Source organism: Mycolicibacterium sp. lyk4-40-TYG-92, assembly GCF_030209435.1.
Taxonomy (GTDB): Bacteria; Actinomycetota; Actinomycetes; order Mycobacteriales; family Mycobacteriaceae; genus Mycobacterium.
Map to the genome: position 1 here is coordinate 1 of NZ_JARVRX010000005.1, position 56,652 is coordinate 56,652.

54 protein-coding genes and 1 tRNA gene (1 of these 55 only partly in view) are annotated in these 56,652 nt (G+C 67.8%); 16 read left to right on the forward strand and 39 right to left on the reverse strand.

All coding sequences use genetic code 11. The features are described 5' to 3' along the window. Window positions 1-265: 265 nt before the first annotated feature. Both tyrS and QRN63_RS10770 read right to left on the reverse strand, forming a co-directional pair. Window positions 266-1,564, reverse strand: a complete 1,299-nt coding sequence (tyrS, locus tag QRN63_RS10765) for a tyrosine--tRNA ligase (RefSeq protein WP_285030764.1) — start codon at window positions 1,562-1,564, stop codon at window positions 266-268. Between the two features lie 38 nt (window positions 1,565-1,602). After that, the gene (locus QRN63_RS10770) at window positions 1,603-2,214 is read right to left on the reverse strand and encodes a DNA-3-methyladenine glycosylase (protein WP_285030765.1); all 612 of its coding nucleotides are present in this window, start codon (window positions 2,212-2,214) and stop codon (window positions 1,603-1,605) included. Between the two features lie 69 nt (window positions 2,215-2,283). Between QRN63_RS10770 and QRN63_RS10775 the strand changes: the two genes are divergently transcribed. Genes QRN63_RS10775 through QRN63_RS10785 form a run of 3 tightly spaced genes read left to right on the forward strand, consistent with a single transcriptional unit; the run spans window position 2,284 to window position 4,420 of the window. Beyond that, window positions 2,284-3,048, forward strand: coding sequence for an ABC transporter ATP-binding protein (locus tag QRN63_RS10775; protein ID WP_285030766.1), 765 nt, complete (start codon window positions 2,284-2,286; stop codon window positions 3,046-3,048). Then, entirely contained in the window at window positions 2,982-3,800 is an 819-nt protein-coding gene (locus QRN63_RS10780) for an ABC transporter permease (RefSeq protein ID WP_267317800.1), read from the forward strand. The genes QRN63_RS10775 and QRN63_RS10780 overlap by 67 nt, the downstream gene beginning before the upstream one ends. After that, entirely contained in the window at window positions 3,797-4,420 is a 624-nt protein-coding gene (locus QRN63_RS10785; protein ID WP_267317801.1) for a TetR/AcrR family transcriptional regulator, read from the forward strand. The genes QRN63_RS10780 and QRN63_RS10785 overlap by 4 nt, the downstream gene beginning before the upstream one ends. Here the strand turns inward: QRN63_RS10785 and QRN63_RS10790 are convergent. The 3 genes from QRN63_RS10790 to QRN63_RS10800 all read right to left on the reverse strand — a co-directional run bounded on the left by QRN63_RS10790 (window position 4,417) and on the right by QRN63_RS10800 (window position 8,134). Continuing rightward, window positions 4,417-4,623: a Trm112 family protein gene (locus QRN63_RS10790; RefSeq protein WP_285030767.1), complete on the reverse strand. Its 207-nt coding sequence runs from the start codon at window positions 4,621-4,623 to the stop codon at window positions 4,417-4,419. The two genes, QRN63_RS10785 and QRN63_RS10790, sit on opposite strands and share 4 nt — an antisense overlap. A gap of 6 nt (window positions 4,624-4,629) precedes the next feature. Continuing rightward, entirely contained in the window at window positions 4,630-5,061 is a 432-nt protein-coding gene (locus tag QRN63_RS10795) for a hypothetical protein (protein ID WP_267317803.1), read from the reverse strand. Window positions 5,062-5,149: 88 nt separating this feature from the next. Further along, complete coding sequence (locus tag QRN63_RS10800; RefSeq protein WP_285030768.1) at window positions 5,150-8,134, reverse strand: acyl-CoA synthetase; 2,985 nt, start codon at window positions 8,132-8,134, stop codon at window positions 5,150-5,152. Window positions 8,135-8,277: 143 nt separating this feature from the next. On the opposite strand from QRN63_RS10800, the gene QRN63_RS29645 reads away from it, so the two are divergent. Then, complete coding sequence (locus tag QRN63_RS29645) at window positions 8,278-10,074, forward strand: ABC-F family ATP-binding cassette domain-containing protein (RefSeq protein ID WP_350224442.1); 1,797 nt, start codon at window positions 8,278-8,280, stop codon at window positions 10,072-10,074. Here QRN63_RS29645 and QRN63_RS10815 read toward each other — a convergent pair. The 15 genes from QRN63_RS10815 to QRN63_RS10885 form a co-directional block, all read right to left on the reverse strand. Beyond that, window positions 10,064-10,429 carry a DsrE family protein gene (locus QRN63_RS10815; RefSeq protein ID WP_285030769.1) on the reverse strand — a complete coding sequence of 122 codons (366 nt, stop codon included), beginning with the start codon at window positions 10,427-10,429 and terminating at the stop codon, window positions 10,064-10,066. The genes QRN63_RS29645 and QRN63_RS10815 overlap by 11 nt on opposite strands. Continuing rightward, window positions 10,426-10,824: a nuclear transport factor 2 family protein gene (locus QRN63_RS10820; RefSeq protein ID WP_285030770.1), complete on the reverse strand. Its 399-nt coding sequence runs from the start codon at window positions 10,822-10,824 to the stop codon at window positions 10,426-10,428. Before QRN63_RS10820 ends, QRN63_RS10815 begins: the two co-directional genes overlap by 4 nt. Window positions 10,825-11,044: 220 nt before the next feature. Next, window positions 11,045-12,604 carry an HD domain-containing phosphohydrolase gene (locus QRN63_RS10825; RefSeq protein WP_285030771.1) on the reverse strand — a complete coding sequence of 520 codons (1,560 nt, stop codon included), beginning with the start codon at window positions 12,602-12,604 and terminating at the stop codon, window positions 11,045-11,047. A 26-nt stretch (window positions 12,605-12,630) separates the two neighbouring features. Beyond that, window positions 12,631-12,930: an HNH endonuclease gene (locus QRN63_RS10830; protein WP_285030891.1), complete on the reverse strand. Its 300-nt coding sequence runs from the start codon at window positions 12,928-12,930 to the stop codon at window positions 12,631-12,633. A gap of 78 nt (window positions 12,931-13,008) precedes the next feature. Beyond that, the gene (argH, locus tag QRN63_RS10835) at window positions 13,009-14,430 is read right to left on the reverse strand and encodes an argininosuccinate lyase (RefSeq protein ID WP_285030772.1); all 1,422 of its coding nucleotides are present in this window, start codon (window positions 14,428-14,430) and stop codon (window positions 13,009-13,011) included. A gap of 93 nt (window positions 14,431-14,523) precedes the next feature. Beyond that, window positions 14,524-15,723, reverse strand: a complete 1,200-nt coding sequence (locus QRN63_RS10840) for an argininosuccinate synthase (protein ID WP_267317807.1) — start codon at window positions 15,721-15,723, stop codon at window positions 14,524-14,526. A 26-nt stretch (window positions 15,724-15,749) separates the two neighbouring features. Next, window positions 15,750-16,223, reverse strand: a complete 474-nt coding sequence (locus QRN63_RS10845) for an arginine repressor (RefSeq protein ID WP_212814136.1) — start codon at window positions 16,221-16,223, stop codon at window positions 15,750-15,752. 25 nt (window positions 16,224-16,248) lie between these two features. Continuing rightward, window positions 16,249-17,181 carry an ornithine carbamoyltransferase gene (gene argF / locus QRN63_RS10850; RefSeq protein WP_267317808.1) on the reverse strand — a complete coding sequence of 311 codons (933 nt, stop codon included), beginning with the start codon at window positions 17,179-17,181 and terminating at the stop codon, window positions 16,249-16,251. Beyond that, window positions 17,178-18,365, reverse strand: a complete 1,188-nt coding sequence (locus QRN63_RS10855) for an acetylornithine transaminase (protein WP_267317809.1) — start codon at window positions 18,363-18,365, stop codon at window positions 17,178-17,180. Before QRN63_RS10855 ends, argF begins: the two co-directional genes overlap by 4 nt. Beyond that, window positions 18,362-19,246 carry an acetylglutamate kinase gene (gene argB / locus QRN63_RS10860; protein ID WP_285030773.1) on the reverse strand — a complete coding sequence of 295 codons (885 nt, stop codon included), beginning with the start codon at window positions 19,244-19,246 and terminating at the stop codon, window positions 18,362-18,364. The genes QRN63_RS10855 and argB overlap by 4 nt, the downstream gene beginning before the upstream one ends. Further along, window positions 19,243-20,448, reverse strand: a complete 1,206-nt coding sequence (gene argJ / locus QRN63_RS10865; RefSeq protein WP_285030774.1) for a bifunctional glutamate N-acetyltransferase/amino-acid acetyltransferase ArgJ — start codon at window positions 20,446-20,448, stop codon at window positions 19,243-19,245. Before argJ ends, argB begins: the two co-directional genes overlap by 4 nt. Beyond that, a complete protein-coding gene (argC, locus tag QRN63_RS10870) occupies window positions 20,445-21,479 on the reverse strand; it encodes an N-acetyl-gamma-glutamyl-phosphate reductase (RefSeq protein ID WP_285030775.1) in 1,035 nt (344 codons plus the stop codon). Before argC ends, argJ begins: the two co-directional genes overlap by 4 nt. A 175-nt stretch (window positions 21,480-21,654) precedes the next feature. Further along, window positions 21,655-24,150: a phenylalanine--tRNA ligase subunit beta gene (gene pheT / locus QRN63_RS10875; RefSeq protein ID WP_285030776.1), complete on the reverse strand. Its 2,496-nt coding sequence runs from the start codon at window positions 24,148-24,150 to the stop codon at window positions 21,655-21,657. Beyond that, window positions 24,150-25,193 (reverse strand): phenylalanine--tRNA ligase subunit alpha, encoded by a 1,044-nt coding sequence (pheS, locus tag QRN63_RS10880; RefSeq protein WP_285030777.1) that lies wholly within the window; start codon window positions 25,191-25,193, stop codon window positions 24,150-24,152. Before pheS ends, pheT begins: the two co-directional genes overlap by 1 nt. A 57-nt stretch (window positions 25,194-25,250) precedes the next feature. Then, on the reverse strand, window positions 25,251-26,153 hold the full coding sequence (locus QRN63_RS10885; RefSeq protein ID WP_502888110.1) for an adenylate/guanylate cyclase domain-containing protein: 903 nt from the start codon (window positions 26,151-26,153) through the stop codon (window positions 25,251-25,253). 236 nt (window positions 26,154-26,389) lie between these two features. On the opposite strand from QRN63_RS10885, the gene QRN63_RS10890 reads away from it, so the two are divergent. Together QRN63_RS10890 and QRN63_RS10895 are read left to right on the forward strand one after the other, a co-directional pair. Continuing rightward, window positions 26,390-27,418, forward strand: a complete 1,029-nt coding sequence (locus QRN63_RS10890) for an oxygenase MpaB family protein (protein ID WP_285030778.1) — start codon at window positions 26,390-26,392, stop codon at window positions 27,416-27,418. Window positions 27,419-27,422: 4 nt separating this feature from the next. After that, window positions 27,423-28,664 carry an acyl-CoA dehydrogenase family protein gene (locus QRN63_RS10895; protein ID WP_267317816.1) on the forward strand — a complete coding sequence of 414 codons (1,242 nt, stop codon included), beginning with the start codon at window positions 27,423-27,425 and terminating at the stop codon, window positions 28,662-28,664. A gap of 7 nt (window positions 28,665-28,671) precedes the next feature. Here the strand turns inward: QRN63_RS10895 and QRN63_RS10900 are convergent, their stop codons facing one another. The 4 genes from QRN63_RS10900 to infC form a co-directional block, all read right to left on the reverse strand. Further along, entirely contained in the window at window positions 28,672-29,412 is a 741-nt protein-coding gene (locus QRN63_RS10900) for a TrmH family RNA methyltransferase (protein WP_285030779.1), read from the reverse strand. Window positions 29,413-29,453: 41 nt separating this feature from the next. Continuing rightward, the gene (gene rplT / locus QRN63_RS10905) at window positions 29,454-29,843 is read right to left on the reverse strand and encodes a 50S ribosomal protein L20 (RefSeq protein ID WP_267317818.1); all 390 of its coding nucleotides are present in this window, start codon (window positions 29,841-29,843) and stop codon (window positions 29,454-29,456) included. A 38-nt stretch (window positions 29,844-29,881) separates the two neighbouring features. After that, window positions 29,882-30,076, reverse strand: a complete 195-nt coding sequence (gene rpmI, locus QRN63_RS10910) for a 50S ribosomal protein L35 (protein ID WP_020103309.1) — start codon at window positions 30,074-30,076, stop codon at window positions 29,882-29,884. Between the two features lie 71 nt (window positions 30,077-30,147). Beyond that, window positions 30,148-30,747: a translation initiation factor IF-3 gene (gene infC, locus QRN63_RS10915; protein WP_082762265.1), complete on the reverse strand. Its 600-nt coding sequence runs from the start codon at window positions 30,745-30,747 to the stop codon at window positions 30,148-30,150. A gap of 259 nt (window positions 30,748-31,006) precedes the next feature. On the opposite strand from infC, the gene QRN63_RS10920 reads away from it, so the two are divergent. The 3 genes from QRN63_RS10920 (at window position 31,007) to QRN63_RS10930 (ending at window position 36,259) form a co-directional block, all read left to right on the forward strand. Further along, window positions 31,007-31,390 carry a DUF1844 domain-containing protein gene (locus tag QRN63_RS10920; protein ID WP_285030783.1) on the forward strand — a complete coding sequence of 128 codons (384 nt, stop codon included), beginning with the start codon at window positions 31,007-31,009 and terminating at the stop codon, window positions 31,388-31,390. Window positions 31,391-31,440: 50 nt separating this feature from the next. Then, window positions 31,441-34,773: a bifunctional lysylphosphatidylglycerol synthetase/lysine--tRNA ligase LysX gene (lysX, locus tag QRN63_RS10925; protein ID WP_285030785.1), complete on the forward strand. Its 3,333-nt coding sequence runs from the start codon at window positions 31,441-31,443 to the stop codon at window positions 34,771-34,773. Between the two features lie 109 nt (window positions 34,774-34,882). Then, the gene (locus QRN63_RS10930; protein ID WP_285030786.1) at window positions 34,883-36,259 is read left to right on the forward strand and encodes an alpha/beta hydrolase; all 1,377 of its coding nucleotides are present in this window, start codon (window positions 34,883-34,885) and stop codon (window positions 36,257-36,259) included. 15 nt (window positions 36,260-36,274) lie between these two features. Here the strand turns inward: QRN63_RS10930 and QRN63_RS10935 are convergent, their stop codons facing one another. From QRN63_RS10935 to QRN63_RS10955, 5 genes are all read right to left on the reverse strand, one after another. Next, window positions 36,275-37,345 carry a hypothetical protein gene (locus QRN63_RS10935; protein ID WP_285030787.1) on the reverse strand — a complete coding sequence of 357 codons (1,071 nt, stop codon included), beginning with the start codon at window positions 37,343-37,345 and terminating at the stop codon, window positions 36,275-36,277. Continuing rightward, complete coding sequence (locus QRN63_RS10940) at window positions 37,342-38,634, reverse strand: hypothetical protein (RefSeq protein WP_285030788.1); 1,293 nt, start codon at window positions 38,632-38,634, stop codon at window positions 37,342-37,344. The genes QRN63_RS10935 and QRN63_RS10940 overlap by 4 nt, the downstream gene beginning before the upstream one ends. Beyond that, window positions 38,634-39,827, reverse strand: a complete 1,194-nt coding sequence (locus QRN63_RS10945; protein WP_285030790.1) for a CHAT domain-containing protein — start codon at window positions 39,825-39,827, stop codon at window positions 38,634-38,636. The genes QRN63_RS10940 and QRN63_RS10945 overlap by 1 nt, the downstream gene beginning before the upstream one ends. Beyond that, window positions 39,818-41,542: a hypothetical protein gene (locus QRN63_RS10950; RefSeq protein ID WP_285030791.1), complete on the reverse strand. Its 1,725-nt coding sequence runs from the start codon at window positions 41,540-41,542 to the stop codon at window positions 39,818-39,820. Before QRN63_RS10950 ends, QRN63_RS10945 begins: the two co-directional genes overlap by 10 nt. Before the next feature lie 100 nt (window positions 41,543-41,642). Continuing rightward, window positions 41,643-42,131 (reverse strand): lipoprotein LpqH, encoded by a 489-nt coding sequence (locus QRN63_RS10955; protein ID WP_502888111.1) that lies wholly within the window; start codon window positions 42,129-42,131, stop codon window positions 41,643-41,645. Between the two features lie 110 nt (window positions 42,132-42,241). On the opposite strand from QRN63_RS10955, the gene QRN63_RS10960 reads away from it, so the two are divergent. Beyond that, entirely contained in the window at window positions 42,242-42,559 is a 318-nt protein-coding gene (locus QRN63_RS10960; protein WP_267317826.1) for a PspA/IM30 family protein, read from the forward strand. 1 nt (window position 42,560) lies between these two features. Further along, window positions 42,561-43,736, forward strand: a complete 1,176-nt coding sequence (locus tag QRN63_RS10965; RefSeq protein ID WP_285030792.1) for a winged helix DNA-binding domain-containing protein — start codon at window positions 42,561-42,563, stop codon at window positions 43,734-43,736. A gap of 26 nt (window positions 43,737-43,762) precedes the next feature. Here the strand turns inward: QRN63_RS10965 and QRN63_RS10970 are convergent, their stop codons facing one another. Beyond that, a complete protein-coding gene (locus QRN63_RS10970; RefSeq protein ID WP_267317828.1) occupies window positions 43,763-44,620 on the reverse strand; it encodes an LLM class flavin-dependent oxidoreductase in 858 nt (285 codons plus the stop codon). Here QRN63_RS10970 and QRN63_RS10975 point away from each other — a divergent pair. After that, window positions 44,517-44,738, forward strand: coding sequence for a hypothetical protein (locus tag QRN63_RS10975; RefSeq protein WP_285030900.1), 222 nt, complete (start codon window positions 44,517-44,519; stop codon window positions 44,736-44,738). The genes QRN63_RS10970 and QRN63_RS10975 overlap by 104 nt on opposite strands. A gap of 12 nt (window positions 44,739-44,750) precedes the next feature. Beyond that, entirely contained in the window at window positions 44,751-45,731 is a 981-nt protein-coding gene (locus QRN63_RS10980) for an Lrp/AsnC family transcriptional regulator (protein WP_285030793.1), read from the forward strand. Here QRN63_RS10980 and uvrA read toward each other — a convergent pair. After that, window positions 45,728-48,634: an excinuclease ABC subunit UvrA gene (gene uvrA, locus QRN63_RS10985; protein ID WP_267317830.1), complete on the reverse strand. Its 2,907-nt coding sequence runs from the start codon at window positions 48,632-48,634 to the stop codon at window positions 45,728-45,730. The two genes, QRN63_RS10980 and uvrA, sit on opposite strands and share 4 nt — an antisense overlap. Before the next feature lie 86 nt (window positions 48,635-48,720). Between uvrA and QRN63_RS10990 the strand changes: the two genes are divergently transcribed. Then, a complete protein-coding gene (locus QRN63_RS10990) occupies window positions 48,721-49,395 on the forward strand; it encodes an MBL fold metallo-hydrolase (protein ID WP_267317831.1) in 675 nt (224 codons plus the stop codon). A 12-nt stretch (window positions 49,396-49,407) separates the two neighbouring features. Here the strand turns inward: QRN63_RS10990 and QRN63_RS10995 are convergent, their stop codons facing one another. From QRN63_RS10995 to QRN63_RS11020, 6 genes are all read right to left on the reverse strand, one after another. Continuing rightward, the gene (locus tag QRN63_RS10995; protein WP_267317832.1) at window positions 49,408-50,196 is read right to left on the reverse strand and encodes a MarP family serine protease; all 789 of its coding nucleotides are present in this window, start codon (window positions 50,194-50,196) and stop codon (window positions 49,408-49,410) included. Window positions 50,197-50,269: 73 nt separating this feature from the next. Further along, window positions 50,270-50,713, reverse strand: a complete 444-nt coding sequence (locus tag QRN63_RS11000; RefSeq protein ID WP_020103294.1) for a universal stress protein — start codon at window positions 50,711-50,713, stop codon at window positions 50,270-50,272. A gap of 240 nt (window positions 50,714-50,953) precedes the next feature. Continuing rightward, a complete protein-coding gene (locus QRN63_RS11005; protein ID WP_267317833.1) occupies window positions 50,954-51,814 on the reverse strand; it encodes an acyl-CoA thioesterase in 861 nt (286 codons plus the stop codon). Then, on the reverse strand, window positions 51,802-52,014 hold the full coding sequence (locus tag QRN63_RS11010; protein ID WP_285030794.1) for a hypothetical protein: 213 nt from the start codon (window positions 52,012-52,014) through the stop codon (window positions 51,802-51,804). Before QRN63_RS11010 ends, QRN63_RS11005 begins: the two co-directional genes overlap by 13 nt. A gap of 312 nt (window positions 52,015-52,326) precedes the next feature. Continuing rightward, window positions 52,327-52,400, reverse strand: a tRNA-Cys gene (locus QRN63_RS11015). A 60-nt stretch (window positions 52,401-52,460) separates the two neighbouring features. Next, entirely contained in the window at window positions 52,461-53,231 is a 771-nt protein-coding gene (locus tag QRN63_RS11020) for a DUF899 domain-containing protein (protein ID WP_267317835.1), read from the reverse strand. Between the two features lie 84 nt (window positions 53,232-53,315). On the opposite strand from QRN63_RS11020, the gene QRN63_RS11025 reads away from it, so the two are divergent. Continuing rightward, on the forward strand, window positions 53,316-54,047 hold the full coding sequence (locus QRN63_RS11025; protein ID WP_285030795.1) for an MgtC/SapB family protein: 732 nt from the start codon (window positions 53,316-53,318) through the stop codon (window positions 54,045-54,047). A gap of 67 nt (window positions 54,048-54,114) precedes the next feature. After that, entirely contained in the window at window positions 54,115-55,095 is a 981-nt protein-coding gene (locus tag QRN63_RS11030) for an acyl-ACP desaturase (RefSeq protein WP_267317837.1), read from the forward strand. A gap of 23 nt (window positions 55,096-55,118) precedes the next feature. On the opposite strand, the gene QRN63_RS11035 is transcribed toward QRN63_RS11030, so the two are convergent. Together QRN63_RS11035 and QRN63_RS11040 are read right to left on the reverse strand one after the other, a co-directional pair. Beyond that, on the reverse strand, window positions 55,119-56,024 hold the full coding sequence (locus tag QRN63_RS11035; RefSeq protein WP_285030796.1) for an alpha/beta hydrolase: 906 nt from the start codon (window positions 56,022-56,024) through the stop codon (window positions 55,119-55,121). A gap of 44 nt (window positions 56,025-56,068) precedes the next feature. Then, window positions 56,069-56,652, reverse strand: partial view of an MFS transporter gene (locus tag QRN63_RS11040; protein ID WP_285030797.1) — the end only. Its footprint extends 817 nt past the window's final position; the window shows 584 of its 1,401 coding nt (coding positions 818-1,401); the start codon falls outside the window, past its right edge; its stop codon occupies window positions 56,069-56,071.

Below are 56,652 nucleotides of genomic sequence, written 5' to 3' on the forward strand. Positions count from 1 at the left end.
AAAAACAACAAACAAAAACCACCAAACACACTATTGAGTTCTCAAACAACACGCCCGGCCTGACCGCGCAACAAACCCGCGGCTAAAAGCCGCGGTCCGTGTGCGGGCAGTGAGGAACTCCCAACTTAATGGGTGTTACTCTCGGATTTGGTCTTCGCTCTCCGGCGCTTGTCCGTGTCGCTCTGACCTGGAATAAGTTACGGCAGGGCTAACAGGGAGTCAAATCGCCAGGTCAGCGGACTGTTTCCCCTGGTCAGAGGGGCCGTCATCCTTGGCCAGACCCGCCAACCCGGCGCACCCCGGCGATGTGGCGCTTGCCACGCCGCAACACCAGCCAGCGCTCACCGAGAAAGTCCGACGACTGTGGTACCCACTCGTCGCTTTCCACACGTGCGTTGTTCACGTAAACGCCGCCTTCGGCGACGGTCCGGCGCGCTTCGCCACGGCTCTTGGACAGGCCCGTCGCAACCAGTAGGTCGGTGATCCCATCCGGACCACCGGGTGCCAGCTCCGCGACCTGGCCGTTACTGGCCTCGGTCAGCGCAGCTGACAGCGTCGACTCGTCGAGATCCGCGAGTTCAGCACGGCCGAACAGCGCCTGACTGGCCAATTCGACGGCATCGGTCGCGGCCTGGCCGTGCACCAACGTGGTCAATTCCCGGGCCAGCCGGCGTTGCGCTGCCCGCTCGTGGGGACGCTCCGCGGTGGCGGTCGCCAGTTCGCCGAGCTCTTCGGCGGACAGGAAGGTGAACCAGCGCAGATACCCGACGACATCGGTGTCGGCCGCGTTCACGAAGTACTGGTACCAGGCATATGGGCTGGTCAGCTCGGGATCGAGCCACAGATTGCCGCCACCGGTCGACTTGCCGAACTTCTTGCCGTCGGCCGAGGTGACCAGCGGAACCGTCAGCGCATGTGCGGTCGCACCCAGCTTCTGGCGCACCAGGCGGACACCCGCGATGATGTTCCCCCACTGGTCAGAACCACCGACCTGCAGGCTGCAGCCGTGCTTCTTGTACAGCTCGACGAAGTCGTTGGCCTGAAGAAGCATGTAGCTGAACTCGGTGTACGAGATGCCGTCGCCCTCGAGGCGCCGCTTGATGGTGTCGCGGTCGAGCATCACGTTGACGGAGAAGTGTTTGCCCAGGTCACGCAGGAACTCGATAGCCGACATCGGCCCGGTCCAGGACAGGTTGTTCTCGACGATCGCGCCGTTGCCCGAGTCGTTGAACTCGACGAACCGCTCGAGCTGGCCGCGGATGCGTTCGGCCCAGTCGGCGACGGTATCGGCGGTGTTCATCGTCCGCTCGCCGTTGTCGCGGGGATCGCCGATCATGCCGGTCGCACCGCCGGCCAGCACGATTGGACGGTGTCCGGCCTGCTGGAATCGCCGCAGCGTGAGTAGGGGGACCAGGTGTCCGGCATGCAGGCTGGGCGCGGTCGGGTCGAAGCCGGCATACAGCGTGAGCGGCCCATCGGTCGTCGCGGCGGCGAGCGCTTCGCGGTCGGTCGATTGCGCGATCAGCCCGCGCCAGTCCAATTCATCGAGAATGCCAGTACTCACGACGTCGATCTTCCCCTATTGCAGGTCATCGCCTGTCATCAGTCACTGTCCCCCGGCGCGGGCGCCCGGGGACTGCGCCGGTAGTTCGACACCTCTGGAGTGCCCGGCAACCAGAACCGCCACGGCCGGTCGGCGGCCTGACTGACCCCGACCCGCGGCCCAGCGCTCGCCTCCTGTGGTGGGTTCAGTTCGAGCCGGACCGGAGACCGCCGATCCATCAGGTCAATACCGTTGTCCGCCAACGTGATTCCGAGCGCCTCGCACAGGTTGCCCGGGCCCCGGGCGAACGCGACGGGGGTGATGCCGGACCGTCGCCGATGCGCGGCGACACCACAACCGTCGACGATGCGGGCCGCGCGGAGCAACACGGCGCCCGCCACACCATCGGTGCAACAAACGACGTTGGCGCACACATGAATTCCGTGACTGCGGTACGTGTACAGGTGCCCGGCCGGCCCGAACATCACCGCACTGCGGGGCGTCGGCCCGCGGAACGAGTGCGCAGCCGCATCCGGCCAGGGTCCCGACGGCGGGCCGCCGTATGCCTCGACCTCCACCACGGTGGCGACCACTTCCCGACCGTACAAGGTGGCACCGAGCAGACGGCGAGCCGCGGTGACCGGATCGACGGCGAGTAGCTCGGCGCTCATGACCCGTCATTCTGCCCGGTCCGGCGATGACCATTGACACGCCCACGCCATGAGCGGATTATTCACCATATGATGAGTTCATCGAATGGTGAATTACTGAATCATGCCCCTGACGTCGCGATTCAGATCGAGAACCTGACCGTCGTCCGCGGCAAACGGCGCGCGATCGACGACGTGTCCCTGCAGGTCCGGCACGGCAGCATCACCGGACTGCTCGGCCCGTCCGGCTGCGGCAAGACCACCCTCATGCGCGCCATCGTCGGCACCCAGATCATCACCAGCGGCACCGTCACCGTGCTCGGGAAACCCGGCGGATCGGCCGAACTGCGTCGTCGCGTGGGGTACGTGACGCAGGAGCCGACGGTCTACAACGATCTGCGGGTCATCGACAACGTGCGCTATTTCGCCGCACTGACGGGCGCCGGCAAGTCCGCGGCCGACGAGGCGATAGCTGCCGTCGGACTGCAGGACCACCGAACCGCCTTGTGCGGCAACATGTCCGGCGGTCAGCGGACGCGCGCCTCGCTGGCCTGCGCGCTGGTGTCCAAACCTGACCTGCTGGTGCTCGATGAACCGACGGTCGGCCTCGACCCGGTGCTTCGCGTCGACCTCTGGGACCAATTCGACCGACTGGCCGGCGACGGCACCACCCTGCTGGTGTCGAGCCATGTGATGGACGAGGCCGACCACTGCGGCGAACTGCTGCTGATGCGCGAGGGTCACCTGCTCACACACACCACGCCCACCCGACTACGAGAGGACACCGGATGTTCGTCGCTGGAGGAAGCGTTTCTGACCATCATCCGGCGCAGCACCGCAGCCAGAGCCGGTTGACGTTGCGGCCTTACCTGGCCACCACGGCCCGCATCCTGCGTCAGCTCGCCGCCGACCATCGGAGCATGGCGATGATCCTGGTGGTGCCGAGCGCCGTCATCACCTTGATGTACTTCATGTTCGACGATCTGCCGCACCGTCCCGGCACACTGTCGCCGTTCAACAACGCGTGCCTGATCTTGCTGGGTGTCTTCCCCCTGGTCGTCATGTTCCTGATCACCTCGATAACCATGCAGCGCGAACGGGTTTCGGGGACGTTGGAACGGATCCTGACCACTCCCCTGCGCCGGCTGGATCTGTTGGCCGCCTACGGATCGGCGTTCTCGGTGGCCGCGGCCGCCCAGGCGACGCTGGCCTGCCTGGTGTCGTTCTGGTTCCTCGGATTCGACACCGCGGGCAGCCCCGCACTGGTCTTCCTGATCGCGATCATCAACGCAGTGCTCGGCGTCGGGCTCGGTCTGCTGTGCAGTGCCTTCGCGCGCACCGAGTTCCAGGCCGTGCAGTTCATGCCGGTGGTGATCGTGCCGCAATTGCTGTTGTGCGGCATCATCGTGCCCCGCGAAATGCTGCCCGACTGGCTACGGTGGATCAGTGACGCACTGCCCGCGACCTACGCGCTCGAGGCCCTCCAACAGGTGGCCCACCACACCGACATCACCGGCACCACGATGCGGGACATCGTCATCGTGATCGCGTTCGCAGTCGTCACCATGTGCCTGGCCGCCGCGACCCTGCGCCGTCGGACCCCATGACCGCGACGCAGCCACGGCCCCGCAAGAAGCCGCCCGGCCGTCCCACCGGAACCTCGGACACCAAGGAGACGATCCTGTCGTGTGCGCGGGAGCTGTTCGCCCGCAACGGTTTCAACAACACGTCGGTGCGGGCGATCGCGTCTGCCGCCGGCGTCGACGCGGCGCTGGTGCACCACTATTTCGGGACGAAGCAGCGGCTCTTCGCCGCGGCGGTGCACATTCCCATCGACCCTCAGATGGTGCTGGGCCCCTTGCGGGACACTCCCGTCGACGAACTCGGTCGCACCCTGCCGTCGCTCTTGTTCCCGATCTGGGACTCCGAGCTGGGCGCCGGGTTCATCGCGGCGTTACGCTCGATGCTGGCGGGCGACGACGTCAACCTGATACGGATTTTCCTGGAAGACGTCATCACCGCCGAAGTCGGTGCGCGCGTTGATAATCCGCCCGGCACGGGACGAATCCGCGTGCAATTCGTCGCTTCCCAGCTGATCGGGGTCGTGATGGCCCGCTACATCGTGCAACTCGAGCCGTTCAGATCGCTTCCGGTGCAACAGATCGCGGAAACGATCGGTCCGAACCTGCAGCGCTACCTCACCGGCGACCTGCCGGCTCTGAGCTAGCGCTCGGCGGCGGCGATCAGTCGCTGGTGCTCGGCGTCGTCGGTGATATCGACCGCTTCGTCGATGAGCAGCACCGGCACCCCGCCGTCGATGCGGTATGCCCGCCGCAACCGTGGGTTGTACAGGCATTCGTCTCCGACCAGCAGCAGCTCGCCGCGGTCCTGCGGGCACACCAAAATGGCACGCAAAGCTTCGTCGATCATCCTGCGTCAGCCACCCAGTGGAATCTGCGAGCCACCGGTACCCGGCACCAGGCCAGGCGGCAGACCACCCGGGCCACCGATGACGATGGGGTTCTGCGGCTTCACGCCGGCGGCGCGGGCCTGATTGCGCTTCTGGAACTTCACGGTGTCCTGCAGCGCGTGGATCAGTGGCACCTGGTTGGGACGCTGGTCGAGGGCGGCCTGGATATCGTCCAGGTTGCCCTTCGAGGGCCCGAAGCCCTGGGCGCGCAGCGTGAGCGCCGTGTGCAGCAGCTTCGAGAGGTCGCCACCGCTGGCGCCGATGTCGTACTGCGCGTCGAGGTCGTCCAGGACGTCGGCGTGTGCAGCGGCAGGAGTCATCATCAGCCCGGCAGCCACAGCTCCCGCCAGAATCGCGCCGGCAACACCGCGCCGGCGACGGCTGGTGTGTGACGTCATGCGTTCTCCATTCGATATCTGCGCCCGACGGCGTGTACCCCGACTGACAAACCGCAGCCTAACAGCGCCGACCGGCGCGGGCAGGTTGTCACGACAGACTGCCCGTCCCGGTCAACTCGGCATGGGCAGCCGCGGTGAACGGCACGAAGGAGTCGCTTTCGACGTCGAACAGCCACGAACTGTCGGTCGACTCGGGCACTCCGGCGGCCCGCAATTCCGCGAGCACCGGTCGATACGACGCGTTCAGCGTCAGCTCCGGCACCACGTGGATGAGGTCCGGCACCACTCCGACCGGCAGATCGGCCAACGCCTCACGGAGGTCGGCCGGCAGCACACTGCCACCCGGACGCAGGCTCAATGCCGTGACCGCCAGCTCCCGATCAGCAAGCGGCACCCGGTAGGTGACGGCGATGTCGACGGCATCGAGGCGGCCCAGCGCATTCCCGACCTCCTTGCCGAATACCGCGCCACGCGGGGTGCGGATGACCGAACGGCGGTTGTCGACCATCCAGTAGTCGCCGTCGTCGTCCCGGCGGAACAGGAACTCGGTGGACACCCAGGTGTCCCCCGGCGCGAAGACACCGCGCTTGACCGAGGCCGTCGGGTCGACGGGTCCGCGGGGCTTGGCCAGCAGCACGCCCACCTCGTTGGGCTCGGCGAGCGCCACGAAACCGTCATCGCCCTCGAGGATCAGGTCGTCGTCGACGTCGTAGGCGGCCAACGCGATCTGGCCGCCACCCGGCAGCGGCCGGCCCTCACTGCCGATCTTGAGTCCCGACACGTTGGCCAGCACGGCCTGACCATCGGTGGTGGTGAAGAACTCCAGGACGTGCGCAGGCTGGAAGGCGTCCTCGACGCGGCGCCACAACCCGGCCGGCATGCCCGAGCCGATGAACAGGCGCACCGGGTGGGTTCCGTTGATGACGAACGACGGATCGTCGATGACGTCGCGCAGCATCGCCCAGGTGTAGGACACCACGGTGACGCCGTACTGCCGCAGTTCGTGCACGAAGCGGTCGGGCCGCAGGCCGCGCGACAGGGCAATGCGGGCGCCACCGGCGACCGCGCCGCCGAGCGAGACCAGCAGTCCGGACTGGTGGTGCAGCGGGGTCAGGCAGTAGACGGTGTCGCCGCGGCCCAGGTTGGCCGCCGAAGCGGTGCCGAATGCCGAGAGCGCCCAACGGAAGTTGGTGATCTGCCGGGCCACCAGCTCGCCGCCGACGTTCGCGAAGGCGATGTAGGCCAGGTCTTGCGCATAGCCGGGGTTCGGCCGGTACCAGCCGGGCAGCTCGACGACGTCGGGGTCGATCTGCTCCATATCTATAACGTCATCGGCGGCGGACGAATCGCTGGTCAGGTGCAGGTCGCGGTTCTCGCCACCGCCGAGCACCAGCACGCGCGTCCGAAGCCGGCGGGCAGCATCGAGGTTCGCGGGGTCGGAGATGATGTCGGTGACACCACCGAGGCTGGCCGCGACGGCCAGGTCGGCATCGGGCGGCATCAGGACGGCCACCGCGCCGAGGCGAGACAGCGCCGCGATGGCGACGAGTGCGCTGGGACGGGTCTCCATCAGCACACCGACCCGAACACCCTGCCGCACACCGACTTCGATCAGCCCGCGGACGACGTTGTTGATCCGGCGGTCCACGGCCTCATAGGTGTGCACGCGGCCGTCGAACAGCAGGAACTCACCGTCGGGCGCACCCTGGGCCTGCTCACACATGATGCGGCCCAACGAGATTCGGGTGTGGTCATTGATCTGTCCCAGCCGGGCCAGACGCGGCAGCGTGCGAACGGTCTCGATCGCCAGCGCCCGCGTGGACTTTCCGGCCGTCACGACCGCGTCCGCCGCGGTGCTCGCCAACGTGAATGCCATCTCGGTCGCGGCTGCGGCACCATGCGCGACGCGGACGGCCAGTGGCACCGACTCACGGGGCAGATCGGACTGCAACGGCATCGGCACCACGTCGGCCGGCATCGGCCCGCCGGCATCGAGCCATTTGACCCACGACGCCACCGTCGGCCAGCTCTGGCTGGCCGCCTTGGAACCCACGACGAGACCGAAATGCCCGACGCGGATGAGGTATTCGTAGACATCGGCCTCCGGGGCGGCGCGCTTGATACCGCGCACCGCAGCGGGCTGACCGATGTCGTCGACCTCGCCGACCACGGCGAGGACCGGGCAGGTGATGTCGGACAGCGTCACCAGGTTGCCGTGGATGGCGAACCCGCCGGTCATCATGCGGTTGTGCGCGATGAACTGCTTGAGCAGCTCCGCGATCGCCGGGCCGGACCACGCGATCCAACCCTCGCTGGCCAGGAACCGTCGCTGCTGCTCGCGCGGCAACAAGGCCTCACGGTCATGCAGCTGGCGCAGGAAGTCGAGCCGCGACTGCGCGGTCTTGATCGGGTCGAGCATCTGGAAACCGTTGCGCGCCAACCAGCCCGGGATGTTGAGGCGGCTGAAGACATGGTCGGCCATGAAGTCGGCGACGCCGGATGCCAGGTTCGCCGGCATGTTCATCGGCAGTGCGGCCAGCGTGTCCACCGGAGATCCGAAGGCGATGATGCTGGCCAGATCGCGGGACTGCCGATACGCGGCGGTCTGGTAGGCGAACATGCCACCCTGCGAATAGCCGGCCAGGTGGACGTCTTTGCCGGTGGTCGCCTTGACGGTGTCGATGGCGGCGCTGAGCCCCACCACGTGGTCCGCGAGGTTGCGGTCCATGCCGCCCTCGACCTGGTCCGGCGAGCCGAAGTCGATGACCCACGGGTCCAGGCCCGCGGCGTGCAGGATGCCGACGGCGCCGTCGTCGCGCGTGACGTCCCACATGTCCGCGGACATCATCATCGGATGCACCATCAGCACCGGCGAACCGGACGGGGCCGCGCCCGGACGGGCGTCCGGCGGGAAGTACCGGCGCAGGCGGTACATCGGCACGCTCTCGACGATCTGGAACGGCGACGGCACGGCGCCGGTCTCCAGCCCGCCGTAGCGAAGCACTTCCAGGCCGTTCTGGGCGGTTGCTACCAACCGCTCCACCGGCCCGGTGATCACCGAAAAGTCCACCACCGGGTACTCCCTTTTGGTCAAATAAGCACAAATCCCCTGATTACGACGCCATCATGGCACAACGTGCTGGTTACGTCGGTGTTGCGGCCTTGCTGTTGTGGCCGGTGTTGAGTCCGCTGAGCACCCCATAGAATCAGCGCCTGATGGCGCATCTACTGGGGGCCGAAGCCCTGCATCTGGAATTTCCGACCCGCGTGGTTTTCGATTCACTGACGGTCGGGATCGAGGAGGGCGACCGGATCGGCATCGTCGGCCGCAACGGCGACGGCAAGTCCAGTTTGCTGGCAATGCTGGGCGGGCGGCTCAAGCCCGACTCCGGGCGGGTGACGGTGCGCGGTGGCGTCCGGATCGGGATGCTCGACCAGGCCGACACCCTCGACCACACCGACACCGTCGGGCACGCCGTCGTCGGCGATGTCCCCGAGCATGAATGGGCGGGCGACCCCCGCGGCCGCGACGTCATCACCGGGCTGCTCGGCGACCTCGACTGGAATGCGGTGATCGGCACGCTGTCCGGCGGACAGCGTCGCCGCGTCGCCCTGGCCCGGCTGCTCGCCGGCGACCACGACGTCCTGATCCTCGACGAGCCCACCAACCACCTCGACGTCGAGGCCATCACCTGGCTGGCCGCGCATCTGAAGAAGCGGTGGGCCGCCAACGCCGGTGGCCTGCTCGTCGTCACCCACGACCGGTGGTTCCTCGACGAGGTCTGTACCGCCACCTGGGAGGTGCACGACCGCATCGTCGAACCGTTCGAGGGTGGTTACGCGGCGTACATCCTGCAGCGCGTCGAGCGGGACCGGCAGGCGGCGGCCAGCGAGGCCCGGCGGCAGAACCTGGCCCGCAAGGAACTCGCGTGGCTGCGTCGCGGCGCACCGGCGCGGACGTCGAAGCCGAAGTTCCGCATCGACGCCGCCAACGCGCTGATCGCCGACGTGCCCGAGATCCGCGACAAGGTGGCGCTGCAGTCGCTGGCCGTGACGCGCCTCGGCAAGCAGGTCGTCGACATCCTGGACGCGTCCGTGACCTACGGCGAGCGGCAGGTGCTGCAGGACGTCGAGTGGCGGATCGCGCCGGGTGAACGGACCGGAATCCTCGGCGTCAACGGCGCCGGCAAGTCGACACTGCTCGGACTGATCGACGGCACGGTCGAGCCGACCACTGGCCGGGTAAAGCACGGCAAGACCGTGCAGATCGCCGCGCTCACCCAGGGCGTGGAGAAGCTCGCCGAGCATCTCGACGAGCCCGTGCGGGTCGTGCTGAGCCGGTTGGCGACGACCTACAGCTTCGGGTCCGGTTCCAAGGCACAGGAACTCACGCCGAGCCAGCTGCTCGAGCGTCTGGGCTTCGCCAGTGCCCAGCTGTCCACCCCGGTGAAGGACCTGTCCGGTGGGCAGCAGCGGCGATTGCAGCTGCTGCTGATCCTGCTGGAACAGCCCAACGTGCTGATCCTGGACGAGCCGACCAACGACCTCGACACCGACATGCTGGCGGCCATGGAAGACCTGCTGGACTCCTGGCCGGGCACGCTGATCGTGGTCAGCCACGACCGGTATTTCCTCGAGCGCGTCACCGATCAGCAGTTCGGCATCCTCGGCGGCCGGCTCCGGCACCTGCCCGGTGGGGTCGACGAGTACCTGCGCCTGCGGGCGACGCACGCGGCCCAAACCGGTACCGCCGCAGCCAAACCGGCCGTCGTCGCAGCTGAGGGGCTGTCCGGTGCCGAACTGCGCGCGGCGCAGAAAGAACTCACCGCCATCGAACGGCGACTGGAGAAGCTCGCCGGCCAGATCGATACCGCGCATCAGCGTCTCGCCGAGCATGATCAGGGCGATTACGAAGGGCTGCAACGTCTCACGGGCTCGCTACGCGAGCTCGAAGGCGAAGTGACCGAGCTCGAGGATCGGTGGATGGAGTTGTCGGAGGAAGTCAGTAGCTGAACGTGGTGGCCGCCTCGTCGCCGATCCACTGCCACAGCGGGATGGTGCCCCCGAGGTCGGCGTTGGCCAGGATGTTTTCTGCATCAAGCGCTTTGGCGTTGAAGCAGATGGGGCAGACGAGGAACCTGCCGCCGCCGGCTTCATACCGGGCCATCAGATCCGGCAGCGGCGGGCACCCGTCGCACGCGACCCCGAGCGCGAATCCGGGTAGGGCAAGCCGGACTGCTTCCTTGGTCAGGAACATCATCGTGGGGTGTCCCTGTTCGACTGCGCCGACAGCCACCAGCAGAGCGATGGTGACCTTCTCGGCGTCTTCCAGACCGGTGGTGAGGCTGATCGCCACTTTCGAGCTCATGAGCGGTTCCCTTTCTGTTCGGGCTGAAATCCTGAGCACAGCAGGTCGATTGAGTGGATGCGATCGTCGGCGACGGCGAACATGCGCTGCTCGACAAGCCTGATGACCGTCGGGTCCCCCGGCGGCGAGGTGCGGACCCGCCAGCTCAGCGTGATGCGGTCCCCGACCCGGCCGACCGAGGCGTCGAGCAGTTCGAAGGTGTCGGCGCCGAACCAGTGCCGGAAGCGGCCGACGGCGTCGTCGGCCCCGGTCACGTCGACGAGGCCGGGAGGGATCAGGGCGCGGAAATGCACATCGGGATCGAGGCATTGGGCCAGCGAAGCGAAATCCCGGCCGGCGAAAGCCTCAAGGAAAGCGCCCGCCACAGCCCAGCCCGTGTCGGTGTCGTTGCTCATGTATCAGGTTTACGGCTCGCGGCCGGGCCGGCACATCGGGTGAATGCCCGATCTATTCGGTCAGCCCACACGGAACGCCGTAGATGCAGGGTGAACGGCCCAAGTTCGAGTATCAGCGTTCACCCTGCGCTGAGGGCGCAGGCTACTCGATCTTTTGCACCCTAGATACAGTGTCAACGGCCCAAGTTCGAGTAGCGGCGTTCACCCTGCGCTGAAGCCGCTATTCAGCGGTGCTGACCAGCCCGTGGCGCATCGCGAACATCGCCGCGGCACCGCGGGTCGACACCCCGATCTTGGTGTAGATGTGCTCGACGTGGGTCCCGACGGTCCGCGGCGTGATTGAAAGATGTTGGGCGATCTGCCGATTCGACGAACCGCGGACCAGCAGCTCGAGTACTTCGAGTTCGCGGCCGGTCAGGCCGGCGACGAGGCGGGCGCGTGGTCCGGGCCGGCAGCCCGCGGCGGTGAGCACCGCACTGACGGCGGCAGCGTCGAGCCGTCCGGCGGTGACCTCGGTGTGCATGGCCGTGGTGCGATCGGCCTGCAAGAACTTGACCCGGTGCGGACGGTCCTCACCGAGGGCCTGATAAACCGCGGCCGCGGCCAGCAGGCGGGCGGTCATGGGAATGGACGTGCCGCTCAAACCGCGGGGGTATCCGCTACCGTCCATCCGCTCGTAGCCGGCGGCGGCGACCGTACCGATCTCACATAGTCGCGGTTGGCGGCACAGCACGCGTTCCGTGAGATACGGGACGGTCCGGACGCGTTCGAGTTCGGCAATGGTCAAGGGACCCCGCTTGTTCCAGATGCCGGTGGACACCCCGATGGCGCCGATCCGGTGCACGAGTGCCGCGCGCTCGGCGAGTGCGACGTCGTCGTCCCCGAGGCCCGCGGATCTGGCTGCCGCCGCGGTGAGCTCGGCGACGCGGCGCGAATAGCCCAGGAACCAGGCCGATTTCAGATCGGCGTAGTCGGCGAAAACCCGGAGTACCGCGGTCAATTCAGCGTCGGGGACGGTGGAATCGAGCGACGCACAGCCCCCGATCACCGAGCCCCAGGCATCGACCGTGTCCAGTCCCCCGAAAATCTCGTCGGGACGGTCACAGCACAGGTCCACCAACTCCGGGTCGAACTCTGTTTCCCGGCGGCTGCGCAGCATCTCCAGCGCGGCCTCGACGCCGCCGGCACGGTGGTGCACCTCGGCGTCGTCGGCGATGTGCACGACGCGCATCACCGGTGCGATCTGGGCGCCCCGGACACGTCCCGGCACGCCCTTGCCATCCCAGCGCTCGAAGGCGTCCAGCAGGGCGACGCGGACTTCGGGCGGCAGATCCAGCCGGTCGGCAATGTCACTGGCGGTCTGACAGTGGCTGACAAACAGTTTCGGCATCTCCGCGACGCCCTGCGCCAGGAAGCGGCCCACCATGGTAATGCGCTGCAGTGCCGGCTGGCCCTGCGCGAGGTGCCCGAGGAGGAAGCGCGCCATGCCGGGGCCGACCTTGTCGACCTGGTAGCTGTCGGCGCGCATCTGGAGGTCGTCGCCGAACCAATGGGCCAGCTCATGAGAGTCGGCGACACAGCCCATCCAGGCCAGCAGCGACACGTAGAAGGCGGCGGCCTGATGCTCAGGCGTCATCCCGGCCGCGGCGGCCAGGCGGGTCGCGATGACCGTCTGCCGCAGCACGTGTTCTTGCGGCTGCCCAAGTCCCAGATCGGTAGCCAAGGACAGCGAGGCGATCAACTCGGCCAGGCGCACCTCGGGCGTCCGGGTAGCGGCCATCGGCTCAGCGTAGGTGCCAGGCCCCGTCAGGGTCCGCAGTATTGCGCCAGTTCTCTGGCGATGGTGGCCTTCCGGAGCAGAAACCTGCCTTCGTCCAGCTTCTTTCGGCGCAGCCAGCCGGTGACCTCGGCATTGCACTTGCTCGCATTGCAGGACCGGCACGCGGGTACCACATTGTCGAGCGTGTACCGCCCGCCCCGGGAGATGGGCTGCACGCAGTCCTTCTGCAGATCGGCGTCGTCCGCGCCGCAGTAGGCGCAGCCACCCCAAATCTGTTGCAGGACAGCCCACTGCTGCGTCGTCAGGTCGTGGTCGACCTTCGCCATCCGTCGCTTGCGACGTCTGGCGTAGACGGCGGCGCGGCTACGGGTTGGCACCGCCTGAGCCTACGGCGGCAAACACGCTCAGCCCTGCAGGCGGGCCCGCAAGCGCTCGGCGGTGTCGCGCACGGTGACGAGCTGCTCGGCGACCCTGGCCGGCGAGGTGCCGCCGCGGGCATCACGCGACTCGACCGAACCGGCGATGGTCAGCACGTCGCGCACCTCGGCGGTGAGTCCGGGGTGGATGCCCGCGAGTTCGTCGGCGGCGAGTTCTTCCAACCCGACGCCCCTGGCCTCGGCGGCCTTGACCGCTGCGCCGGCCGCTTCGTGGGCTACCCGGAACGGAATGCCCTGACGCACCATCCATTCCGCGATGTCGGTGGCCAGCGTGAAACCCAACGGGGCCAGCGCGGCCATCCGGTCCGTGTCGAAGGTCAGGGTGCCGACCAGCCCGGCCATCGCGGGCAGCAGGAGCTCGAGCTGCGCGACGGAGTCGAAGACCGGCTCCTTGTCCTCCTGGAGGTCCCGGTTGTAGGCCAGCGGCTGCGCCTTGAGGGTGGCCAGCAGGCCGGCAAGGTTGCCGATGAGGCGGCCGGACTTGCCACGGGCCAGTTCGGCGATGTCGGGGTTTTTCTTCTGCGGCATGATCGAGCTGCCGGTCGACCAGGAGTCGTGCAGCTTGACGTAGCCGAATTCCGTTGTGCTCCAGAGGATGATGTCCTCGGACAGCCGGGACAGGTCCACGGCGATCATGGCGAACACGAAAGCAGCCTCGGCGGCGAAGTCACGCGAAGACGTGGCGTCGATCGAATTGTCCGCCGCCGCATTGAATCCCAGATCCGCCGCGATGGCATCGGGGCTCAGACCCAGCGAGCTACCGGCGAGCGCACCGGATCCATACGGCGACACCGCCGCCCGCTTGTCCAGATCGAGCAGTCGGTCGGCGTCGCGCAGCAGCGGGTGCGCGTGCGCGAGAAGGTGGTGGGCCAACAGCACCGGCTGCGCCGACTGCAGGTGCGTCTTGCCCGGCATGATCGCCGTCGGGTGCGCGGCGGCCTGTTCGGCCAGCGCTGCGGCGACGTCGAGCACGCCGTTGCCGACGGTCTTGATGGCGTCACGCAGCCACATCCGGAACAGCGTGGCCACCTGGTCGTTGCGGGACCGGCCGGCACGCAGCCGGCCGCCCAGGTCGTCGCCGACGCGGTCGATCAGCCCGCGCTCCAGCGCGCCGTGCACGTCCTCGTCCGTCGGCAGCGGTCCGAAGGAGCCGTCAGCGACATCGTTGCCCAGGCTGTCCAAGCCGGCCAAGAGTCCGTCGCGCTGCTCGTCGGTGAGCAGGCCGGCGTGGTGCAGCACGCGGGCGTGCGCCTTGGACGCCGTGACGTCATACGGCGCCAGCGCCCAATCGAAGTGCGTCGACTTGCTCAGTGCGGCAAGCGCTTCGGACGGGCCGGAGGCGAACCGACCGCCCCACAGCGAACCTTCGTTGGTCCCACCGGTGCTCATTAACGTGCCCCTCGTCGAGTGCGAGCGGCCGCTTTTGTACAGCTGAACACGGTGTGTCGGTGCACAAACACGGCCGCTCGCGGGAAGTGGTTGTTACAGGCCCAGGTCGCGCTTGGCGGAGATCTTGGAGCTCAGGCCGTGCAGCTGGACGAAGCCCTTGGCGGAGCTCTGGTCGAAGCTGTCGCCCTCGTCGTAGGTGGCGAGGTTGAAGTCGTACAGCGACTCGTTCGAGCGACGGCCGTTGACGCTGATGTGGCCGCCGTGCAGCACCAGGCGGATGTCGCCGGAGACGTGCTGCTGGGTGTGCTCGACGAACGCCTCCAGGGAGGCCTTCAGCGGGCTGTACCAGAGACCGTCGTAGGTCAGCTCGCCCCACTTCTGGTCCACGCCACGCTTGTAGCGTCCGAGCTCGCGCTCCAAGGTGACGTGCTCGAGCTCGGTATGCGCGGTGATGAGCACCATGGCGCCCGGGGCCTCGTAGATCTCGCGGGACTTGATGCCCACGAGGCGGTCCTCGACGACGTCCAGCCGGCCGACGCCCTGCGCACCCGCGCGGGAGTTGAGCTCCTGGATGATCTGCAGCACGCTCAGCGGACGGCCGTCGATCGCGACGGGGCGGCCCTTGTCGAAGCTGATGATCAGCTCGTCGGGGGTGTTGAAGTGGACCGTCGGATCCTCGGTGTAGTCGTAGACGTCCTTGGTCGGGGCGTTCCACAGGTCCTCGAGGAAGCCGGTCTCGACGGCGCGGCCCCACACGTTCTGGTCGATGGAGAACGGCGACTTCTTGGTGACGTTGATCGGGATGTCGTTCTCCTGCGCGAAGGCGATGGCCTTCTCGCGGGTCCAGGCGTAGTCGCGGACCGGGGCGATGACCTCCAGCTCGGGGGCCAGGGTGTTGAAGCCGACCTCGAAGCGGACCTGGTCGTTGCCCTTGCCGGTGCAGCCGTGCGCGACGACGGTGCCCCCATGGTCCCGAGCGGCTGCGACCAAATGCTTGACGATCAGCGGCCGCGAGATGGCCGAGACCAGCGGGTACCGGTCCATGTACAGCGCGTTGGCCTTGATGGTGGGCAGGCAGTACTCGTCGGCGAACTCGTCGCGCGCGTCGACCACGACGGCCTCGACGGCGCCGCAATCGATGGCACGCTGACGCACCACCTCCATGTCCTCGCCGCCCTGGCCCAGGTCGATGGCCACGGCGACGACCTCTTTGCCGGTCTCCTTGCCGATCCAGCTGATCGCGACCGAAGTGTCCAGACCGCCGGAATACGCCAGGATGACGCGCTCGGACATGTGTCAATCTCCTTGTTCTAGTACTGCTACAGGTTCTCGAAGGTGGCGGCGAGTTCGGCGCCGCTCATCGGTTCGCGGGCGACAACCAAAAGGGTGTCATCACCGGCGATCGTGCCCACAACATAAGGCAGAGCCGCCCGATCTATTGCACTGGCCAGGTACTGTGCCGCCCCAGGTGGCGTACGTAACACCGCCAGGTTGGCGCTGGCGTCGGTGGACACCAGCAGCTCGCCGAGCAGGCGGGACAGCCGCTCGGTGCCGCCAGACACGCCTTTGACGGGGCTGCCGTCCTCGGGCACGACGTACACGCCGGTGCCGCCGTCGGCGCCGCGCAGCTTGACCGCACCCAGTTCCTCCAGGTCACGGGACAGCGTGGCCTGGGTGACGTCGATGCCCTCCGCGGCGAGCAGGGCCGCGAGTTCGGTCTGGCTACGCACCGGGTTCGACGACAGCAGCGCCACGATGCGCGACTGTCGTCCGGCCCGGGTCGATGCCGTCATGTTTTCTGCTCTTCGCGCAAGCGGCTCATCGCCGCGCGTTTCGTTCCAGCAGCCACACCAGCATGGCTTTCTGGGCATGCAGGCGATTCTCGGCCTCGTCGAACACCGCGCTCTGCGGGCCGTCGATCACCTCGTCGGTGATCTCGTCCCCGCGGTGCGCCGGCAGGCAGTGCAGCACGACGGCATCGTCTGCCGCCCGGCGCAGCAGCGCGGTGTTGACCTGGAACGGACGGAACGGCCGCACGCGGTCCAGGCCGTCGTTCTCCTGGCCCATCGAGGTCCAGGTGTCGGTGACGAGGACGTCGGCGCCGTCGGCCGCGGCCTGTGGGTCGGTGGTGACGGTGACGGTCGCGCCGGTCTCGGCCGCGCGCTTCTTGGCGGCCTCGACGAACTGCGGGTCGGGCTCGAACCCCTTCGGCGCGGCGATGGTTACGTTGATGCCTGCCGTCACACCGCCGACCATCAGCGAGTGCGCCATGTTGTTGGCGCCGTCGCCGAGGTAGGACATGTTGAGCCCGGCGAGCTTGCCCTTGCGCTCGGCGATGGTCTGCAGATCGGCCAGCACCTGGCAGGGGTGGAACTCGTCGGACAGGGCGTTGACGATCGGGACGGTCGCGCCCGAGGCCATGGCCGTCAGGCGCTCCTGCGCGAAAGTGCGCCAGACGATGCCGTCGACGTAGCGCGACAGCACGGCACCGGTGTCCTCGAGGGTCTCCTCGCGGCCCAGCTGCGTGCTGCGACCGTCGACGACGACGGCATGCCCACCGAGTTGGGCGATGCCCATCTCGAACGAGAAGCGGGTACGGGTCGAGTTCTTCTCGAAGATGACGGCGATGCCCCGCGGTCCCTCGAGCGGCCGACGGCTGAACGGCGCCTTCTTGAGTTCGGCGGCCAGCGCCAGGACCTCGGCCTGCTCCTCGGGGGTCAGGTCGTCGTCACGGAGGAAATGGCGGATCACTGGGACTCCCCTGCTGCGGTGTCGAGAACGGTGGGTAGAGCGGTCAGGAACGCGTCGATCTGGGCATCGGTGATGACCAGCGGCGGCGCGAGCCGCACGACGTCGGCGGCCGCGGCGTTGACGAGGAAGCCCGCGTCGCGTGCGGCGTTTTCGACGGCCTTGGCGTGCGGTTTGGTCAGGACGACGCCGAGCAGCAGGCCACGGCCGCGGACGTGATCGACCAGCGGGTGACCCAACTCCTCGATGCCGTGCGCCAGCGTCTTGCCCGCGGCGTCGGCGCGATGAACCAGATCGTCGTCGGCCAGGGTCTTGACGACCGCCAGGCCCGCGGCCGTGCACACCGGGTTACCGCCGAAGGTGCTGCCGTGCATGCCCGGCTGCAGCAGGTCAGCGGCGGCGCCGATGGCGATGCAGGCGCCGATGGGCAGGCCGCCGCCGAGGCCCTTGGCCAGCGTGATGACGTCGGGCGTGATGCCGTCGTGCTGGTGCGCGTAGAAGGCGCCGGTCCGGCCGATGCCGGTCTGGACCTCGTCGAGCACCAGCAGCGCACCATGTTTCGTGGTGAGCTCGCGGGCTTTGGCCAGGTAACCGGCCGGCGGGGTGACGACGCCGCCCTCGCCCATGATCGGCTCGAGGAACACCGCGGCGGTCTCGTCGGTGACGGCGGCTTCGAGCGCGTCGGCGTCGCCGTAAGGCACGTGCGTGACGTCGCCGGGCAGCGGCAGGAACGGCTCCTGCTTGCCGGGCTGGCCGGTCAGCGCCAGTGATCCCATGGTGCGGCCATGGAAGGCGCCTTGGGCCGCAACGATTTTGGTGCGTCCGGTGAGCCTCGTGATTTTGAACGCGGCTTCGTTGGCCTCGGCGCCCGAGTTGCAGAAGAACACCCGGGCCGGGGCACCGACCTGAGCCACCAGAGCTTCGGCCAGCGCGATACCCGGTTCGGTGGCGTACAGATTCGAGGTGTGGCCCAACGTGTTCAGCTGGGTGGTGACGGCCTCGATCACCGCCGGGTGCCGGTGGCCCAGCACGTTGACCGCGATGCCGGCCAGGAAGTCGACGTAGCTCTTGCCGTCGGCGTCGGTGACGACGGCACCGTCGCCGCTGACCAGCGCGACGGGCGGCGTGCCGTAGTTGTTGGTCATCACTGCCTGCCAACGGGCTTGCATTGCTTCGGTTTCCTTCATGCGGGTGACACAACCTTGGTTCCGGTGCCCTCGTCGGTGAACAGCTCGACGAGGACACAGTGTTCGACCCGGCCGTCGATGACGTGCGCGCTCGGGACACCGTTCTCCACGGCCCGCAGGCACGCCTCGATCTTGGGCACCATGCCGGATTCGAGCCTCGGCAACAGCTGCGCCAGTGCGGCCGTGTCGATTTCGGTGACCAGCGAGTTACGGTCCGGCCAGTCGGTGTACAGGCCTTCGACGTCGGTGAGCATCAGCAGCTTCTCGGCGCCGAGAGCCTCGGCCACTGCGGCCGCGGCGGTGTCGGCGTTGATGTTGTGCACCACGCCGTCGGCGTCGGGAGCGATGGTGGACACCACCGGAATCCGGCCCGCGTCGATGAGGTCCAGGATGGCCTCGGCGTTGACGTGCTCGACGTCGCCGACCAGTCCGATGTCGGTGAGCACGCCGTCGACCGTCACGCTGCGCCGCACGGCGGTGAACAGCTGCGCATCCTCACCGGTGATGCCGACGGCGTACGGGCCGTGGGCGTTGATCAGCCCGACCAGTTCGCGACCGACCTGACCGAACAACACCATGCGCGCGACGTCGAGGACCTCGGGGGTGGTGACCCGGAAGCCGCCCTTGAAATCACCTTGGATACCGAGGCGTTTGAGCATCGCGCTGATCTGCGGACCGCCGCCGTGCACGACGACGGGCTGGATACCGCAGTTGCGCAGGAACGCCATGTCGGCGGCGAAGGCCGCCTTGAGGGTGTCGTCGGTCATGGCGTTGCCGCCGTACTTGACCACGACGATCTTGCCGTGCAGCTGCTTGAGCCACGGCAACGCCTCGGCGAGGACCGCGGCCTTGGTGGTGGTGGAGAGCTCGTTGGTGCTCATGAGCTGTACGCCGAGTTCTCTTCGACGTAGGCATGCGACAGGTCGGTGGTCCGGATCGTCGCCTCGTGCTCGCCGAGCTGCAGGTCGACGACGACCTCGATGTCGGCGCCCGACAGGTCGACGTCGCGGGCACCGGGCGCACCCGCGCCGTCGATGCACACCGCAGAACCGTTGAAGGACACGCTGATCCGGTCGGCCACGAGTTCGATCGGCGCGATGCCGATCGCGGCCAGCACCCGGCCCCAGTTGGGGTCGGACCCGAACAGCGCCGTCTTCACGAGGCTGTCGCGCGCCAGGGCCCGGGCACCCACGAGGGCGTCGTCCTCACTGGCCGCGCCCTTGACGGTGATCGCGATGCGCTTGGTGACACCTTCGGCGTCGGACTGCAGCTGGGCGCACAGGTCGTCACAGACGGTGAAGATGGCCTCGTCCAATTCGCTTTGGCTGGGCCGGATTTCGCTGGCGCCCGATGACAGCAGCAGCACCGTGTCATTGGTGGAGCAGCTGCCGTCGATGTCGAGCCGGTCGAAGGTCTTCCCGGCGGCGTTCTTGAGCGCGAGTTGGAGGGCCTCGGCGTCGGCGACGGCGTCGGTGGTGATGACCACCAACATGGTCGCCAGCGACGGCGCCATCATGCCGGCGCCCTTGGCCATGGCACCGACAGTCCACTTGCCCGGGTGGTGCAGCGCAACCTGTTTCGGCACCGTGTCGGTGGTCATGATGGCCCGCGCGGCCTCCTCACCGCCCGACAGGCCACCGGCCATCTCGTGCACGATCTCCGTGACGCCGGCGAGCACCTTGTCCATCGGGAGCCGGTCCCCGATCAGCCCCGTCGAGCACACCGCCACCTCGATGGCCCCGGTTTCGGTGCCCCAGTCACTCAAGGCGGCGGCGACGGCCTCGGCGGTCTGGTGGGTGTCCTGGAAACCGCCCGGACCGGTACAGGCATTGGCGCCACCGGAGTTCAGGATCACGGTCCGCAACCGGCCGCTCTTGAGTACCTGCTCGCTCCACTGCACCGGAGCGGCACGCACCTTGTTGCGGGTGAAGACCCCGGCGGCCGACAGGTCGGGCCCCTCGTTGAACACCAGCGCCAGGTCCGGCTTCCCGGAAGCCTTTATACCGGCGGCGATTCCGGCGGCCCGGAAGCCTTCCGGCGCGGTGACGCCCTGGTTGCGATGCAGGGACGGGGTGTCGGTCACGGTGCTACTCCCACGGTGGATAGTCCTTCGGTTTCCGGCCAGCCGAGCGCGATGTTCATGGACTGTACTGCCGCGCCGCCGGTGCCCTTGGTCAGGTTGTCGATGGCGCACAGCGCGACAAGGGTCTTCGCGTCCTCGTCGACCGCGACGGCGATCTGCGCGGCGTTGCTGCCGACGACCGAACCGGTCTTGGGCAGCTGCCCTTCCGGCAGCAGATAGATGAACGGCTCACTGGCGTAGGCCTTTTCGTATGCGGCCCGGATTTCCTCGACGGACGCCGTGGTGCGCGCCGTGCAGGTCGCGAGGATGCCGCGCGACGTCGGGATCAGCACGGGGGTGAACGACACCGTCACGTCCTTGTCGGTGACGGCCCGCAGCCCCTGCGCGATCTCCGGGGTGTGCCGGTGCGCGCCACCGACGTTGTAGGCCCGGGCCGAGCCGATGACCTCGGCGGCCGACAGGTCGACCTTGCCCGACTTGCCGGCGCCCGAGGTGCCGCTGACCGCCACGACGGTGACATTGGGCTCGACGAGCCCGGCGGCGACGGCCGGCACCAGGGCCAGCAGCGCCGAGGTCGGGTAACAGCCCGGAACCGCAATGCGTTTGGTGCCGACGAGCTTGTCCCGGCCGCCGGGCAGTTCGGGCAGCCCGTAGGGCCAGCTGCCGGCGTGCTCGGAGCCGTAGAACTTCTCCCACGCGGCGGCATCGGTGAGCCGGAAGTCGGCGCCGCAGTCGACGATCAGAGTGTCGGGGCCGAGTTGCTGCGCCAGGGCGGCCGAATGTCCGTGGGGCAGCCCCAGAAACACGACGTCGTGTCCGGCGAGGACGTCGACCTCGGTGGGTTGCAGCACCTGCTGCGCGATCGGCAGCAGGTGCGGGTGGTGGTCACCGACCGTGGTGCCGGCGTTACCGGCGGCAGTCAGCGCACCGATGGTGAGGCGGCCGTCGGCGTAGGCCGGGTGGCCCAGCAGAAGCCGCAAGATCTCGCCGCCGGCATACCCACTGGCGCCGGCCACCGCCACAGAAGTCATGCAACCGATTCTGCATGGTTATGCATCAACTTGCAAACCAATTAACTCGAGGTATCGCGGGTCGACTGCACGGGTTACAAATTGCGGCCGCTCAACGCCGCCGAGCGGCCGCAAAATGCACACCAATTGCGGCGTGTCGGGGTACAAACACGGCCGCTCGCGGTGATGGCTCCAGTTACCGGCGGTGCTCGGCGGCGAGGCGCTCGGCGGCCAGGGCCACCGCGGCATCGCGCCCGGCACTGGCCTCGTCCTCGGTGAGCGTCCGGTCGGGCGCCCGGAACCGCAGGGCCAGGGTCAGCGACTTGCGACCCTCCCCGATCTGCGGACCGGTGTAGACGTCGAACAACCGCGCGTCCTCGAGCAGGTCGCCGGCACCCTCGCGGACGACGTCGACAACCGCCGCGGCAGCCACATCGTCGGCGACGATCAGGCTGACGTCCTGGAACACCGCCGGATACGGCGACACCGACGGCACAATGGCACGCTCGATGACCGGGATGGCGTCCAGGTTCAGCTCGACGGCGCAGGTGCCCTTCGGCAGGCCCGTGCGCTCGATGACGGCCGGGTGCAGCTGGCCGGCGTAGCCGACCGCGGTGTCACCCACCACCACCTCGGCGCAGCGGCCCGGATGCCACGGCAGTTCCTGAGCCGCACGCAGCGTCAGCTCGACGCCGCAGGCCCGGGCGATGATCTGCACGGTCTCCAGTGCGTCCGTGGCCTCGACGGGCCGACCCGGACCCCACGGGCCGGCCGGCTCGCGCAGGCCGGTGAGCACCGCGGCGACATGCAACGGCTGGTACGGCAGCGCCTGGTCGATCTCGGCCAGCTCGGCGTCGGTCGGACGCCGGTCGACCGGGATGGCCGCCACGGCCTTCGTGTGCGGCGTCGCCTGCACCACCTGCTCGATACCGAACAGCGCGACGTCGGCCGCACCACGAGACACGTTGCGCACCAACGCCTCCAGCAGGCCCGGCAGCAGCGTGGTGGCCAGCGCGGGCCGGTCGGCCTCGAGCGGGTTGAGCACCGAGATGGTGGCGCGGCGCGGGTCGTCGGCCGGCAGGTCCCACGCGTCCAGCACGCCCGCAGGCAGGAACGGCGTCGGCAGCACCTCGACGAAGCCATTGAGGGCCAACGACTTCCCGATGGCGCGACGGCGCTGCTGCGCCGCCGTCAGGCCGCGGCCGGCAGGTGCCTGCGGCAGCACCGACGGGATGGCATCGAGCCCTTCGAGCCGCAGCACTTCCTCGACCAGATCGGCGGGCTGCTTCATATCGGGCCGCCAGCTCGGCGGCACCACCGTGGCGGTCGCACCGGACACCGTGACATCCGCGCCGATCTGCGTGAGGCGGCGGGCCGTGGTGCCGTCCGGGTAACTGACGCCGGCGATCCGGTCGGGCAGGTCGACGGCGATGGTCACCGGCGGCTGCGACCAGTCCGCGGTGCGCTCGGCACGCCAGTCGGTCAGAGTGGGTTCGACTGCGCCACCGGCGATTTCGGCCAGCAGCGCGGCACAGCGGTCCAGCGCGGCGCGAGAGATCGCGGGGTCGACAGACCGTTCGTACCGGCGGCTGGCCTCGCTGACCAGGTGCAGGCGCCGCTGGGTGCGCGACACCGCGGCGGGGTCCCAGACCGCGGCTTCCAGCAGCACATCGGTGGTGGTGTCGCGGACTTCGGTGGTACCGGCGCCCATCACGCCACCGATGGCCGCGGTGGCCACGTCGTCGACGATCAGCACGTCCCCCGGATCCAGTTTGCGTTCCACATCATCGAGGGTGACGACGGTCTCCCCCGGGTTGGCGAAGCGCACGTCGAAGCCGCCGGTGATCAGCTTGCGATCGTGGGCGTGCATCGGGTGGCCGAGCTCGAGCATCACGTAGTTGGTGACGTCGACGGCCGGCGAGATGGCGCGGATGCCGGACAGCAGCAGGCGCCGCTGCAACCACCACGGCGACACCGCCGTCGGGTCGATGCCCACGACCGGCCGCAGCCCGAAACGCTGCACACCGGTGCCCGGCTGGACCGTCAGCGGCCAGGCCTCGCCCTCGGCGGGCAGGGCCGGCACGTCGGCGGGGTCGACGAAATCCAGGTCGAAGGCGCACGCGATCTCGCGCGCCATACCGCGGATGGAGAGGCAGTAGCCGCGGTCCGGGGTGATGGCCAGGTCGAACACCACGTCATCCAGGCCCAGCACGTCGGCGCCCGACGCACCGGGCTCGGCGGTACCCGGCGGCAGCACGATGATGCCGGAATGGTCGGAGCCGAAGTTCAATTCGGCCGCCGAGCAGATCATGCCGTCGGACACCCGGCCGTAGGTCTTGCGGGTCGCGATCTTGAACTCACCGGGCAGCACGGTGCCGGGCAGGGCCGCGACAACGAGGTCGCCGACGGCGAAGTTCCGTGCCCCGCAGACGATGTCGCGCGGCAGCCCGTCGACGTTGTGTTCGCCGACGTCGACCTTGCAGGCCCGGATGGGCTTCTTGAACTCGGTCAGTTCCTCGATCTCGACGACGCGGCCGACAGTCAGCGGGCCGGTGACCGGCCCGGCGGCGATGACGTCCTCGACCTCGTGACCGATCCGGATGAAGGCTGCTTCCAGCTCTTCCGGCGACACGTCCCAACCGGGAGCACCGGCCTGCACGACTTCCCGCAGCCAGCTGTAGGGAATACGCATCAGGCACCCACCCCGAACGGCAGGGAGAAGCGCACGTCGCCCTCCACCATGTCGCGCATGTCGGGAATTCCGTTGCGGAACTGCAGGGTTCGCTCCAATCCCATGCCGAAGGCAAATCCGGAGTATTCGTCGGGGTCGATGCCGCAGGCCCGCAACACGTTCGGGTTGACCATGCCGCAGCCGCCCCACTCCACCCAGCCGGGGCCGCCCTTCTTGTCGGGGAACCAGACGTCGACCTCGGCCGACGGCTCGGTGAACGGGAAGAAGTGCGGCCGGAACCGGGTGCGGCCCTCGGGGCCGAACTGGGCGCGCGCCAGCGCATCCAGGGTGCCCCGCAGGTTGGCCATGGTCAGGCCCTTGTCGACAGCAAGTCCCTCGACCTGGTGGAACACCGGGGTGTGGGTGGCGTCGAGTTCGTCGGTGCGGAAGGTGCGGCCGATCGACACGATGTAGACGGGCAGTTCGCGCTCCAGCAGGGCGCGGATCTGCACCGGCGACGTGTGCGTGCGCAACACCTGGCGGGAACCGTCGGGGGCGACGTGGAACGTGTCCTGCTCGCTGCGCGCGGGATGGTCCGGTGGGAAGTTCAGTGCGTCGAAGTTGAACTGTTCGGTCTCGACTTCGGGACCCTCGGCCAGTTCCCAGCCCATCGCCACGAAGGTGTCCGCGACGTTCTCGGCCAGGATCGTGATCGGATGCCGGGCACCGATGGGCTGCCGTGTCGTCGGCAACGTCACGTCGATGCGCTCGGCCACCAGCGCGGCAGCATCACGCTCGGCACGCAGGACCACGATGCGGTCGTCATACGCCTGCTGCGCGGCGCTGCGGGCGACGTTGACGCGCTTGCCGGCGTCGGCCCGGTCTTCCTTGGCCAGGGTGCCCAGTGCCTGACGGGCCAGCGCGATGGGCGCCTTGTCCCCCAGGTGCTCCGTCTTGGCGCGAGCCAGCGCGTCGAGGTCAGCGGCCTGGTCGAAGGCGAGACGGGCGGCCTCGACCGCCGCGGTCAGTGCTGCTTCCGATAGTTCTTCACCCTGCTCAGCCACCCGGAGATCATAGCGACGAGCGCCGCGCCCACCGCACTCGCAGGGACCCGGCAGACCCTAGGCTTCGACGAGCTCCCCGTCATCGGGTTCGGTTCCGGCGTCCTTGCGCTGTCTGATCCAGTACATCGACAGGTCCTCGGGCACGCCCGAGGTCTTGGCCGCGAACAGCTGCTTGCGCACCTTCTTGGGCGTCACACCGAGGGCGTCGAGGTACTGCTGGTCGATCCGGTCAAGGGTCGCCTGAGAGATGATCAGCCCGCCCTTGGTGGCCCGCTCCATCACCCGCGCCGCGATGTTGACATCGACGCCGAGCAGGTCCGACCCGATGCGCTGCGGGTGTCCGGTGTGGATGCCGGCGCGCATCTTGGGGTGATACCCGTCGATCTCGACTTCTTTGAGCGCATCCAGTGCCCGGATGACCGAGCGCAGCGCGGTGACCGGATTGCTGAACACAGCCATGGACCCGTCGCCCATGCGTTTGACGATGTGACCGCCCGATTCCAGCAACGGTGGCTCGAAGACCTGGGCCACGCGGCGGAGCAGCCGCAGCGTGGTCTCGTCTCCGACGCTCAGCGACCACTTGGAAAAGCCGACGAGATCGGTGAAGACGACGGTCACCTCGGGGTTCGCGGGCCGGCCCGAGACCCGCTCGGTCAGGGCCTGCCACACCTGCAGGCCGGCGAGACTGACCTCGTGGGACGCCCCGCCGCGTGGCAACAGCCGATCGGCGGCACGGGCCGCGGCGCTGGGCCCACCGACGCCGGCGACCGACAACGGGTCACCGAAGTCCGGGTCCCCCGGCAGTGCACGGCGCGCCCGTCGGATGAATCCGATGACAGCCGGACTGTGATTGGTGTTCTGCAACCACCCCAACGGTCCACTTGATCCTGGCGCAGCGTGTGAGGCTGGGCCGATCTCTCCGACACCGTCGGATCGTTCTTCGAACGATTCGACTTCCACGACGCCACCCTAGGTGGCCGTCCGCGGCACCGGCAACGATCGCCGCCGGAGCGTCGGGGTTGGTGCGCCTCACACCGTCCAGGCCAGGCAGAAAGTGGCTGGTCACCGAGTTGTGGCGGGCTGATAGCTGCTCCGTAACAGTCGCTGCGACACCGGCGGCAAATCGTGGACAACATGCGTTGTCACGATTATCGTGGCGACACAGAACCCTCGGTATCAACGTTGAGCGAGGCACCATGAGCCCACGAACGACACCCGCCGCCGAACCGCTCGGTCCCGATTCGCTGACCTGGAAGTACTTCGGCGACCTGCGCACCGGCATCCTCGGCGTGTGGATCGGCGCGATCCAGAACATGTATCCCGAACTGGGTGCCGGTGTGGAGGACCACTCGATCCTGCTGCGGGAGCCCTTGCAGCGGGTCGCGCGGTCGGTGTACCCGATCATGGGAGTGGTCTACGACGGCGACCGCGCCGCCGACACCGGCGCCCAGATCCGCGGCTATCACGAGACGATCAAGGGCGTCGACCACGACGGCCGCCGCTACCACGCGCTGAATCCCGAGACGTTCTACTGGGCGCACGCGACGTTCTTCATGCTGATCCTCAAGACCGCCGAGTACTTCTGCGGCGGGTTGACCGAGGCCGAGAAGCGCCAGTTGTTCGACGAGCACGTGCAGTGGTACCGGATGTACGGCATGAGCATGCGGCCGGTCCCGCAGACCTGGGAGGACTTCCAAACCTATTGGGAACACAAGTGTTCCGAAGAACTGGAGATCAACCGGGCCACGCTCGACATCTTCACCATCCGCATCCCCAAGCCGTGGTTCGTGCTGATGCCCACGCCGGTGTGGGACCAGATGTTCAAGCCGTTCGTCGGGGCGCAGCGCTGGGTCGCGGCCGGGGTGTTCGACCCCGCCGTCCGGGAGCGGGCCGGCATGCGCTGGACCCCCGGCGACGAGGTGGTGCTGCGCCTGCTGGGTAAGGCCGTCGAACTGGCCTTCCTCGCTATTCCCGACGAAATCCGTTTGCACCCAAGGGCATTGGCAGCCTACCGCCGCGCTGCCGGGCTGGTGCCGGCCGACGCCCCGCTGGTCGAGGCGCCGGGATTCATGGCCCCGCCGAAAGACCGATGGGGCCTGCCGATGCATTATGTGCCACGTCACAGATCGTTGATGGAACGCGCCGGGTCACTGGTGCACACCACGTTCTCGTTGGCCGGTTTGCGTCCCGCGCGGAACCGCTCAATGACCGGAAAGGCTGCCTGAATACATGCTTGATTGGTCCGACGTCGATATTGCCGTGCGCGACGCCGTTCGCGAGTTCGTGGACAAGGAAATCCGCCCGCACCTCGACGAACTCGAGGGCGGCGACATGGAGCCCTACCCGATCATCCGAAAGCTGTTCGCCACCTTCGGAATCGACGTGATGGCGCGGGAAGCGCTGGAGCGGCGGCTGTCTCGGCTGCGTTCCGGCGAAGCCGCGGACGGCAAGCCCCGGGCATCCGGTGGGATGTTCGGCGGCGGACCGGACCAGGCCGGCATGGGCATGGTGCTGATCAGCGAATTGTGCCGCGTCAGTTCGGGTCTGGTGACGGGCGTGGGCGTCAGCCTGGGCCTGACGGTGCCGACCATCCAGAGCCGCGGCACCCTGGCCCAGCAGGAGCGCTGGCTGCCCGGCCTGGTGACGTACGAGAAGATCGGCGCGTGGGCCATCACCGAACCCGACTCGGGCTCGGACGCGTTCGGCGGCATGAAGTCCTACGTCGTGCGTGACGGTGATGACTACATCCTCAACGGCCAGAAGACCTTCATCACCAACGGGCCCGACGCCGACGTCGTCGTCGTATACGCCAAGCTGGACGAGGGCGACGGGGCCGACAAGCGCGACCGCAAGGTGCTCACGTTCGTGCTCGACCGCGGCATGGAGGGCTTCGTCCAGTCGAAGCCGTTCCGCAAGATGGGCATTCACTCGTCGCGCACCGGCGAGCTGTTCTTCAACAACGTCCGACTGGGCCGGGACCGGCTGCTCGGCGAGACCGAGGAGAACAAGGCCGGCGACGGCCGCGACAGCGCCCGGTCGAGCTTCTCGGCCGAACGCATCGGCGTCGTGTCGATGTCGCTGGGCATCATCGAGGAATGCCTGCGGCTGTGTATCGACTACGCCAAGACCCGCACGTTGTGGGGCAAGGAGATCGGGCAGTTCCAGCTGATCCAGCTCAAGCTGGCCAGCATGGAGGTGGCGCGGATGAACGTGCGCAACATGCTGTTCCGCGTCATCGAGTCCGGCCAGGCCGGACGCCAGATTCCGCTGGCCGAGGCGTCTGCCATGAAGTGGTACTGCTCGCAGGCCGCCACCGATGTCGCGATGGACGCCATCCAGTTGTTCGGTGGCAACGGCTACATGACCGAGTACCGCGTCGAGCAGCTGGCCCGCGACGCCAAGTCGCTGATGATCTACGCCGGCAGCAACGAGGTCCAGATCACGCACGTCGCCAAGGGGCTGCTGGCCTGAAGCCGGATCAGGTGTGCGCCCGGGAGCTCTCGTACAGGCAGATCGACGCTGCGGCTGCCACGTTGAGGCTCTCGGCGCTCCCCCGCATCGGGATGTGCACCCGCTGCGATGCCAGCGACATGACCTCGTCGGGCAGGCCGTGCGCCTCGGGCCCGAACAGCCACGCGGTACGCGCCGACAGATCGGCGGCGCGGATGTCGACGGAGGCGTCCAACGCAGTCGCGAGCACCTCGATGCCGCTGTCGCGGATTGCCGAAACCACCGCGGCCGCATCGGGATCCACCACCACCGGCAACGAGAAGATGCTGCCCGCCGAGGACCGCAGGCATTTGCCGTTGTAGGGATCCACGCTGTGGCCGGCGAACACGACGGCGTCGGCGCCCATGGCGTCGGCGATGCGGATCAGGGTGCCGGCGTTGCCGGGCTCCGACATGCCGACCGGCACTGCCAGGAGCCGTGGCTCTGCGGCCAGCACGTCCTCGAGCGACACCGAGGGCAGCGTGCACACCGCGATGAGTCCGACGGGAGTCACGGTCTCCGACAACGTCTTTGCGGCCTTCTCGGTGATCACCGAGACCGGGGCGCCGCCGAGCAGTGCGCCGAAACGGTCCAGCGCGGCTTCGGTCGCAAAGACCTCAGAAACAAGACCGCGCCGGAGCGCCGCCTCGACGAGGTTGGGTCCCTCGGCAAGGAAGCGCCCGGCGCGTTTGCGCCCGACGTGGCGCTGCAGCTTGGCCGCAGCGACCACCCGGGCAGATCGCTCGGTGAGCGCTGAGTCTGTAGTCAGACTCAGGCAGCTTCGTCAGACGGAGCGTTGACGTCGGCGGGCAGAGCGGCCTTGGCCACCTCGACCAGCGCGGTGAACGCGGCGGGATCGCTGATCGCGATCTCCGACAGGTTCTTGCGGTCGACCTCGACGCCGGCCAGCTTCAGGCCCTGGATCAGGCGGTTGTAGGTGACGCCGTTCTCGCGAGCGGCGGCGTTGATACGCGTGATCCACAGCTTCCGGAAGTCACCCTTGCGGGCGCGACGGTCGCGGTAGGCGTAGGTCAACGAATGGAGCTGCTGCTCCTTGGCCTTGCGGTAGAGCCGCGAGCGCTGCCCGCGGTAGCCCTTCGAGGCCTTCAGTACTGTGCGCCGCTTCTTCTGAGCGTTCAGTGCGCGCTTCACGCGTGCCATGAGAGTGTTCCTATCGTTCGTTCGGGTAGCGGGCGGTACTAGCCGGCCAGCATCTTGGCGACACGCGCGGTGTCGTTGGCAGCAACCACGGCGCGGCCGTCGAGACGACGGGTGCGCTTGGTGGCCTTGTGCTCCATCAAGTGGCGACGGTTGGCCTTCTGGCGCACGATCTTGCCGGTTCCGGTCTTGCGGAACCGCTTCGATGCGCCACTGTGGGTCTTGGCCTTGGGCATGTGTCCTCAGTTTCTTTCCATGCGGTCGCCCGCGGCGGCTGGAGGCCGCTGCGAGCAATCGCGACTGCTGTTTACGCGGTTGCGTCAGATTCAGGTGCCGCGGGGGCCGGCCGTCCAGCCGGCGCGTCGGCGTCGTGCGCCGCCTTGGCGCGAGTCTTCGCGCCGCGGTGCGGAGCCAGCACCATCGTCATGTTGCGTCCGTCCTGCTTGGCGGACGTCTCGATGAAGCCGTATTCGGCGACGTCGGCGCCCAGCCGCTGCAGGAGTCGGTAGCCCAGTTCGGGCCGCGACTGCTCACGTCCGCGGAACATGATGGTCACCTTGACCTTCGACCCTGCTTCGAGGAAGCGGACGACGTGACCCTTCTTGGTCTCGTAGTCGTGGTCGTCGATCTTGGGACGCAGCTTCTGTTCCTTGACGACGGTCTGCTGCTGGTTCTTGCGAGACTCACGTGCTTTCTGAGCCGTCTCGTACTTGAACTTGCCGTAGTCCATGATCTTGCAGACCGGCGGCTTTGCGCCTGGCGCAACTTCGACAAGGTCGAGATCGGCGTCCTGGGCGACGCGGAGGGCATCTTCGATGCGCACGATCCCTACCTGCTCGCCGTTCGGTCCGATCAACCGAACTTCAGGTACTCGAATGCGCTCGTTGACGCGTGTCTCAGTGCTGATGGGGCCTCCCGGGTTGTTCCATTACTTGTTCAGTAGAGGTCACACCCGGCTCAGGCATCTGTTCGCATGAACAGAAAAGCCCTGCATATAGCAGGGCCCAATGCCGACCGATCACGGCTCACGCCGCCTGCGAACATCGCAGAACAGGCACAATGTGCCTGTGACCGGACCGCCAAGCCGTGAGGCCGACGGTGGGAGTGGGACTCCACTTGCTGTCCTGACGTAAGCCAGGACGGTCGCGCATGACACTCTAGCAGTCATGACCGACCCGAACCTAACCAGTGACCCCACCACCGACTCAGTGACTGCAGCCGAGGAAGCCCAGGTACGGGAGCTGGCGGAGATCCCCGCCGTCGAGGTGATCACCCGCGCGGCCGTCATGCTGATGAGCGCGGCCGCCGAGAAGCTCGGGCTGGCCGACGCCGACCCGGACGAGAGCCCGCACCGCGACCTCGACGAGGCCCGTCGCCTCATCACCGCGCTGGCCGGCCTGGTTCAGGCCTCGGCCGAATACCTGGGTCTGCACGCCGGCCCGGTCCGGGACGGCCTCAAGAGCCTGCAGCTGGCCTTCCGCGAGGCGAGCGTCGCGCCGGATGAGCCCGGCCAGGGTCCGGGCGAGAAGTACACGGGCCCGGTCTGGTAGCGCAGGGTCCTGCAGACACTTCTCATTTTCACCGAATATTGTCCGAACTCATGACGTTGACGCCGAGCAGACCGCAGCAGCGCCCGACGACATTGGGGTGGGTTCCGCCGGCGGCCGGCTGGGCCGTCGGTGTCGTAGCGACGCTGTCGCTGTTCGCCAGCCTGTCGCCGTTGATCCGGTGGATCATCCGTATCCCGCGCGAATTCGTCAACAACTACCTGTTCAACTTCCCGGACACCAGCTTCGCGTGGTCGTTCGTGCTGATCCTGCTGGCCGCCGCCCTCGCCGCACGCAAGCGGATCGCCTGGTGGATCCTGCTGCTCTACATGGTCGGCGCAATCGGCTGGAACGTGTACGGACTGCTGTCCGGCGACCGCCCGATGGTCGACCTGACCGTCATGGAGGACCTCGGCGAGGCGCTGGGTCTGGTGTTCCACATCGGCGTCATCGTCGTACTGCTGCTGTCACGGAAGCAGTTTTGGGCCAAGGTTCGTCGCGGAGCACTGCTCAAGGCGGCCCTGACCCTGATCGCCGGCATGGCGGTAGGCATCCTGGCGGCCTGGGGCCTGCTGGAGATGTTCCCCGGCCGGCCGCCACTGGACCCGGACTACCGGCTGGCCTACGCGGTGAACCGCGTCAGTGGTTTCGCCGCCGTCGGCAAGGAAGCGTTCGAGGGCGGCCATCCACACCCGTTCCTCAACGCGCTGTTCGGCCTGTTCGGCGCCGTGGCGTTGATGGTGGCGGCGATCGTGCTGTTCCAGTCGCAGCGTGCCGAGAACGCCCTCACGGGTGAGGACGAGTCCGCGATCCGTGGCCTGCTCGAACTGTGGGGCAAGAACGACTCGCTGGGTTACTTCGCCACCCGCCGCGACAAAGCCGTGGTCTTCGCGCCCAACGGCCGGGCGGCCATCACCTACCGGGTCGAGGTGGGCGTCTGCCTGGCCAGCGGCGACCCCGTCGGTGACCCGCGCGCCTGGTCGGCCGCCATCGACGCCTGGCTTGTCCTGTGCCAGACCTACGGCTGGGCGCCCGGCGTGATGGGTGCCAGTTCGGCGGGCGCCGAGGCGTACCGGCAGGGCGGCCTGAACGCGTTGCAGCTGGGCGACGAGGCGATCCTGCATCCCGATCAGTTCAAACTGTCCGGGCCGGAGATGCGCGCCGTGCGCCAGGCCGTCACCCGCGCCCGCCGAGCCGGGCTGACAGTGCGGCTGCGCCGGCACCGCGACATCAGTGCCGACGAGATGGCCCAGGTGATCACACATGCCGATGCGTGGCGTGACACCGAGACCGAGCGTGGTTTCTCGATGGCGCTCGGGCGGCTCGGCGACGCCGCCGACGGGGACTGCCTACTGGTGGAGGCCGTGCAGGGTGACGGCCGGGTGGTGGCGATGCTCTCGCTGGTGCCGTGGGGCAACAACGGGGTGTCGCTGGACCTCATGCGCCGCTCCCCCGCATCGCCGAACGGCACCATCGAGCTCATGGTCAGCGAGCTGTGCCAGCGCTCGGAAGAGATTGGCGTCACCCGGATTTCGCTGAACTTCGCGATGTTCCGTTCGGCTTTCGAGCAGGGTTCGCAGCTGGGCGCCGGCCCGGTCCTGCGGCTGTGGCGCGCGCTGCTGATCTTCTTCTCCCGTTGGTGGCAGCTGGAGACGCTGTACCGCTCCAACATGAAATACCTGCCCGAGTGGGTGCCGCGCTACGCCTGCTACGAAGACGCCCGGCTGATCCCGCGCGTCGGCGTCGCCTCGGTGATCGCCGAGGGCTTCCTGGTGCTGCCGTTCTCCCGGCGCGACGAGCAGCCCCACACCGGCCATCACACCGCGGCCCCCAAGAACCTGATCGATTCGGGGCGGCTGCACCCCGACGGCAGCGCACCCGATGTGGCCGATCTTGCCGCCGCGGCGTCCGACACCGCCGACACTCGCCGGCTGCCCGACCAGGTGCGGGTGCGGATGGCGAAGCTGCAGGCGTTGCAGGCGGGCGGCGTCGACGCCTACCCCGTTGGGCGGGCACCCAGCCACACGGTCACCGAGGCAGTGGCGTCAGCTGCCGACACCGCGGTCTGTGTCGCCGGACGCGTGCTGCGGCTGCGCGACTACGGCGGTGTGCTGTTCGCCCAGCTGCGCGACTGGTCCGGCGAAGTCCAACTGCTGCTGGACAATTCGCTCCTGACCGGGAGTACCGTGGCCGAATTCACGGCGGCCATCGACCTCGGTGACCTGATCGAGGTCTCCGGCGTCATGGGCACCAGCCGCAACGGCACCGTGTCGGTGCTGGTGCACAGCTGGCGCCTCATCGGCAAGTGCCTGCGCCCGCTGCCCGACAAATGGAAGGGCCTGACCGACCCCGAGGCGCGCGTGCGCACGCGGTACCTGGACCTGGCCATCAACACCGAGTCGCGGGAGTTGATCACCGCGCGCAGCCGGGTGCTGCACGCCATCCGGGAAACCTTGGTGGGCAAGGGTTTCCTGGAGGTCGAGACCCCGATCCTGCAGCAGATCCACGGTGGCGCGAACGCCCGGCCGTTCGAGACCCACATCAACGCCTACGACCTGGATCTGTATTTGCGCATCGCGCCCGAGCTGTACCTGAAGCGACTGTGCGTGGGTGGTGTCGAGCGCGTCTTCGAACTCGGCCGCGCTTTCCGCAACGAGGGCGTGGACTTCAGCCACAACCCCGAGTTCACCCTGCTGGAGGCGTACCAGGCGCACGCCGACTACAACGTCTGGATCGACGGCTGCCGCGAGATCATCCAGAACGCCGCGGCGGCGGCCAACGGCGCGCAGGTGGTCATGCGACCAGGTCCCGACGGCAGCCTTACGCCCGTTGACATCTCGGGCGTCTGGCCCGTCAAGACGGTGCACGACGCGGTGTCCGAGGCGCTGGGCGAGCACGTGACCCCGGAAACCGATGTGGCGACGCTGCGCAAGCTGTGCGACGGCGCGACGATCCCGTACCGGACCCACTGGGACGCCGGGGCCATCGTGCTGGAGCTGTACGAGCACCTCGTCGAGGACCGCACCGAGATGCCGACGTTCTACAAGGACTTCCCCACCTCGGTGTCGCCGCTGACGCGCCCGCACCGCAGCGTCCCCGGCGTTGCTGAACGTTGGGACCTGGTGGCCTGGGGTGTCGAGCTCGGCACCGCGTACAGCGAGCTGACCGATCCGGTGGAACAGCGCCGACGGCTCGAGGAACAGTCGCTGCTGGCCTCCGGCGGCGATCCCGAGGCCATGGAGCTGGACGAGGACTTCCTGCAGGCAATGGAATACGCGATGCCGCCGACCGGCGGCCTGGGTATGGGCGTCGACCGCGTCGTCATGCTGATCACCGGGCGCAGCATCCGCGAGACACTGCCGTTCCCGCTCGCGAAGCCTCGGTGAACAGCGGCGGAATCTTCGGTTTGCATGTTTGCTGGAACCTCCAGGTGAGAGCCGTCGACACCCAGATCGCACACAGGAGGCTCCCAGCTTTGCGCGGCACGCTGGCGCCGTGACGATCGGGGCAACGACGGCCGGGCTCTATGGCGAGCAACATGTTTCGTTGACGCACGGCTGGCTGCCCTTCAGCGTCCAGGCCCTCGCCGCGGCGGTGCTGATCCTCGCGGTCGGCTGGCGCAACCAGCGGTGGCGCACCCTCTGGCTGCCCGTCGCCGCCGTGTCCGGCGTACTCGTGACCGCCGCCGCACGCTGGGTCGTGGCATCGCAGGGCTGGTCCGACGATCCAGCGCCGGCCCGGCTGTGGATCTGGACCGCGGTCACCGGAGCCGCGGTGGTTCTGCTGATCGTCGGCTGGCACGCCACCCGCTGGTGGCGCCGCGGGCTGGCAGTGCTGTCGGTGCCGCTGTGCGTGCTGTCCACGGGACTGACGCTCAACACGTGGGTCGGGTACTTCCCGAATCTCGACACCGCGTGGGAACAGGCCAACTCGGCGCCGTTGCCCAACCAGACCCCGCACGAGACCGTCGTCGCGATGCAGAAGGCCCGGCGGATACCGAGCAAGGGAAGTGTCGTCGAGGTCCAAACAGGCTCGGCTGCATCGGGATTCAATCACCGTGATGAATATGTGTACCTGCCGCCGGCATGGTTCGCCAGCAACCCGCCGCCGCGACTGCCGATGGTGATGATGATCGGCGGCGAGTTCAACACACCCGCCGACTGGCTGCGGGCAGGTAACGCCATCAAGACGGTCGACGACTTCGCCGCCGCCCATCAGGGCAACGCGCCGGTGCTGGTGTTCGTCGACCCCGGCGGTTCCTTCAACAACGACACCGAGTGCGTCAACGGACCGCGCGGCAACTCCGCCGACCATCTGATCAAGGACGTGCTGCCCTTCATGACCGCCAATTACGGCGTGAGCGCCGACCGCCGTCACCGCGGCATCGTCGGCTGGTCCATGGGTGGCACGTGCGCGGTAGACCTGGCAGTGATGCATCCGGACCTGTTCAGCGCATTCCAGGACATCGCCGGGGACATTGCGCCGAACGCCGGTGATCGGCCGCAGACCGTGCAACGACTGTTCGGCGGCAGCACCGCCAAATACGCCGACTGGGACCCGATGACGGTGATGTCCCGTCGCACCTACGACGACATCACGGCCTGGTACGACATCAACGGACCCGAGCTCTCCCGCGGCCCGCTGCCCGCCCAGACGATTGCCGCACATTCGCTGTGCGGCGTCGGCAGCACGCGTGGCATCCGGTGCGCCGTCGTCGAACGGCCGGGCAAGCATGACTGGCCGTTCGCCGCGCAGGCGTTCACCGCGGCGCTGCCGTGGCTGGCCGGTCAGCTCGGGACACCGGGTGTGCCGCGGTTGCCGTTGCCCGGTGCGACAGCACCGGCCATGCCGGTCGAAGCCGCGCGCCGATAAGTAGCCGGAGGTCGGCTAGTAATCGGCCTCTGCGGCCAGGATCTCGGCGAGGAACGCATCGGGGCCGGGCGCCGCGAGCCTGGCGCGCACGTAGCGCCGGACCCGGTCCCGAACTGCTTCCGTCTCGCCGGTCCGGGCGCCCACCGTCACGGTGGTGCCGGCCCAATCATGGCCCCACGCTTGGGTTTCGGTGGCCGGCAGCGGCAGGGAGGCGTTGCCGTCGACGTCGAGCGTGCCGCCACCGGTGACCGAACCCGCGTCCAAGCGCACCGGAATTCCGTCCGCGGGACCGATGGTGGCCACGCGGATGTCGGCGACCACCGCACCGTCGCGCACCCGCACGGACCAGTCGATGGTGCGCTCGGCGGCGTCGAATGTCCGCGGTGGCACCGCGGTCCACGCTACCGATGCGACACCGCTCGCGATGGCGCCGTCGCCGCCGGCACCGGGCTGCCCGGCGGCGAGCGCATAGTCGTCCTGTCGCGGCGATCCCTGGCCCGCAAGGACTTCCGACCAGTCCCCCAGCCCGAATTCGTCGGCAAGACCGACGCAGTTGCGGACGAGGTCGAGAATCCGGGGATCCCCCGAGGCGGCTGTGCTCGCCAGCGCCCGTCGATGCGGTGCCAGCAGCCCGGAGACGTCCGAATCCAGGGTGTCCTCGGTGAAGTAGTCCTGCAGCGCCGCAGTGGACAGCGCCACCTCGGCGTCCAGCACGGCGGCGTCCAGCGGGACGATGCCGTCGCGGGCGCTGGCGGGCCACCACCGCCGGAGCCAGTGCCCGACGGCCAGACGGCGAAGGGCGGCAAGGGGTTCCGGCAACGGCACAACGTCGGTGAGGTCGGCCGCGGCACCGGTTTCTGCGGTAGCCTCGGCGGCGGCGACCACCGCGACGTGCCCGGCCTCGCCGACCAGCCGCCACAACCAGTCGGCCGCAGGTAGATCCGTGAGCGTGATCCGGACCGCCTGTGCCCGGTCGTGGATCGTCCACGCCAGGACCGCGCCGCTCACCTCGAGCACCGCCACCTCGGGTGGTGCCGCGACCTCGGTTCCCAACGCCCACAAGCCGGAATCAACGGTGAGTTTCATCCTGCCGCCTCCAATTCCAGCATCGCCTTGATGCGCTGGCGATGATCGAGGCTCACCGATCGGGCGACCCCGTCCAGCAGCCCGCGCACCTCGCCGGCGTCGTCGCACGATTCCTGCCAAACGTCACGGCCGTGCAGTCGTGCCCACAGCCGCGAGACATACGGGCGGACAAACGCCGCGAGATCGTCCACCACCTGCTGCTGCCGCGGGTGCACCGGGCCGCCGTCGGTCAGATACCGGCGGGCGTGCAGCACGTACGCCTCTTTGCGGAGCCGGGCCTGAATCTGGCCCGAAAGGTGGTAGCGCGTCCGGTGATTCACCTCAAGCGGCGCCAGGTCCACCCCGACCTCGATGCCGGCGACCAACGCGGCCTGGTTGTCCTCGGCCAGGAGACCCCACGGAGAGGCCGCGCGGTCCGCCTCTTCGGCGCACAGGGTCGGCAGGTCAGGCAGCTCGTCGCGATCGAGGGCACGGCGCAGCGTCGCCCGGACCCGGTCGATGATGCTGCGGTCGAGGGGACGTTCGGCCGCGCGGGAGCCGGCGACCGTCGGCTTCGATTGCGGTGCGGCGGCGCACAACCCGATCTGGTCGACCGACCACGGCGCGGCGGCCACGGCGTCGCGCATCCGGGCGCCGAAGTTATACGGCGTGGTGTCACCGATCAGTGCGCTCCAGACGCGTTGCCGCGCGGCATCTGCGTTGTGACCGCCGGACGGTCCCAGCACCGTCCTCAGCCCGGCCAGGAATGGCTCGGACGATGCATCGCCCGCCCTGACGTCGTCCCAGCCGGCATCGAGCTGACGCGACAACGTCTCCAGCACCGCAGGATCGGCGAGGTATTCATGCAGCCGTTCGACCGCGGTGCGATCCCGGTCACCATGCACGTCCCGCAGCACCTCCGCGACGACACCTGAACCATCCTGTCCCGGTTCGCCTCTGGTCGCGGCCAGCTCGAAACACACCGGGAAATAGAGCTCTTGGGCATTGCCGGTGGTGATCCGGTCGCGCCGGCGCTGCGCCTTCAACAGCGCGAACCACCCTGCCGCAGCGCGTAACTGAACGGCGTGGCCGACGATCACCTGACGCATCTCGTCGGCGATGTCGGCGGCAACGACCGGCGCCGAATATTCGGGATGCGCCCGCAGCCGGAGCACCAGCGGATCGATGATGCGCTTCACCGCGCGGCTCAACGGGCCGCCGTCGGGGCTGCTGAGAAGTTCGAGACCGGGCCCGATCTCGCGCCATGCGGCGTCGATGACAGCGCGGCGTGGCTGTGGCCCGGTAGTCATCAGCGTGCTCCATCGACGGTGAAGGACATCATGGCAGCCCAGTAGACCGGGCTCAATGCGGCGTCACCGGTTCGCCAGCGCTGCAGGCAGTCTCGCTGCCAGCGGTTCACGGCGCGGGCCGGTGTCGTCGTCTCGTGTGCGGTGTCGACGGCGATGATCGCCTCGGACATGGGATCGGCGTCCCCGGTTGTGGCCGTTCGGTATCCGGCGGTTGTCGGCAGCGACCAGAGGGTCGCGGTAACCACCTGTGCGCCACCGAGAATCATCGCCGCGACGAGTCCGGTGGCCTCGTCGAACCGGTAGTCGGCGCCCGATGCGCAGGCCAACAACGCGACCCGGGGCGGAACCGGCAAACCCATCACCATGATGTCGGCGGCGGTCAGCGGCTCGGGCTCGGCCAGATGCAGGGCCGCCTGGTCTGCCGATCCGTCGCGGTCGGGAGCAGCACTGGCATGCCCGACGTACACCAGCCGCGCCGGCTGATGCGCCAACTGATTAGCCAGCCAGTGCCGGTCGGCGTCGGCGCGCCGGAAGAGCTCCAGCGGGGTGGTGACCGCCGGCAGCGCAGGACGCGCACCGAAGTGCCGGGCCAGCACCGTATCGGGCGACGGCCGGCCCAGCACCGAGCCCAGCGCGGAATCCGGCCGCTGACCGGGCACTTTCGGATCCAGTAGGAGAAGCGGCGGTCCGTCCGCCCGTTGCGATTGCCGGCGCGGCGCATTCGCGATGTTCGGTGGCACCGCCAGCAGGAGGTCGGCAAATTCGACGAGGCGTTGGTCGCCACTGCCGCTGGGCTGCGCGAGCAGGCCCCACGGCACCCGGCTCAAGCGGGCGGTCGGCGATACGAAGAGCACCGGCAGCTCCGGGCCAGCGGTGTACTGCCGCAGCAGATCCCACGCTTCGTCGGGTAGCAGGGCCCCGAGGAGTCGTGCGAGCTCGCGCTCCCGGGCCACCGCGGCGAACGGCCCGGCGACCAAGGATCGGGTCAGCGCCTCGGAAAGTTGTTCACCGTCAAGCGGATCCGGTAATGCCTCAGCCAGTGCGCCGGTCACTGTCAGAAGAACGTCCTCGGCCACCATCCAGGTGACCAGCCGCTCGGGTGAGCCGACAACCCGGAGGCTGACGTACGTCGCGATCCCGATGTCGGCGAAGCGCAGCACCAACGTCGTTGTGGTGTCCCCGGTTACGGGCATGTCGACCACGCCTCCTGGTCCGCGGTGACCACACGGCCGTAGCGCGACCGGGCCAGTTCGCGGTAGCGCGCCAGCACCGGCGCACCGTCGGGCTCCATCTGCAGTGGCGGCAGCGGCCCCAGCCGGATGAGGCCGACGGCACCAACAGCAACCGGGCCGGATGCGACCGAAGCGAGTTCGTCGACATCGAGCACCGGCACGGCCGTCGTCGTGGCCCGGGCCCAATCCACCGTGCGGGCCGCCGCGGCGTCGACGCTGAACGCACCTCGGGCACTGTGATATTCGATCAGTTCGCCGACCAGCACCGGGTTCTGCGATTCCCATGCCACCGCGAAGGCCCCGGCCAGCAGCGGTGCGGCCACCCCCGCGGCCCAACTGGCCCGGGCATCCGCGTCGGTGATCGAGTACCGCACCGAGTCGACGGCCAGCGCGGCGGGCAACTTCAGGTCGGCGGCGGTGGCCAATTTGTCCATGCCAGAACGGTATTGATCCGTGCCGGGTTCGGCGAACCATGTCCCGAGGCCGCCGCGGTAGCGGGCTTCGGCCTGCGCCCAGGTGTCGGCGGGATTGCCCGCGGCGTCGAAGCCGAGGTCCGCGAGTCCCTCCGCGCGCCAGACGGTGCCGAGTTGGTCATCCAACCTTGCGTACTGCAGCCAGCTGCTGCGCGGTGAGGCATCCAGGCATTCCCGGGCCTGATCGATCAATGCCCGGGCCTCGTCGTATCGGCCCCGGAAGATGGCGATCCAGCTGCGCTGCAACAAGATACGGTGGACGTGCAGGGGCTTGCCCAGCTCACGCCAGTGCCGTTCGGCGTGGCCCCAGCATTCATCGGCGGCCTGCAGTGCACCGGCGGCCAGCCGGGTGAGACCGAAGTACAGCCAGCAGCGGGATACCTCGTGAGCCCGCGCCTGCCGGGCGATCTCCGGGTACGCGGCAGTGGCGAGGGCCTCGGTGCCCTGCTGGTCGCCCGCCAGCCAGCTCACCGCCGCGCGTTCCAATTGCGCCCGCGCGGTGGCCAATTCCCAGCCGCGAGCCTGCGCCCGGGCCTCCGCGCGGCGCAGCCACGGCAGCGCCTCGTCCACCTTGCCGGTTTCGATACAGAACCGCGCGTAGCCGAGTGCACCGGTCAGCCAAAGGTATTCGCGCTGCGGGTCGTCGGCGGGTGTCGCGAACGTGGCCAGCACCTCGTCCCACAGCGGCACCGAGCGGGCGTGCAGGTCGTCGTCGCACAGCGCGAGCGCGCACAGGATGCGGGCGTGGGTCAGCAGATAGGTGTGTTCGTCGTCCAGATCGGAGTACCGGGACGGCCCGTCCAGCGCGGACAGGGATTGTGCCGCCCCTTCGTGGTCACCGATGGCGGCGGACACGCCGGTCCGCAGGAAGGCGGCCCGGCGGCGGTAGCGGGTGAGCATGTGATCCGCGTCCTCCGGGGTCATGGCCATCTGCGCCACGATGTCGGCCGGCGCGCGACCGGCCAGGATCGATGCGTAGATGTCGAGGCAGTCGTCGATACGCCGGATACATTCGCGCACCCCGTCGAGGGCGCTGCGGATCAGATAGATCTCGCCGAGTTGGGCGAAGACCTCGAGCATCTGGTCATCGCGGTCGGCGGCTTCGATGGCGGGCATCAGCGACAGCAGCAGTTCTTTGGCTGTCGGCTCGTCGGCGGCGAACATCAGCGCGCGGGCGCGGGCGAGTTCGCCGGTGATCGACACGGCCGCATCATAAGGCGGAACGAGGCGAGCGCAGCGACGGGAAGACGGGACGCGGGTGCATCCGGCATAACGGTTGCACCCGCGCCCCGAGCGACTCTTGTCAGCCGCACGACACCTTGATCTCGAAGTTCTTCGAGATCATCCCCGCCATGGGGTTCTTCATGTCGGCACCGGCGGCCTGCCCGGTGATGGTGTACGTGCTGCCGTCGACCTTGACGTCAGCCGAACCGGTCTTCACACCGCCCATCTCCGACACCGCGAGCGCGTTGCCGTCGACCACCAGGCCCAGGGACTGCACCTTCGGCGGCGAGGCGTCGGTCATCACAACGCCGAGGCCCTGCGCGCCACCGCCGATGGGTGCGCTCGCGATGTTGATGCTGCCGCCCTGCTTCACGCAGGTCACCGACTTGAGATCCAGGCCGGCCAGATCCTGGCCCTCGACCTTGACGACGGTGTTGCCGCCGCCGCCCGTCACCGAACCCGGGCCGGACGCCTTCGGTCCGGCCTCTTTGTCGCTGGAGCAGCCGATCAACGTGGCACCCACGGCCAGCATGCCGATACCAGCGGCCAGTGCGCGATTGATGTTCATGGCAGAGAGTTCCCTTCCTTTTACGCCGCCCCAGTGGCGTCGTCGTGCCGTAAGTACACGCGGACGCCGTGGCTACCGATCCCAACTTTCCCGCGCGGTACGGTGAAGCCATGGCCGACGAAACCGCCGCCGAGCAGCCGTCGAACGATCCGAACGAGCCCATCGACGCCGAGATCGTGCCGCTGGATCCGGCGCCCGCGCCGGTGCCGGTGTCCCCGCCGGTCGATCCCGGCTACACCCCCGACGGCGTCCCGACCTTCGAGTCGGTGCGGGACAAGATCGAGCACCGGTACGGCACCGCGATCGGCTCGGCCGAGCTGGCGGCGGAAACCCCGGAGGGCCGGTCGGTCGAGGAACAGTACGAAGCGCGCCAGAAGGCCGCCACGGAACGCCTCGAGCAGATTCGTCGCTCGATGCACGACGACTGACTTGCGTACCGTCACCATCGCCGAGCGTCGCCATCGCCTGGCGCAACGTCATTTCCTGAGCGACGCGGCGTCGAGCCCTGCCGAGGTGACCCGGGCGCTCGTCGGTCTGCACGGCACCGATCCCGCCACGCCGTACCTGTCACTGTGGGCCCGGCTGCCCGGCTTCAGCGTCACCGATCTCGATGCCGCGCTGTATCAGGAGAAGCATCTGGTCAAGCACATGGCCATGCGCAGGACGCTGTGGGTGGTGCACACGGCCGACCTGCCCGCGGTCCAGGCCGCGGCCAGTGATCGGGTGGCCGCCACCGAGCGCAAACGGCTGATCGGTGATGTCGAGAAGTCCGGTATCGCGGCCGACGGCGAAGCGTGGCTGGAGCTCGCGGCGGCCGCGGTGCGTGGTCATCTGTCCGAGGGGACATTCGTCAACACCGCCACACTCCGGGCCTCGCTGCCGGAACTGGCCGGCGAGTGGGACCCGGCACCCGGAAAGACCTGGGGCGGAAGCACTCCCGTCGCACCCCGGGTACTGACGGTGTTGTCCGCCCAGGGGCATCTGCTGCGCGGACCCAACTCCGGCACCTGGACCACGTCGCGACCGCAGTGGGCCGCAGCGACGCATTGGCTACCCGAACCGGCCGCTGCCCTTCCGGCCGATGAAGCCCGAGCGGCCGTGCTGACTGCCTGGCTACGCACCTTCGGCCCGGCCACCGCCGCGGATATCAAGTGGTGGTTCGGCCAGACGCTGTCATGGGCCCGGGAGGGCCTGCGCGCCATCGACGCCGCCGAAGTGGCTCTGGAGGGCTGCGACGAGACCGGCTACGTCCTGCCCGACGATCTCGACGCCGCTCCCCCCGTTTCGCCCTGGGGCGCACTGCTGCCCGGATTGGACCCCACCGTCATGGGTTGGCAGGCCCGTTCCTGGTACCTCGGCCCGCACGCGGCCCAGTTGTTCGACCGTTCCGGCAACGCCGGTCCCACGGTGTGGTGGGACGGCCGCGCCGTGGGCGCCTGGGGTCAGGACGACGACGGCCGGGTGCAGCTGGAGTACGTCGAAGACGTCGGAGCCGCAGCTCGGAAAGTGCTGCAGCGCAAAGCTTCCGAGCTGACTGACTGGCTCGACGGGGTGCGAATCAAGCCGCGCTTCCCGTCACCGCTGAGCCAGGCCCTGTCACGATAGGCCGGAACGCGTTGCCAGCCACGCAGCTAGAGAATCGCATCAGCCAGTAGATCCAGTTGTTCGACGGCCGCACCGGTCGGATGGAACAGCAGCCGGTCGAAACCAAGTTCGCGATACCGACGCACCGTTTGGCGGGCATCCTCCGCGGAACAGACCATGTCGTCGACATTCACCTGCGCGTACTCCGGAGAAAAGCCGTAGTAGCGGGCCAAGTGGTCCCGACCTGCCGCGACCGCATGAGCCGGCCCCAGGCCGAAGTTCACCGATGCCTGCAGGTACGGACGACCGGTTCGCCCGGCGGCCTGCCAGCCGGTGCGGATCTGCTCGGCCAGCTCTGACTGAGCATCGTAATGACGCACGGCACCGGCGGCCCACCCGTTACCGACGGCAATGACCCGCCGCGCTGTGGCCGGCGACCGACCGCCGAAAAGCAGCGGAATGTGCGCGGGCGCAGGGCATAACGCGCCGCCATCGGCGACCGGATCGCCGGCCCACAACCGGCGCATCCGCGCGACCTGTTCGTCGAGAATCCGACCACGCCGTCCGAAATCCGAACCAGTACTGGCATAGTCGTCAGGCCGGTTGCCGACGCCAAGGCCGACAACCAGTCGGCCCCCGCACATCTGATCCAAGCTGGCCAGTTGTTTCGCGAGCGGAACAACCGGATACAACGGCGCCAGAAGAACATTGGTCACCAGTGTCAGCCCCTTGGTCGCACCCGCCGCCGTCGCCAGTGCGATCAATGGGTCAACACCTGGGTACAACATCCGGTCTATTGCGGTGACCGATTCGAATCCACGTTGTTCGGCACGGCGGGCCCACTCGATCACGGCCGCACCGGACACACCGGCGATGTGGTTTGGCAGCCCGATTCCCAGTTCCATCGTGCCTCCTTCGGTTGACGTCACCTGCCCGCACTCCAGCTTCGGTGACACGTCGAACTTCGACAACAAGATCGCCTCTTGTCGTCAAAAACAGGCCATCAACGCCGATATTCGTTAGATTTTCCCCACTATGGAGGCAATAGACGGTTATCTTGTGCACGCATTGCAGGTGGCACCGCGCGCCCCATTTCGACACATCGCCGAAGCCATCGGCGTCGGAGAACAGACAGTGGCACGCCGCTACCGGGCCTTGCGACGCGACGGCGTGCTTCGTGTGGTCGGCGTAGTGAATCCGCGGGTCTATGGCGAATGCCAGTGGATCGTCCGCGTCCGCGCCAAGCCCGCCGATCTCCCTCGGCTCGCTGAAGCGCTGGTCCGTCGGCCCGATGTCACACACGTCAACACGTTGTCAGGTGGCACTGAACTGGCCTGTGCCGTGCGCGCCCCGATCGGTGATGCCGCCGACGGACTGCTGCACCGGCTGCCGCGCACATCGGCGGTCCTCGACATGCGGATCGAGTTGGTACTCAACGTGTTCGGTTCACGTACGGGTAGGCACTGGACCGGGTACGGACAGGCGCTGGCGCCCGACCAGATCGCCATGCTGCGACCACTCGAACAAGCCCGCCCAGATCAGCCGGCCGCGCCAACCGTCGATGACCGAGCACTGCTCGACGCACTCGCCGACGACGGTCGAATCACCGACAGCGCACTGGCGACACTCACCGGCTGGTCACCGGCCCGAGTGAAACGTCGGCTGGCCGCATTGACTGCGTCCGACACCCTGGCCTACGACCTCGACGTGTTGCCGGAGCGCCTCGGATTCACGCTGAACGCGATGATCTGGATTTCTACGACGCCTCGACACCTCGCGTCGGTAGGCGAACAGATCACGCGCCATGACGAGGTCGCCTCGGTTGCCGCAGTTAGCGGTCCCACAAACCTGATGGCCGTCGTGATCTGCTGCGACGAGCGACATCTCTACCGCTACCTGGCCGAACAGTTGGCCACCGTCGACCACATCCAGGCGTTCGACGTGAGCATCCGCAGCAAGCGGCTCAAGCAGGTCGGCTCACTTGTCTCACATGGTCGACTGATCGGTGCTGGCTAGAGCGCGGCGGCCTTGCGTCGTCGCTTCGCGGGTGCTTCCGACAGCACGACAGTGGGCAACAACTCCGCGAGGAATTGCCCGGTGTAGCTGTCCGGGGTGGCCGCGACGTCCTCCGGTGTACCGGACACCACAACCGTGCCGCCGCCCGCGCCGCCCTCGGGACCCATGTCCACGATCCAGTCCGAGGTCTTGATCACGTCGAGGTTGTGTTCGATGACGATGACGGTGTTGCCCTTGTCGACCAGACCGTTGATCACCTTGAGCAGCTTGCGGATGTCCTCGAAGTGCAGACCGGTGGTCGGCTCGTCGAGGATGTAGACGGTGCGCCCGGTGGACCGCTTCTGCAGCTCGGCGGCCAGCTTCACCCGCTGCGCCTCGCCACCGGAGAGCGTCGGGGCCGGCTGGCCCAGCCGCACGTAGCCCAGGCCGACGTCGACGAGCGTCTTGAGGTACCGGTGGATCGAGCTGATGGGCTCGAAGAACTCGGTGGCCTCCTCGATCGGCATGTCGAGGACCTCGGAGATGGTCTTGCCCTTGTAGTGCACCTCCAGGGTCTCCCGGTTGTAACGGGCACCGTGGCACACCTCGCACGGCACGTACACGTCCGGCAGGAAGTTCATCTCGATCTTGATGGTGCCGTCACCTGAACACGCCTCGCAGCGGCCGCCTTTGACGTTGAACGAGAACCGGCCCGGCTGATAGCCGCGGACCTTGGCCTCGGTCGTGGCCGCGAACAGCGTGCGGATCTTGTCGAACACCCCGGTGTAGGTCGCGGGATTGGAACGTGGCGTGCGGCCGATCGGCGACTGGTCCACCCGAACCAGCTTGTCCAGCTGGTCGAGCCCGTTGATCCGGGTGTGCCGGCCCGGCACCTGGCGCGCGCCGTTGAGCTTGTTGGCCATGACGGTCGCAAGGATGTCGTTGACCAGCGTCGACTTGCCCGACCCCGAGACGCCCGTGACCGACGTCAGCACACCCAGCGGGAACGCCACGTCGACCTCTTTGAGGTTGTGCTCGCGCGCGCCGACCACCGTGATCTGCCGCTTGCGATCGACGGGTCGGCGGATGGCCGGGACCTCGATCTCTTCCCGGCCCGAAAGATAGGCGCCGGTAAGCGATTTCGTGTTCTTCAGCAGGTCCTTGTAGGTGCCGCTGTGCACGATCTGGCCGCCGTGCTCACCGGCCGCGGGGCCGATGTCGACGACCCAGTCGGCGTGCGCGATGGTGTCGAGGTCGTGCTCGACGACGATCAGCGTGTTGCCGAGGTCGCGCAGCCGGACCAGGGTGTCGATGAGCCGGCGGTTGTCGCGCTGGTGCAGGCCGATGGACGGCTCGTCGAGCACGTAGAGCACACCGACGAGACCCGACCCGATCTGCGTCGCGAGCCGGATGCGCTGTGCCTCACCGCCGGATAGCGTGCCCGCGGCCCGGGACAGCGTCAGGTAGTCGAGGCCGACGTCGAGCAGGAAGCCCAGGCGCGATTGCACCTCTTTGAGCACCTGGCCGGCGATGGCCTGCTCGCGCGGACCGAGCGTCAGCGCGTTGAGGAACCTCGAGCAGTCCGAAATGGACAGATCACACACCTGCGCAATGGATTTCGCGTCGTCATCCGCGGACAGGGTGACAGCCAGAATCTCCGGCTTCAGTCGGGTGCCGGCGCACTCGGGGCACGGGATGTCCCGCATGAAGCCCTCGTAGCGTTCCTTCATCTGCTCGGACTCGGTCTGCTCCATGCGGCGCTGCAGGAACGCCAGCACGCCTTCGAAGTCGGCATAGTACGAGCGCGTGCGGCCGTACCGGTTCTTGTACCGGACGTGCACCTGGTGGTCGGAGCCTTCCAGAATGGCCTTGCGCGCCTTGGCCGGAAGCTTCTTCCACGGGGTGTCGATGTCGAAGCCCAGTTCCTCACCGAGGCCGGCCATCATGCGGGTGAAGTAGTCGGAGTTGTGGCCCATGGACCACGGCGCGACCGCGCCCTCGGCGAGCGTCAGCTCCGGGTCCGGCACGACGAGCTCGGGGTCGACTTCCTTCTTGATGCCCAGACCGGTGCATTCCGGGCAGGCGCCGTACGGCGAGTTGAACGAGAACGACCGCGGCTCAAGGTCATCGACTGCCAGCGGGTGCGCGTTGGGGCAGGCCAGCTTCTCGGAGAAGCGCTGCTCGCGTTGCGGATGGTTGTCGTCGCGGTCGACGAACTCGAGCACGACGATGCCGTCGGCGAGCCCCAGCGCGGTTTCGACCGAATCGGTCAGACGCTGCTTGGCACTTGCCTTGACGGTGAGGCGGTCCACGACCACCTCGATGTCGTGCTTCTCCTGCTTCTTGAGCTTCGGCGGGTCCGTCAGCGAGTGCACGACGCCGTCGACCCGCACGCGGCTGTAGCCCTGGCCGTTGAGCTTGTCGAAGAGGTCGACGAACTCACCCTTGCGGGTGCGGACCACGGGCGCCAGCACCTGGAACCGGATGCCCTCGTCCATGGCGAGCACCTGGTCGACGATCTGCTGCGGCGTCTGCCGCGCGATGCGCTCACCACACACCGGGCAGTGCGGCGTGCCGGCGCGCGCATACAGCAGCCGCAGGTAGTCGTAGACCTCGGTGATGGTGCCGACGGTCGAGCGCGGGTTGCGGTTGGTCGACTTCTGGTCGATGGACACCGCGGGCGACAGGCCCTCGATGAAGTCCACGTCGGGCTTGTCCATCTGCCCCAGGAACTGGCGGGCGTACGCCGAGAGCGACTCGACATAGCGGCGCTGGCCCTCGGCGAAGATGGTGTCGAACGCCAGCGAGCTCTTGCCCGAACCCGACAGGCCCGTGAACACGATCAGCGAGTCTCTGGGCAGGTCAAGGTCGATTCCCCGCAGGTTGTGCTCGCGCGCACCTTTGACGATCAGACGGTCTGACACACGTATCCCTTCACCGGTCTGGGCAGTCCAGACACCACAGCGCCATGCTATGTGTCCCCACCGACAAGTCCGGATACGGTGGCGTCATGACAGTCGTCAATGACACGTACACCGGCCACGTCGACGCAGGCACCGCGGCACGTCGCACCCTCCCCGCCGCGACGATCGTCAAGGCATCGGTCGGACCGATGGACAACAACGCGTACCTCATCACATGTTCCGCGACCGGAAAGACGCTGCTCATCGACGCCGCGAACGACGGACCCGCGCTCGTCGAGCTGATCAGGTCGCAGGCGCCGGACGTCGAACTCATCGTCACCAGCCACCAGCACTTCGACCACTGGCAGGCCCTGGCAGAAGTGGCCGAGGCCACAGGTGCACCCACCGCCGCACACGCTCTGGACGCCGAGCCGCTGCCGGTGAAGCCCGACCGGATCCTCGCCGACGGCGACACCATCACGATCGGCGACCTGACGTTCGACGTCATCCACCTGCAAGGTCACACCGAGGGTTCGGTGGCGCTGGCGCTGCGCGGCGCCGACGGCGAGGTCACCCACCTGTTCACCGGCGACTGCTTGTTTCCCGGCGGCGTCGGCAAGACCTGGCAGGAAGGTGACTTCGAGCGACTGCTCGGAGACGTCACCCGCAAGGTCTTCGACATCTACCCCGATTCGACTGTCATCTACCCCGGGCACGGCGACGACACCACACTCGGCACCGAGCGGCCACACCTCGAGGAGTGGCGGGCGCGCGGCTGGTAGCCGGTTGGCCCGTCAACCCACGCAGTGACCTGTCGGGACCGGTTGGGTGTTGCCGACCAGCGCGAGTTGGGGCCCGACTTCCTTCGCGGTCAGCGCGAAACTGGTATCGGGGTCGTCCTGCGCCGCCCCGAAGACGACACCACGCACCCGGCCGTCCAGGTCGACGATGGGTCCGCCTGAATTTCCTTGCTGCACAGCACCTCTGAGGGCATACACCTCGCGCGTCACCGTGCCGGTGCGGAAGATGTCCGGCCCTTGGAGTTTGATGACCTCACGTACCCGGACCGGTTTGGCCTCGTACGGACCGCCATGGGGGAACCCGAGTGCGGCCGCGTCGGCACCGCTGACGGCAGGCGCCTCAGAGAACATCAACGGCGCGGTCGGCAGGTCCGGGATCGCGAGAATCGAGATGTCCAGGTTCGGGTCGAACGACACCACCTGGCCGTCGTACTTCGTGCCGCCGACTTCCACGGACACTTCGTCGGTCCCTGCGACGCCATGCGCCGTCGTCATCACGCGCTTGGGTCCGACCACAAACCCGGTGCCCTCCAAGCGCTTTCGGCAGCTGTGCGCCACTCCGTGAACGCGCACCACGCTCGCTTGTGCGGCAGTCACCGCGGGGTTGGCGGCCACGTTGGGGTCGGGAGGGGCGACGGTCGGGATCGTCGATTCGGTCTCCGACACGATCGCCGATGTCGTCGCAGGTGCGGCGGGCTGGTTCTTGCCCGCGCAGCCGGCGATCAGTGTGGCGGCCAATGACAACGTCACCCATGACGTACGGACGAGACTTCTTCGAGTCATGGCGCGAACTTTACGGGCACGAAAAAACTGAGGCCCCCGGCAGTCTGCCGGGGGCCTCAGAAAAATCCGAATCCTACGAGGTGTGGACGATCAGCACGTCGACCTTGGCGCGGCGGGCCACGTTGGCCGGCACCGAGCCCAGCAGCCGGCCGGCGATGGTGCTCAGACCGACGTTACCGACGACGAGCAGATCAGCGTTGGAATTCTCAGCCAAGTCGACGAGCGCGTCGACGGGAGCGCCGACGATGGCCTTCTCTTCGACCTGGGTGGCGCCCGCGGCCTCGGCGCGGTCCCGCGCCTCACGCAGGATCGCGTAGATCGGCGCATCGCCGTGCACCTTGTAACCCTCGTCCTTCAGGACATCGGCCGCACGCTGATCATCGGCGTGCGGGAAATAGGCGGTTGCCACGACCAACTTCGCATTGGCCCCCGCGGCGATCTGGGCAGCGCGCTCCACAGCGCGCAGTGACGAATCCGATCCGTCCGTACCGACGACCACGGTCTGGTAGCCGCTCATCAATGGCCTCCCGTTATCCAGGTTTGTGTATCCGGCGTTCTGTCCGGCATCCCCGCAGACAGTAGCCGCTGAATCGTGGCCATTGGTGCGGTTTCACCACACAAGTTCGCCGGGAACACCGTGAAAAATGTGCTTTACCGGCACCGATGTTAGCGGCCGTCGCCGCAACGGGCTTGCCAATAGTGACGAAACGATCCGGTGTTTCGTCCCGTGAGATGGAACGCTTCGGACCCTCGATCGTTAGCCACGACCGAAATACAGCTCCTGCGTGGCGACGCACACCAATTGCCCGGCGCGGTTGTACATCGTCCCGCTGGCCAGTCCGCGGCCCCCGATTCCGCTCGGCGAAGTCTGGTCGGACAGTACCCAATCGCTCAGGTCCACCGGCCGGTGAAACCACAGCGCGTGGTCGATCAGCGCCGAGAAGGTGTGGGCCGGCAGCGCGCCGCGCGGGATCATCGCCGCCTCCAGCATGGTGGTGCCGGTCAGGTATGTCAGCAGCCCGGCGTGCAGGGCCGGGTCCCCGGGGATGGCGTCGGTCGGGCGCCACCACATCCGCAGATGCGGTGCCGAATCCGGTGAGTCTTTGGCCAGCCGCGGGTGCGGATCGATGTAGCGAAGCTCGAACGGTTGGTCACGAACCCAGAAGCCACCCGATTCATCGGCGTAGTCGGCGAGCTGCTCGGCCATGGTCGGTACCGAAAGCGGTTCTGGCACATCAGGAATGGTCGCCTGGTAGTCGAGCGCGTCGACCGGGGCACTGAACGACGCCAGCGCCTCGAGCAGGATCTCGCCGTCCTGCAGGGCGGTGATGCGGCGCGTCGCGAGCGTGCCGCCGTCGCGCGCGGCGTCGACCTGAACCTCGACGGGCTTACGCGCATCACCGGCACGCAGGTAGTAGACGTGCAGGCTGTGCGCACTGCGTCCTGGCGCGGTCCGGCTCGCCGCCACCAGCACCTGACCGGCGAGATGACCGCCGGCAATGTGGTGGCTGGGATTGTCGAGCTGGGTGGCCACGAAATGGTGGTCATCGGTCTGATCCACCAGCAGCGTGCTCACGAGATCAGACAAGGTCGGCGAACTGTACGTCACCTGAGGCATCTTGCCTGAGGCATTTGGACACCCACCTGGTCGGTGGCGATGATCACTTCGACGAGCAGCCGCTCGCCTGCTCCGTCGTCACCTGCGCCGCCAGGCGGCCCGCGAAGCCGCCCGCCGGCCTGAGCGACATGGGACACGCCGCCCAAGACAATGATCGGGCTGTCAAGGCCCACGGACAGAACGGGGATCAGCGGCTCCATGCTGGCTTCTCAACACCGAAGTTGCCACCGCTGACCACCTCGCGCGGGACGCATACAGGCAACCATGCCGTCTCCGTCGCTATTGGGTAGGTACCCCGGGTGTTGGTCGCTACACCGAACCTCGGGACATCGTTGAGCACATTTGATTTGGTGCAGAACTGGCACGGGACTTCGAGGGTGTCATGGGAGCCGAAGCTGAAGTGGCTGGCCGAATTTCATTCGCATTATCGCGGTTGCGCACCGAACGGGGCCTGATCTGCGGTGTTCAGCTGGAAGCTCGGCAGGTGGTGTCACCTGCCGAGCTTCCAGTAGTGGAGCGAGTGACGGGATTCGAACCCGTGTGAACGGCTTTGCAGGCCGGTGCCTAGCCACTCAGCCACACCCGCACTGATCACCACAGTGCCAGCCGGGCCGCCACGCGCCCAGAGTTGAGATCGCGGTGATTGCTACCCCTCGCAGCAATCCCCTACCGGCCGACCGACCACCGGGCCACCCTGCGGCCAGCCTGCGGGCGAGTCCTCCCACGGTTCCTGACGGCCGTACGGGGTCAGGTCCAGGAACGGATATCCGACTGCCGAGTGGTCGAGCCCGCGCGCATACGCCGAATACGTGTGGAACACCTCGTCGCCGCGGCGCAGGAAAACGCTTGCGCCGGGCCAGTCTCCCCGCAGGTCGTCGTCGGACCAGCCGTCGGCGTGCAGTTCCTCGAGGGACTTGTAGTTGTATTCGACCGGCGCCCTGGCTGGGTCGAGAGTCACATGGAAGTCGTAGGTGAAGTCGCCGTCGCGCGACGAGTACCACGGGAACGTCCAGCCGTGCTGGTCTCGGTACCGGGCAATGCTCTCGTACGGCGCCCGGGACACGCATGCGAACGTCACGCCCTTGCCGTGCAACAACTCTCGGTCCCCTTCTGTGAACGTCAGGTCAGCTGCGGCGGTGCAACTCGGGCACCCGGCATCGATCGCGTCGATCCACATGAAGTGGTGGATGTAGAGCTGACTGCGGCCCTCGAACATGTCCAGCAGGCGGACGGCGCCGTCGGGTCCGTCGAAGACGTAGTCCTTCTCGATCTTCACCATCGGGAGTCGACGGCGTTCGGCGTTGACGGCGTCACGCAGGTGCGTCGCCTCCCGTTCCCGGGCCAGCAGCTTCGTGCGAGCCCCGATCCATTCCTCTCGTGTGACGACATCGGGATAGGCGGTTGGTTGTGCTGACATGGCATCACTCCTCTCAAATCGGCCTATACGAAGACAGACTCCGACTGCCGCCAAAAGTCATCGGCCCGCGTTAGTTTGTCCCTCATGGAGTGGCTGGCAGATCCCGCCTTTTTCGGCGGGCCCGGGCAGGGCTCGCGGCAGATCATCGAACTCGTGGTCGCGTTCGGCCTGACCGCGCTCATCGGACTGGAACGCGAAATCCAGGGCAAGAGTGCGGGTTTGCGTACGCAGACCATCGTCGGTACCGCGGCGGCGCTGATCATGCTGGTCAGCAAGTACGGGTTCGGCGACGTGCTGACCCCCGGCCTGGTGGTCGTCGACCCGTCGCGTGTCGCGGCCCAGATCGTTTCGGGTATCGGATTCCTCGGCGCGGGCATCATCATCGTGCGCCGGGGTTCGGTGCACGGACTGACCACCGCGGCCTCGGTGTGGGAGTCGGCAGCGATCGGCATGGCGGCCGGCGCGGGACTGTTGCTGCTGGCCACCGTGATGACCGGCATGCACCTGCTGATCATCATCGGATTCATGCCACTGGCCCGTCGCCTGGCTTCGCGACTGGGCGGGTCGGTGCGCCTGCACATCACCTACGCCGACGACCGCGGCGTCCTTCGCGACGTGCTCCAGGCGTGCGGCCGGCGGGACTGGCAGGTCACCGACCTGGAAGCCGATCCACCCGGAGAACCCCTCGAAGCGCCACCAGGCTATGTCGGTGTCCAGGTGACATTGGCCGGCTCCGGTGTCGTCGGGGCCGCCGCCGTGCTGGCCCTGCTCGACGGGGTCATCGGTGTGCGTCAAATCACAGAAGACCCCGACTGACGGCCGCGGATGCGGGTCAACGCCCGTTGTTCCTGTACGTTCCGCAGAACTAAGGGTGACGGGACGTATGACGCGCGAATTGACAGATTCTGAATACTTGGCCGAACTGGAGTCGGTGGCCGCCGACGCTCTCAACCAGCATCTGTCGCGATCGGTTCACTGGTATCCGCACGACTATGTGCCGTGGGCCAATGGGAAGAACTACGCGGCGGCGGGCGGCCAGGATTGGGACCCGGAACAGTCCCAGCTGAGTGAGCTGGCCAGGGCCGCGATGATCACCAACCTGCTCACGGAGGACAACCTCCCGTCCTACCACCGCGAGGCGATGGGCCATTTGTCGCTGGACAGCGCGTGGGGCACATGGGTCAACCGGTGGACCGCGGAGGAGAACCGGCACGGTATCGCTCTGCGCGACTACCTGGTGGTGAACCGTGGCGTGGACCCGATTGCTCTCGAGCAGGCACGGATCGAGCACGTAACCAACGGATTCGCGCCGACCGCCGAGGAGGAGGAAGCCATCGGCGCCGGCGCTCTGATGGCCATCGTCTATCCGACATTCCAGGAACTGGCCACAAGGGTCAGCCATCGCAACACCGGCAAGGTCTGCAACGACCCTGTGGCCGATCGCCTGCTGCAACGAGTGGCGGCCGATGAAAACCTGCACATGATTTTCTACCGGCAGATGAGTGCCGCTGCACTCGATCTGGCGCCAGACCAGACACTGCACTCGATCGCCTCGGTCATCGAGAAGTTCCGGATGCCCGGGACCGGCATGCCGAACTTCCGCCGCTACGGCGTTCTGATGGCCAAGCACGGAATCTACGATCTGCGACAGCATCTGGAGGAAGTCGTCTTGCCTCCGCTGCGTCAGTGGAAGATCTTCGACCGCACCGATTTCACCGCCCGCGGCGAGAAGCGCCGCGAGGAACTGGCTGCCTATCTGGAAACCATGGCGGCGCAAGCCAGCAGGTTTGAGGAACAACGCGACCGGCTGTTGGCGCGCGAAGCCGCACGCCAAGAAGAGCGCCAACCGACGGCAGTCGGCTAAACGCGCTTACGAATCAGGGCTGGTCAATCCGCGATCGCCTGGCGGACGTGTCCGGCGATCATCTCGTACACGCCGTGCGTGACGTCCGTTGCGTTGCTCATGATGTTGTAGCCGTGGTCGACTCCGGGCACCTCGTGGTACTCCACCAAAGCACCGACCGCGTCCAGCTTCTGGGCGTACCGCCATGCCTCGTCGCGCAGCCGGTCGTACTCAGCGGTGACGATCAACGCCGGGGCGATGCCGTGGATGCCGTCGGCGTTGTTGCCCCATGCCGGCGAGGCCAGCCGATCGCGGCGCCGGGCGGTGTCGGGGATGTACGCGGTGTCGAACACCTCGCTCATCCAGGGCCGCATCACGGCCTTGTCCCCCAGCGCAGAACGCTTGTCCTTGCTGGCCGTCACCAAATCCAGTGGCGCATAGTGCAGCATCTGCAGTTTGAGCGCAGGTCCGCCTTCTTGCAGGGCAAGCCGAGCCGCGGCCGCGGACAGGCTGCCACCGGCGCTCTGCCCACCCACACAGAGCTTGCCGCCGTCCCAGTCCCGGTCAGCGGCGGATGCCCAGACGAGAACGTCGTACACCTGCTCGACGGGGGCCGGAAACCGGTGCCCCGGCGCCAGCACGTAATCGGTGTTCACCACAACGACATTCGCGTGCGCGGCGAGGAAACGGCACCAGGGATCGTCCTGTTCGCGGTGGCCGACGACGAAGCCACCACCGTGGACGTTGACGTAGACACCTGCCGCATTACCACTCGGCTCTGGCCAGTACACCGTTGCCGCCGCATCGCCGTGCCGGGTCGGAATCACCACCGACGTTGTGTTGCCAACGATTTCAGGAAATCGAACGCCCGGCTTCGGCGCCGGATTGATAGTGGACGAGAACAGTCGGGCAACCGCATCGGCAACGATTGGTCTGGCGAGGATTGACACGAAGCCGACTGTACCGACGCCCGAACCGAAACCGTCGAACGTGGTTAACCCACACCCCGGCCGGCCCGGAACGATGCCACGCAACCGAGCGCTGCGAGCCCGGCGAAAACGGCGAACAGCCAACTGGCGCCGGCGGCGTCCGGCCGATCGACCGTATTGACGACGATGCCGGCCAGACCGGCACCGAACGCGCCACAGATCAGCTGGACCGTGTTGATCGCCGCCGCGGCCACCGTGCTCTGCGCGGGATCGCCGACCCGGCCCATCGCCCACACCGACAGGTGCGGCCACGCCATGCCGACGCCGATGCCGGTCACCAGGAGCGCGAACGCCCAGACTGCGACCACCGCCGGTGACGCGCCGTCGACCTGACTGACAGCCGCGGCGGCCAATCCGACCGCCATCACCAGCGGCGCCACCGCCACGATGCGCACCACCCGGGCGGAGGTGGTGACCGAGGCGCTGACGATCTCACTCACCGTCCAGCCCACACTCAGCGCGACGGCGAGAAAGCCCGCCATCAACGGCGCCAGGCCGGCCAGCCGCTGCCCGTACAGAGGCACGTACATGTCGGCCATGGTGGCTGCCATCAACACGCCCAGGGTCACATAGATCCACTTGAACGGCC

Excerpts from the sequence above, each read along its gene's own strand:
- QRN63_RS10770 (WP_285030765.1), bottom strand. The coding sequence starts at position 2,214 with ATGAGCGCCGAGCTACTCGCCGTCGATCCGGTCACCGCGGCTCGCCGT.
- QRN63_RS10775 (WP_285030766.1), top strand. The coding sequence starts at position 2,284 with ATGATGAGTTCATCGAATGGTGAATTACTGAATCATGCCCCTGACGTC.
- QRN63_RS10780 (WP_267317800.1), top strand. The coding sequence starts at position 2,982 with ATGTTCGTCGCTGGAGGAAGCGTTTCTGACCATCATCCGGCGCAGCAC.
- QRN63_RS10785 (WP_267317801.1), top strand. The coding sequence starts at position 3,797 with ATGACCGCGACGCAGCCACGGCCCCGCAAGAAGCCGCCCGGCCGTCCC.
- QRN63_RS10790 (WP_285030767.1), bottom strand. The coding sequence starts at position 4,623 with ATGATCGACGAAGCTTTGCGTGCCATTTTGGTGTGCCCGCAGGACCGC.
- QRN63_RS10795 (WP_267317803.1), bottom strand. The coding sequence starts at position 5,061 with ATGACGTCACACACCAGCCGTCGCCGGCGCGGTGTTGCCGGCGCGATT.
- QRN63_RS29645 (WP_350224442.1), top strand. The coding sequence starts at position 8,278 with ATGGCGCATCTACTGGGGGCCGAAGCCCTGCATCTGGAATTTCCGACC.
- QRN63_RS10815 (WP_285030769.1), bottom strand. The coding sequence starts at position 10,429 with ATGAGCTCGAAAGTGGCGATCAGCCTCACCACCGGTCTGGAAGACGCC.
- QRN63_RS10820 (WP_285030770.1), bottom strand. The coding sequence starts at position 10,824 with ATGAGCAACGACACCGACACGGGCTGGGCTGTGGCGGGCGCTTTCCTT.
- QRN63_RS10825 (WP_285030771.1), bottom strand. The coding sequence starts at position 12,604 with ATGGCCGCTACCCGGACGCCCGAGGTGCGCCTGGCCGAGTTGATCGCC.
- QRN63_RS10830 (WP_285030891.1), bottom strand. The coding sequence starts at position 12,930 with ATGGCGAAGGTCGACCACGACCTGACGACGCAGCAGTGGGCTGTCCTG.
- argH (WP_285030772.1), bottom strand. The coding sequence starts at position 14,430 with ATGAGCACCGGTGGGACCAACGAAGGTTCGCTGTGGGGCGGTCGGTTC.
- QRN63_RS10840 (WP_267317807.1), bottom strand. The coding sequence starts at position 15,723 with ATGTCCGAGCGCGTCATCCTGGCGTATTCCGGCGGTCTGGACACTTCG.
- QRN63_RS10845 (WP_212814136.1), bottom strand. The coding sequence starts at position 16,223 with ATGACGGCATCGACCCGGGCCGGACGACAGTCGCGCATCGTGGCGCTG.
- QRN63_RS10855 (WP_267317809.1), bottom strand. The coding sequence starts at position 18,365 with ATGAAGGAAACCGAAGCAATGCAAGCCCGTTGGCAGGCAGTGATGACC.
- argB (WP_285030773.1), bottom strand. The coding sequence starts at position 19,246 with ATGAGCACCAACGAGCTCTCCACCACCACCAAGGCCGCGGTCCTCGCC.
- argC (WP_285030775.1), bottom strand. The coding sequence starts at position 21,479 with ATGACTTCTGTGGCGGTGGCCGGCGCCAGTGGGTATGCCGGCGGCGAG.
- pheT (WP_285030776.1), bottom strand. The coding sequence starts at position 24,150 with ATGCGTATTCCCTACAGCTGGCTGCGGGAAGTCGTGCAGGCCGGTGCT.
- QRN63_RS10890 (WP_285030778.1), top strand. The coding sequence starts at position 26,390 with ATGAGCCCACGAACGACACCCGCCGCCGAACCGCTCGGTCCCGATTCG.
- QRN63_RS10895 (WP_267317816.1), top strand. The coding sequence starts at position 27,423 with ATGCTTGATTGGTCCGACGTCGATATTGCCGTGCGCGACGCCGTTCGC.
- rplT (WP_267317818.1), bottom strand. The coding sequence starts at position 29,843 with ATGGCACGCGTGAAGCGCGCACTGAACGCTCAGAAGAAGCGGCGCACA.
- rpmI (WP_020103309.1), bottom strand. The coding sequence starts at position 30,076 with ATGCCCAAGGCCAAGACCCACAGTGGCGCATCGAAGCGGTTCCGCAAG.
- QRN63_RS10920 (WP_285030783.1), top strand. The coding sequence starts at position 31,007 with ATGACCGACCCGAACCTAACCAGTGACCCCACCACCGACTCAGTGACT.
- lysX (WP_285030785.1), top strand. The coding sequence starts at position 31,441 with ATGACGTTGACGCCGAGCAGACCGCAGCAGCGCCCGACGACATTGGGG.
- QRN63_RS10935 (WP_285030787.1), bottom strand. The coding sequence starts at position 37,345 with ATGAAACTCACCGTTGATTCCGGCTTGTGGGCGTTGGGAACCGAGGTC.
- QRN63_RS10940 (WP_285030788.1), bottom strand. The coding sequence starts at position 38,634 with ATGACTACCGGGCCACAGCCACGCCGCGCTGTCATCGACGCCGCATGG.
- QRN63_RS10945 (WP_285030790.1), bottom strand. The coding sequence starts at position 39,827 with ATGCCCGTAACCGGGGACACCACAACGACGTTGGTGCTGCGCTTCGCC.
- QRN63_RS10955 (WP_502888111.1), bottom strand. The coding sequence starts at position 42,131 with ATGAACATCAATCGCGCACTGGCCGCTGGTATCGGCATGCTGGCCGTG.
- QRN63_RS10960 (WP_267317826.1), top strand. The coding sequence starts at position 42,242 with ATGGCCGACGAAACCGCCGCCGAGCAGCCGTCGAACGATCCGAACGAG.
- QRN63_RS10970 (WP_267317828.1), bottom strand. The coding sequence starts at position 44,620 with ATGGAACTGGGAATCGGGCTGCCAAACCACATCGCCGGTGTGTCCGGT.
- QRN63_RS10980 (WP_285030793.1), top strand. The coding sequence starts at position 44,751 with ATGGAGGCAATAGACGGTTATCTTGTGCACGCATTGCAGGTGGCACCG.
- QRN63_RS10990 (WP_267317831.1), top strand. The coding sequence starts at position 48,721 with ATGACAGTCGTCAATGACACGTACACCGGCCACGTCGACGCAGGCACC.
- QRN63_RS10995 (WP_267317832.1), bottom strand. The coding sequence starts at position 50,196 with ATGACTCGAAGAAGTCTCGTCCGTACGTCATGGGTGACGTTGTCATTG.
- QRN63_RS11000 (WP_020103294.1), bottom strand. The coding sequence starts at position 50,713 with ATGAGCGGCTACCAGACCGTGGTCGTCGGTACGGACGGATCGGATTCG.
- QRN63_RS11005 (WP_267317833.1), bottom strand. The coding sequence starts at position 51,814 with ATGCCTCAGGTGACGTACAGTTCGCCGACCTTGTCTGATCTCGTGAGC.
- QRN63_RS11010 (WP_285030794.1), bottom strand. The coding sequence starts at position 52,014 with ATGGAGCCGCTGATCCCCGTTCTGTCCGTGGGCCTTGACAGCCCGATC.
- QRN63_RS11020 (WP_267317835.1), bottom strand. The coding sequence starts at position 53,231 with ATGTCAGCACAACCAACCGCCTATCCCGATGTCGTCACACGAGAGGAA.
- QRN63_RS11025 (WP_285030795.1), top strand. The coding sequence starts at position 53,316 with ATGGAGTGGCTGGCAGATCCCGCCTTTTTCGGCGGGCCCGGGCAGGGC.
- QRN63_RS11030 (WP_267317837.1), top strand. The coding sequence starts at position 54,115 with ATGACGCGCGAATTGACAGATTCTGAATACTTGGCCGAACTGGAGTCG.